This window comes from Streptomyces sp. NPDC045026 (genome assembly GCF_056432625.1).
In genome coordinates, this window is sequence record NZ_JBWKIS010000037.1 from 1 (window position 1) to 55,194 (window position 55,194).

Consider the following 55,194-nt stretch of genomic DNA (forward strand, 5'->3'; position numbering starts at 1 on the left):
GCGCGCCGTCTCCTGCGGAGACATGACGCGGAGTGACTGCGTCACTCCCAAGGGGACCGCGCCGCTGCGCGGCGCCGGGGGGAGTGATCCCGGCTGGCAGTCACCTGCGGTGACTGCGGGGCGGTCCCGGTGGTACCGGGTCTGCGGCCGGTCTGTGGTGGCCGGCTCCTCCGCCTGCCCCCCTGACGGAGGCTCATAATCCCTGCTCAAGGGGCTGATTCGGCCGCTGAACCCCGGTGGTGATTCCCTCCGGCCCTGCGGGCCTCCGGTCACCGGGTCGCGCTCCCGCACTCCCTTGCAACTACAGAGTGCACCCGTGGCTGACCCGGTGTCAAGCCCAACCCCACGCCTGATACCCCATCACGCCCAGCAACCTAACCCACCCTCAGACCGTATCAGCAGGTCTACACCACTACTGAAAGGTAAGTGAAAGAATATCGAGTCACATTCCAGCCCGACCTCCAATCCAGCTCATTCCCAAAACGAAAGGATGCACCAACAAGAAAGGGCGCGCCCGGACCTATGAGGAATCCTTAACACCGCACCCATACGACAGCAGAAAAGGGCACCCCGGAGTTGATGCCGAATCCGCAAAACCACCCACATGCAGAAACAGAATTCACGGCGCCTTCGCTAAGTGCCCTTCACAGGACCGTGCCGTGCAGGGCGCGGCGATCGCCGGACATCGCGTAGCGGCGGGCCGCCAGGCCGTGATGCAGCGGTTCGCCGATCTCTTCGCACAACAGCGCCAGGACGTCAGCGGCCTCGGTATCGGAGAGGTAAGCCGGAGCGACCTCGATCATCAGCTCGCCGACCTGGTACGTGCTGGCAGCAAGGTCATCGACGACGCGGCGCAGCGCAGTGAGCGTGGGATCCGCCGACGGATCCGCGGGCAGCAGGGACGGAGCGGTGCGCACATCGCGGACGGCCTGGCGGACCACCGCGCACCGTCGGCCCATCCAGGGCCTTCAGGCCGCTGTGGGCGAGCGTGGCGAGGCGGCGGGCGATCAGCTCCGCGACGTCACCGCTGCGAGCTGAGACAGCGATCAGGGCACGCTGGGACAGACCGAAGTCGAGCGCAGCCACGGCGCCCGGATCGCTGTCTCGCGCGGGAGACACCTCGGTGCCGGCCGTGACGGCGCCGTGGATCGCGGCCAGAGCACGGGCGACGTCCAGGAGCCGGTACGCCTGCGCACGGGAGATGCCGAACTCCGAGGCACAGTACGACTCCCAGCTGTCGTAACCAAGGGGGAGCCAAACGCGGACGGCATGCGCGTCGCGGACCCGCGCGGCAAGCACCGCCACGGAGCGCCGCACATCGTCCATCGCCTCACGCAACCCGGCCGTCACCTCACGGGCGCGGGCCACGCTGAACGGCGGCCTCGCCGGTTCGACAACGTCGCCCTGGGCCCCGCGCGCGGAGATCCGCCTACCGGCATTTCGGATCGCCCGCACCCAGGTCACGGTGGGCCAGTGGATGCTCTTCGCGACGGCCACCGACAGGCCGATTCCGCAGGCGCCGGCGGACCACCCGGTCGTCGGAATCACCTGGGACGCGGCGACGGCCTACTGCCGGTGGCTCGGGGAACAGCTCGACGGCCGAGAGGTGAGACTGCCCACGGAAGACGAGTGGGAGCGCGCCGCCCGCGGCGACGACGGCCGGGAGTTCCCGTGGGGCGCGCCGTACCGCACCGGCCTGGCCAATCTGGTGGACCTCGGTATCGGCACCACAATGCCGGTCGGCTCGTTCCCGGACGGTGCCAGCCCGTTCGGCGTGCTGGACATGGCGGGCAACGCCGACGAATGGACCTCCACCCTCTATGCCCCCTACCCGGGCGCTCCCACCGAGGTGCCGAGCGTCGAGGACTGGGCATTCGATCCGCACGTCACCAGGGGCGGCGCGTTCCGCCACGATCGGGATCTGGCCCGGTGCGCCCGTCGACACGGCGCCTATGAGAGGGATCTGGCGGCGATCGGCGTGGGGCTTCGCCTGGCGGCACCGACGGAGTAGAAGCGGGACGCCGACGACGCGCACCGGCATCGAAAGTCCAGCTCAAACGCCGATAAGGCGACGTCACCGAACGCGTGCGCCGGTGCCCCCTAACCCCCCAGGCCGCCGAGTCCCACCCGGTCAAACATCAGTGGCAGGGAACTACCGGTCGTCAAACTTCAGTGGCAAACAGTCAAAGTTCAGTGGCACCGGACACTGAGGCGGCGGTGGGCGAGTCCCCGGCCGGGGACTCGCCCAGAAAATCGAGCACGTGCTCTACAAGGTATGAGCAACAGTGCCCCATACGCCTTGACCGACCGGCAGCACCGCATCATCTCGTGCGCGCGGGAGTGGATCGCGGAGCATGGCGAGGCGCGTCCGTGCGCGAGCTGGGCGCGGCCGTGGGGCTGACCAGCACTTCGAGCGTCGCGTATCACCTGCGACGGCTGAGGGAGCGGGGCCTGGTGGTCGAGACCCGGGGCCGCCGCAGCGACCGGTGCCCGCACTGCGGGCAGTGATCGTCTGGGATGCCGCTTCACGGCAGAGCGTTATGAACTGAGCTTGCTGCGGGTGGCGCCGCCGCGCCCGCGCAGGGTGACGCCCGCCTCGGTGAGGATGTGGTGGACGAAGCCGTACGAACGCCCGGTGCTGTCGGCGATGCTCCGGATCGAGGCGCCGCCTTCGTGTCGTTCCTGTCCGTTTACCGCACGGCGGGCGGGTCCTGGCCCTCGTCGAGCAGTTCGTCGAGTTCCGCGTCGGCCTGCCTCGACTGTGCCTCGCTACCGAACGGCATCATGGTGTGGCTGCGCTCCAGGTAGAGCAGCAGCGCCTGGTGGTCGATGTGGATGCCGGCCTCGCCCCGCTCATCGCGGACTCGCAGCAGCACCCCCAACGGCTTGCTCTGCTCGGCCACGGGCTCCACGGTGACGTCTCCCATGCCCGCTGTACCGGTGAGGCCGGCGGACAGCAGGTCCCGCGAGATGACCCAGCAGGCGCTACCGCGGCCGGGCCGGGACACGATCAGGCCGACGACGAGCGGGTCATCGGTGGAATACCTGAGCATGATGTCGCACCGCTCGCGTTCGCCGCCGCACAAGGTGACGAACCCCCGCGCGATGCCTTCGAGTTGACTGTCACAGTCAGGACTCACCCTGCCCGTCCTCCTCCCCGTTGCAGCCGCACGCCGACGACGCGAGCACCTGGCGCGTACATCTCAAAGATCGAACCTAGCCAGGGAGCCGGGCGTGTACCCGACACCGGCCGAGTTGGGCGCCAACCCTTCGCAACATGTTCGGAAAAGTTCACACACCACCTCACAGCCGCATCCCCAACGACGCGCGAACTCGGGCAGGACGGCCGGCCGATCCGGCGCGTGGATACCGCGCGTCGACGCACTCCACGCCAACGCCGGACGCCCGTCCTCGTCCGGCTTCGGGATCCCCACCCGCAGATCACGATCACGTGGGCCATGACCACGCCCATGTCCAAGGGCCCGCCTTCGCGAAGGCGCGACATGCCAACCGCGGTGCGCTGCCGGCGCGGTGCGCAGCACCGCGCAGATCAACGCCGACCCGGCCGTGGCGAACGGTGCGGTTACGACAGTCTGGTCGTGGGGGCGCCGCTTCACGGCAGACCGTCAGGAACGGGGCTTGCTGCGGGTGGCGCCGCCGCGCCCGCGCAGGGTGACACCCGCCTCGGTGAGGATGCGGTGGACGAAGCCGTACGAGCGTCCCTTGCTGTCGGCGATGCTCCGGATCGAGGCGCCGCCCTCGTATGCGGCCTTCAGCTCGGCGGCGAGCTTGTCGCGTGCCGCACCAGTGATCCGCTTGCCCTTGTCCATGACCGTCTCCCTCCCGGTTCGAAGGGCGATCACCGCGCACCCTGCGGCCGCCCGTCAGGGAAACAGCCGGGAGGGTTCGGTATCGGCCCGTTCGCATCGGATCGGACGCGTGCCGGCGAGAGGTGACTGCGGCCCGGGAGGTGGCGCTGCGATTGGTCTCGCTGGCCGGGCGCGGGTGCGTCGTCAGGACGCGTGGGGCACGGCGCGGGTCAGGGGTTGGAGGTCGCCGTAGAGGGCGGCGTGCAGGGCGGCGGCCAGTTCGCGGGCCCGTTCTTCGCTGTCCACGTCGTGCAGGACGAAGTAGACGGGGCCGGCGGAGGAGTCGGGGCGGATCTCCCGGGCGCGGATGAGACGTATGACGGCCTCGCGCACCGCGTTGTACACCGTGGTGTCGATGGTGTGCTGCGGGGCGCTGAGCGTGTCGGCCTTGACCGCCCACAGCGGACCCTGCTGCTCGACCGCGATGAACACGACGCGCTGCCGTGCGGCCTCCTTGCCCACAGCCTCGAACGCGTCCAGACCGGTCGCGTCCGGGATCCGGTCCGCAGGGCAGGGCGTCGGCAGCGGCTCCATGACAAGCATCCTCCCAGGAGACAGACGGAGGCGCTGTGCGGTGACGCGGAGCGTGTTGTCCCTGTGGGAAGGGAGATCGTTGAGATGGTGCGCGACAGCGGCCCGGGCTTCTTTTCCCGGGCTGGGTGGGAGACAGCCACGGTCTGCCCCTGTGGGGGGGGCATGGCCAGGGCTTTGCGCTGGGGGCGGTGTTCCTACGAACCGGCCGAGATGGTGGACTGACGGGGCTGCCAAAGCGGCGGGGCCCCAACCTCGGTGCACCAACGGGCAGCCTGGAGCGCGGCGCCCACGGCACCTCGCGGCTCCTGGGGTACGGTGCGGGCGCGGTGGGGGCCACGCCCGCACCGCGCGGAAAACTATCGCCGCACACACGACCGAACAGCCGCCCCTCGGCGTCCGGATCACCGGCCCCGGCGTGGCCTGGGAGTGCGACGCGACCGGCCCAGGACGGGCCGTGAGCTGCCATAACACCGCCCAACTGTCATCCTTGAAGGCGGACAGCCCCGCGCCGGCCCGCCGGGACGCAGTAGGGCCCGAGGACATGGCGAGCGGAGGCCATCATGCTGATCAGTCACAGCGTCGATGGCGATGCCCTGCACGTGACGCTGCACCACAGCGTCGACGTCACCACCCGCGCCGCGGCCGCCGTCGAGATCGAGGCCCTCGTCCACGCTCACCGGCCCCGCCGCGTCACCGTCCAGGTCTCAGCAGGGGAACCGACGCCCGCCACGCTCAGCGTCGTCGTCCGCGCCCATCGCATGTGCAAGAGCCTCGACATCCCCCTCCTGACCGGGGCCACCACGGCGGCCCAACGCCTGTTCACCGCGAACATCACCTAGGTGTTGCGGGTCGTGAGGTTGTTGACAGGGCGCTGGCGGTGTCCGCAGCTGGCGACCCGCCTGTGACTTGAGCGCGAGGCGGTAGCGGACAGCTTTGGGGGCGGTTTCCTGTAGTCGGTTACTTGTTGGCGAGTCGGGCCTTCTTGACTCTGTTGCCGCAGGTGTTCATTGAGCACCAGCGGCGGTTCGCGCCGCGACTGGTGTCGAGGAACAGGCCGGCGCAACCGGGGCCTTCGCATGCTTTGATCCGGTCGCGGTCGGGGCCTCCGAGTACGTGGATGGCGTCGGCGGCAAGCACGCCGAGCGCGTCCGGTACCGATGCTTTCTTGCTGAGGTGCCAGACTGCGAGCCCGTTCTCGAGCGCGGGTCTTGGCTGTCCTGCGGCCGCGGCCCTGTTCAGGATCGCCGCGTCACCCGGATCGGGTCGCTGGGTGACAGTGACGGCCAGCCCGGCACGGTAGATCGCTTCCCTCAGGTCGAGCGCATCCTGGAGCTCGGCGGGTGAGACGTCGGGCACGCCGAGCCCTGCAGCATGCAACCAGAGCTTGAGCCGGCCGTGGTCGGAGAGCCGCTCCCGGGGCGCCGCGCTGGCCCGGTCGCTCATCGTGGCGGTGAAGCGGAACGCCAGCACCTCGTTGTCCAGCCGGAACAGTTGACGGGCCTCCACGGTCACCACCTTCCGCACCACCATGAACCGCCGCTTGAACCAGTTTAGCCAGTTCGACACAGACATCGGCCCACGCCACAATGGAGCCGTCTTAGACGGTTCACGTGTGGAGGTTGTGCGATGGGCGAGGTTGCAGTCATCGGTCTGGGCGGGATGGGGCGGGCGATCGCGCGCAATCTGGTGCGAGCAGGCCACGAGACTGTGGTGTGGAACCGTTCAGCGGGGCCTACGGAAGAGCTCGCGGAGGCGGGTGCCCTCCGCGCCGCATCCGTCGCGGAAGCCCTCCAGTGCCCAATGGTGTTCTCGGTCCTTTCCGACGACACGGCCTTCGCGGAGGCATTCCTCGACTCCGGGGTCCTCGGCGAGGCCCGGCCTGGGGCGGTCCACGTCAACGTGGCCACGGTGAGCGTCGGGCTGGCCCGCCGTGCCGTAGAGGCGCACGCTGCGCACGGGATCGGCTACGTCGCGGCCCCGGTGTTCGGCCGGGTCAGCGTCGCGGAGGCCGGTGCGCTGAACATCCTCGCCGCAGGAGAGCCCGAACTCATCGACCGGGTCCAGCCGTTCTTCGACGTGATCGGATCGCGCACCTGGCGCCTGGGCGAGCTGCCTGAGCAGGCCAACATCGCCAAGGTCCTTGGCAACTACCTGATCGCCTGCGCGATCCAGTCGCTTGGGGAAGCGGTCAGCGTCGCCGACGCGGCCGGCGCCGACCCGGGTCAGTTCGTCGAACTGCTGGCCTCGACGCTCTTTCCCGGACCCGTCTACTCCGGATATGGGTCGATGATCGCGCAGCGGAGATACCAGCCGGCCGGGTTCACCACGGCACTGGGACGCAAGGACCTCCACCTCGCTCTCGAGGCAGCAGCCGGCCAAGCGGTCTCCCTGCCGTTCGGCGAACTGCTCAGAGGCGTGTTCGACCAGGCGATCGCCGACGGCCGCGCAGCGGACGACTGGGCTGTGATTGCCGAGCAGCAGCCGCGATGAACAACCCTGCTCGTACGGTCGTTGACGCGCGGTGCCCAGCGCCGGGCAGGGCGGTCCGCATGCTGCCTGTGCCGCATCGCAACGCCCCGCTGACCGTCGAAGGGCGCCGCCGCCTCATCGAACGCTGCAAGACCCGCCCTATCGCGCACGTCGCCGCGGAGATGGGCATCTCGCGCGCGTGTGCTTCCAAATGGGTCAACCGGTACCGGCGGTACGGGGAACTGGGCTTGCTCGACCGCTCCAGCGCACCGCACCGCCAACCGACAGCGACCCCTTGCGAGGTCGTGGCGAGGATCGGGGCGCTGCGGCGGGAGCGCAAGTGGTCCGCGGCCCGGATCGCGTTCGAGCTCGCCGCTGACGGCATGCCAATCTCCCGCCGGACGGTCACCCGCCACCTCGCCGCGCTGGGGCTGAACCGGCGGAAGTTCATCGACCCCATCGGCGAGACGAACCGCGAACCGCGAAAGATCCACGCCCGCAGGCCCTGGCACATGGTCCACGTGGACGTGAAGAAGGTCGGCCGCATCCCCGACGGCGGCGGCTGGCGCGCCCACGGCCGCGGCAGCGATCAGGCGAAGGCCGCAGACCGGGCCAAGGCCAGGGGCGCCAAGGCCGGGTACGTGTACCTGCACTCGCCCGTGGACGGGCACACTCGCCTCGCCTACACCGAGGCTCTCCCCGATGAGAAGGCCAAGACAGCGATCGGGTTCGTCAACCGGGCCAAGGCGTTCTTCGCCGCCCACGGGATCGCCAGGATCGAGCGGATCGTCACCGACAACGGGGCCTGCTACCGCGCCCACGACTTCGCCCACGTCCTCCAGGGCGCCCGCCACCAGCGGATCACCCCCTACACGCCCCGCCACAACGGCAAGGTCGAGAGGTACAACCGGATCCTCTCCGAAGAGTTCCTCTACGCCCGCGTGTGGACCTCAGAAGCCCAGCGCGCTGAAGCCCTTTCGGTCTGGAACATCCACTACAACTACCATCGACCACACACCGCCGTGGGAAACCAACCCCCAGTCGCGCGAGCCTGCAGCAGCGTCACCAACGTCATGGCTTCGTACACCTAGGCACCTGCCCCGGCCAGCACGTCCGTTGGGATGCTTGCCGCCCCCGGAACAGCCTGCGAGATTCCGCACCTCGAACACCGGGGCCGGGCCCGCCTGGCCGACACCAGGCACCCTTCCCGCGGTCATCAAGGGGGTCGGGCTGCCGGACCGGGAGGGGCCCAACCTGACCGGCCGGTCCAGCAGCCTCGGTTACCGGGCAGGTCGGCGAGGCTGCCGGCCGGTACAGCGGGTGCGGGGATGGGGGGAAAGGGACCCGCACCACGCTGGCCTATCGGGTGGGCCACGGGCAGCTGCTCGCCAGCCTGACCCACTCCCGGTCCACCTGCCCGGGCACGACACGCCCCTGCTCACTCCAACGGGCGGCCACCGCCGCGAAAATCGGCTCACCAGACGAAGGCGGAACCGTTTCCTCGCGGCCGGTGACCGAAGTGGGCTGGGGTGTCGTGGTCACACAGACCTAACGCGCACATCCGGCTGCGGTCACGCCTGGCCGCTCCCGCGCTCCCCCGCCCGGACATGCCGGGCCATGCCGACACGAGGGCACAACGCGCTTCGGCCCACCCCGTAACAGCCACTGGCCTGCGCGAAAGTGTCGGCCCCAGCGCGCGGTTGGCGTGGGGCGCGGGGCCGACAGGGGACGTCGGGGGCAGGACGTCCTGGCGTTGAGGCTAGGCCGAAGCGTTGCGCGAGGCGCGGCGGGGAAGCCGTTCGAGCGAGCCCTCTGCGGGGATCATCCGTTGCCGCTGCCGGGCCGCTCGCCCGGGGCCAGCTCACCCGCAGGCCAGTGACGGTCGACTGTCGGACCCGAGGATTACTCGAAGGCATGACCGACGCTCCCGACGATGCCCCGTTCGACCCATACGCACGCCTCCCCCCGACCTGATCAACGCCCAGCGGGCAGCGGTCGAGGCGTTCCAGGCACTGCACGAACTACCAGGCCAAGCTCCCATGGTCGAGGGAACCTCACGAGGGATGGGAAGAGGAGCAGCCCGCACACGGCGGCGCGCTCCGCGGCTACCACTCGTCCCGCCCCGTCACCGGCGGGTGGACCGTCGAGCAGTCGGCCGAGTACGACCGGCTGTGGGCGGAGCTCCGCAGGACGGCGACGGTCGTGTATGCGCACAAGCATTGGCAGCGGTGCGGCACCGATGCGCTGGCAGCGAGGCAAGCCCTCAAGCGGGAGCCGGGCGCGATCCCCACCACGGCACCGGCCGAAGGCCGGACGCAGGACGCCATGGCAGAGGCCGTCTGAAGATCTTTCGACGGAAGCACGGTTGGCGGGGCGAGCCGCGCCTAGAAGGCGAGCCCAGAGACACCGGCCGAGCCGGCGCCGCCGACCGGGATCGACTACCTCAAGATCCTCGACGAGAGTCGCCGGGTGGCGTCAGATCCGCCAGGAACGGATGCGGTCGGCCGCGTCGTAGGCGTCGATCCGGCTGGCCTCAGTGTCGCGCGCCAGGTCGATCAGAGCGCCGTACGGCGGATTGATGCCTTCACCGGCCGCATCCATATAGGCCACGGCGATGGCCGAGCCGAACAAGGCATTGCGGGCGGGGAGGGGGCGGAGCCGGATGATGGTGTGCATCAGTGCGGCCGCACGCCAGGCGTTGTCGACGGTGACACCGACCTGCGGGGTGTTGACGCGGTGACGGGCGACAGCAGCCACCAGGTTGGAGAAGTCATGGACCGAGGGCTGCTTGGGCAGGACCTCGGCCTGGCGCTCCAGGAGCCACCGGATATCGATGTAGAGATCCACCGTCAGGCAGCCCGTCGAGGGGCGTCCAGCCGGTCGGGCGCGTCTTCAGGGAAAGCCGCGTCGAACGCAGCAGCATTGTCCGTGATGAAAGCGCGGAAGACCTCTGCGGCGCCCTCCAAGCGAGGGTCTCGGACGGCGTTGCGCGCGGCTTCGGTGATGAGCGAGGTGACCGTGGTGCCTTCGGCTTCGGCGCGAGCCTGTAGCTGCGCGTGGAGCTCTTCGGGCACCCGGATTGTCACTGGTTTCGACATACTCCAAACGTACAGCAAGGTGTACAGCACCGACGTTGGTTTGCCGGAACAAGGCCGATTCGGCACAGACCCCGGGCTTGGCCATCGCTCAGGGCTGGCCACTCAGAACCAGCCCTTGAGATGGCCGGCAATCTCCTTCACCACCCCGAGTAGGCCGTCGACTCCGGTCAGGGTGCGGCCGAGCCGCTCCAGTGCCTGCGCGACGCGGCCGGGATCGCGCTGGGTCTCGGGCGCCTCAAGTTCACGGGCGACCTGTCGGACATCGTCCCCTGCGCGCTCGCGGGTGAGCAGTGGCAGCGTCTCGTCGTCGCTGTCAGCGAGGGCCTGGTGCAGGCTCTCAACGAGCGCCCGCACGACGGCGAGGTCGACGCCTTCAGGCAGCGGCTTCCCGATGCCTCTGTTGTCCACATGCGCACTCTGCGTGCCACCGGAGATTTCTCCGGCGACGATCCCAGCCCCGCGCGCGTCGATCGTGGGCTGCGGCTTCTCCGCCTCATTCATCCGTTCCATGTCCCCTCCGTGTTCCTCGAACAAGCGGCGCCCACGGGCCGTGAGCCGCCAGCAGGTGAAGCCCAAGCCCCAGTCGTCGGGTTCGCGCTTGCGGCTGCCGTCCCGGATCGCCAGTCCCTCGTGGCGGCACCACTCCAGCGCCTCATCGACCTGCTCCCGAGTCGGCTCGATGTCGAAGCCTTCGAATCGGAACGGGAGTTGGCCGAAGCCGTGCGGGTCTGTCTCGTTCAACAGGCAGTCAAGGACCGAGCAGTACAGCAGGTTGGGCCATTCCGGGTGTGCGTACAGGCGCTGGGTGGCGTCAAGTTTCTTCTGCTGCTCCAGCTCCGATTGCTTCAGCCTGAGCTGGCGAAATAAATCCTCCGAGGGAGAAACGTAGGCCTCGAACTCGCGGGTGCGGGACGCGCGTCGACCGCGCCAGGTGTGGATCACATCGCTGACCCATGTGCCCATGAAACAGAGCAATGCGAGCGATGGCACTGTGACAAGCCACAGCCACAACGGGGGCTGCCCGCCCTGCCCGCCCCAAGCGATCAGCAACGCGTCCCCCTTCGCGCCAGCTTCGGTTCGGGTACGAGTGTGGCAGACAGGCCCTGACTCGTCTGCGTCTCTCAGGGGCCCAGGCGCCCAGGGTGCACCGCCACTCACGGCCGGCTCCCTGCTGGCTGAGCCGGCCCTCGCATGCGCGGCTAAGAGATCGTCTCGATTGGTGATCAACCAACGCTCCGTCACGCAGGAACGGGCTGTCAGTGGACAATCCGCGTGCACCGGTTGATCAGGGTAGGGAACACTGTGCTGATGAGCTCTGCAGCCTCCCAGACAGCGCAGGAACGGGCCCTTCGGCATGTTGCGGAACTGGCGTCGGGCCCTCCGATGGACCCGGCATTGCGGGTGACCCTCAACTTCCACCCGGACCGTCTGCTGCACGGCAAGCCGATCCTGGACGCTATGGCCGAGGGCGGCGTCTACCACTCGCAGTTCGTCACTGGGACCAGCAACGGCGGCCTGACCGCGCATCCGGGCGGCGACCGGTGGCGTTGGGAGAGCCGGATCTTCGACGGTGCGTACGACGAAGCGACCGCTCATGAGCGGCCTGTCTACGGGGCGTTGAACTTCCGCCGCAAGCCGGTCGGCGGGGCGCCGCGGTTCGGCTCGGCCCACTTCCGGCTGACGGCCCAGACGCTGACGCGGAGCACGTTCTGTTACCCAGACAGTTTCCTCGAACCGTCGGATTTCGGTGTCGCGGCCCGCATGGGGCTCATCGAGCTTGCCTGCGCCGATCGTCAGGACGAGCTTGACGACTACATCGAGGCGCAGGTGCACGCGTCGGTCCAGCTGCAATGCGATCTGGAGGCGCTGGTGTTGGACCCCTGCTACCGAGGCACGACGGTCGAGGTCGCGGCTCTGCGTCTTGGCTGCCCGGTGGAGTGGCACCCCGGCTTCCGACTCGGGGTTGAAGAACTCCGACGTCACCCCGACTACCGCGGCCAGGAATACGTCGACTTGGGCACGCAGATCGCGGTCGACGGCATGCTCGATCCTCGGATCATCGGAGACTCCGCACGCGCCGGCCTCTATGACCCCCAGGCGGTCAAGAAGGTGTGGCACTACCTGGCGCGATTCGGGGCCCCCTGGAAGGCCATGGACAGATCGGTGGTTCCGGCGCCGATGGAAGGGGCTGTACTCGATGGCCTTCGTTGAGGGGCTGGTGCCAGAGGGACTGTGGAATTTGTTCCGGGCTGTGAGACCGCAGATCCCCACGAGGCCGCAAGGCGGAGGCCGACGACGGGTCGACGATCGTGCGGTCCTCGCCGCGATCGTCTTCGTCGCCACGTCGGGGTGCACCTGGCGGCAGCTGCCGCCAGTCTTCGGCGCCTCATGGCAGACAGTCCACCGCCGGTTCTCCGAATGGACCGCGGCGCGGGTGTGGGTGGCTCTATTCACGAGTAACGCCGTCAGTTGTTCACGGGTTTGGGAGGCACCCAGATCCACGGTCGGGTGATGTTCACGAGTTTCGACAGCACCGGGGTACTTGCCAGGGCAGCATCGAGATGCTCCTGGTGAAAGGTGCTGGTCATGCCGCAGATGTCGAAGGTCGAGCTGTACGCGGCGATCCGGCGCGATCACCGCGCGGGCATGAAGATGCGCGAGCTTGAGCGCAAACACAATGTGTCTTGGCGGACGGTCAAGAAGGCCGTGGATTCGGTCTGGCCGGAGCCCCGGAAGAAGCCTCCGCCGCGGCGGACTGCGCTGGATCCCTATAAGCCGGTGATCGACGAGATGCTGCGGGTGGATCTCGACGCGCCCCGCAAGCAACGTCACACGATCACCCGGATCTTCCACAGACTCATCGAGGAACACGGCGCCGACGTCTCCTACCAGATGGTCCGACGCTACGTCGCCGACCGGAAGCCGGAGATCCTCGCGGCCTCCGGCAAGGCTCCGGTGGAAGCGTTCGTGCCGCAGACCCATAGCCCCGCCATGGAGGCCGAGGTCGACTTCGGCGATGTGACGGTGCGCCTGGCCGGCGAACTGGTGACCTGCTACCTCTTCTCGCTTCGCCTGTCGTACTCAGGCAAGGCCGTCCACCGAGTCTTCGCCTCCTGCGGCCAGGAAGCCTTCTTCGAAGGGCACGTGCACGCGCTGCGCACGCTGGGCGGCGTCCCGCGGAGCAAGATCCGCTACGACAACCTGAAGTCGGCCGTCGCCCAGGTCCTGGGGCTGAATAGAGCTCGGGTGGAGACCGATCGATGGATCGCGTTCCGCTCGCACTACCCGTTGACTGAACTACTGGCGGAGTTCCCGCAGGTCAGTGACCCTTTGAGGGAAACATCGTTGGAATGGCCGTGGAACCATCAAGAGACCTTTCGGTCCTGTCCGTTCCCTTGGTCGGCGAGCTGGTCACCAGGGATGATCCGTGGGAGCCCTACCGGCTCGTCGACGCGCTCGGGGTATCTGTGGAAGGGGCTGCTGCCTTCCTACGGGATCTGCAGGCGGCGGGACGGCCAGCGACGACGGTTCGTTCCTACGGGATGGATCTACTGCGATGGTTCCGCTTCCTCTGGGCTGTCGAGGTGCCGTGGGACCGGGCCAGCCGCATCGAGGCAAGGGACTTCTCCCGCTGGCTGCAGGTCGCAGGGCAGCCGTCGCGCCCTCACTGGCGGCGCCCCGACGTGGTCGGCCGGTGGGCTCCGGGCGGAAAGCCGTACGCCCCGTCGGTCCGTACACACAGTGAGACGGTCCTGCGAACCTTCTACGACTTCCACCGTGATGCCGGCACCGGCCCGGTTCTCAACCCGTTCCCGCTGGACCGCTCACGACGGGGACGACGAGCGCACGCCCACCGGAACCCGATGGAAACGCACCGCAACGAACGCATCGGGCTCTACCGGCCGCGGTTGCCGCAACGGGTTCCTCGCAGCGTCCCCGACGAGGAGTTCAACGAGATCTTCGCGCGGCTGCCCTCCCACCGGGACCGGGCCCTGGTGGCCTTCTACGTCTCCACCGGGGCCCGCGCCAGCGAACTTCTGACCGCGTGGCAGGGCGGGGCCGACCCTGGCCGTCAGCTGATCAGCGTGGTCCGCAAGGGCACCGGAGAGGTCCAGGAACTACCCGCCTCGACCGACGCATTCGTCTGGCTGCGGCTCTACCAGCTGGAAGTGGAGGACGCTATCCCGAAGGGGCGGCGGCTGCCGCTGTGGTGGACACTGCGCAAGCCGGCGCGGCCAATGACCTATCACGCGGCCCACCGGATGTTCGAACGAGTCAACGCCAAGGCCGGCACTTCGGCGACGTTGCACGCGCTGCGGCACACCGCGGCCTACCGGATGGCTGAGGACCCGAATCTCCCCCTCACCGATGTCCATTTCGTCCTCGGACATGCCCAGTTGACCACCACCCAGATCTATCTCACTCCCCGCAAGGAAGAGGTGATCCGGCGGCTTCTGGTCCACCACGCCGAACACACGCGGCAGGCCGCAGCTCGCACGGCGCCTGCCCCCGCACCCGGCTACCGGTCTGAGTCGCTGGACGTGCTGTTCGGGGCGGCCCGCTGATGGTCACCGTGTTGGACGCCGCACCGCGAGCGGTCTCGGCGCTGCCTTCGCAGAAAACGTACGCGCGGGGAAGAGCCCGTGAAGAGTCCTGGCACGTCACGGTGCAGGACCGAGACGCAGTCTGGGTGAGAATGACCACCCCGCCGTTCCTCGTGGGCTGCGACAGCAGCGGTCATAAGGCGGGCCTCGGGCTGCTGCTGGACTGGCTCGAAGACCAGCCCGGCGTCACCTGGCAGGACAGGTGGCTGGCCAGCGGAGCCGACGCCGACCACGCGAACGGCAGCTGGCGGGAGATTCCGCTGCAGTGGCTCTCCGATCGAGGCCACACCGGTGTCTCCCGTCAGGACGGGTTCTTCCGGGCCGTCAATGTCGCCCTCGCCGCCGACCTCTTCCGTCCCTCACTGACGTGGCTGGTCACCTCCTCGCTTCGCCGCGGGGCACTGCCCCGGGCGATGGAGAAGTACCGGGACGGCGTCGGCTTCGCCCGGCTGCGGCAGCGATGCGGCGAGGACCCGAGCGTCTCCACAGCCTCCGCGACCCGCGTCGCCTACCGCACCGCCCAGATCCTCGCCGCCAAGGGCGGCGTCATCTGCGACATCACCCCCGGCGACGTCTTGGAGTTGCTGGAGGTCGAGGCCGAACTGCGGGGCACCTCGGTCGGTGCGACCCACCTGTTCTATCGGGTCCTGCACGACTTGAGCGTGTTCGGGGACCAGGCCCCGGCGACGCTGCGTGAGCTGAGGAGTGTCGGCCAGCGCACGCCGGAGGAACTGATCGACCGCTACGGCGTCGCCTGCCGTCCCATCCGCGACCTGTTCGTCGACTACCTGCGCGAGCGCCAGCCCGCGCTGGACTACAACAGCCTGGAAGCGCTGTCCTATTACCTCGCGAAGCTCTTTTGGTCCGACCTGGAACGGCACCACCCCGGCATCGACAGCCTGCACCTGCCGACGGAGGTCGCCGACGCATGGAAGCAGCGACTTCGCACCGTGGACAAGACGGTCCACACCCCCGACGGCCGGCGAATGACCACCCAGGCACCTCGCATCAACTACCGCGAGTGCCTCACCCCGGTGCGGGCCTTCTACCTGGACCTGGCCCACTGGGCCGTCGAAGAGCCCTCACGCTGGGCCCGGTGGGTCACGCCATGCCCGGTGGGCAGCGAAGAGATCAACCGCAAGAAGGACAAGCGGCGCCGGAAGTCCCGGATGGATGCCCGCACCCGGGAACGGCTTCCCGTGCTGCCGGTCCTCGTCCGCAGCGTCGACCGGCGCCGCAAGGACGCCGCTAACCTGCTGATGGCCGCCCGCGACTCGGCACCGGGAGAGACGTTCACCGCGGCCGGACAGACACTGGTACGCGTCACCCCACGCCGCTCAGCCACCGCCAAGATCCTGGCTGAGGACCCCGCGACCGGACAGCGGCGCGATCTCGGCCGCGAGGAGGACCACGCTTTCTGGGCCTTCGCCGTCGTCGAGGTCCTGCGGGCCACCGGCATGCGCGTCGAGGAACTCACCGAACTCTCCCACCACAGCCTGATCCAATACCGGCTGCCGACCACCGGCGAGCTCATCCCCCTGCTGCAGATCATCCCGTCGAAGACGGACATTGAGAGGCTGCTGGTCGTCAGCCCCGAGCTCGCCGACGTGCTCTCCACGATGATCTGCCGCATCCGTGACTCGAACGGGAAAGTCCCTCGGGTTCCCGCCTATGACCACTACGAACGCACCTGGCTGCCGCCCTCACCCCTGCTGTTCCAGCGGCACCGAGGCGGGGAGAACCGGGCGATCAGCTCCGGCGCTATCCGGAAGCTGCTGACAACCGCGCTCGCGCACACCGGGCTGACCGACTCGGTCACCGGCGGCCCTCTGCACTTCACTCCACATGATTTCCGCAGGCTGTTCATCACCGACGCCGTCCTGAGCGGGCTGCCTCCGCACATCGCCCAGGTCATCGCCGGGCACCAGGACATTAATGTCACTCTCGGCTACAAGGCGGTCTATCCCGACGAGGCCGTCCAGGCTCACCTGGCCTTCCTCGCCCGAAGGCGAGCCATGCGACCCAGCGACGAGTACCGCGTCCCCACCGACGAGGAGTGGACCGAGTTCCTCGGCCACTTCGAACGCCGCAAGGTCTCCACCGGAACCTGCGGACGCTCATTCGGAACCCCCTGCATCCACGAACACGCCTGCGTGCGCTGCCCGATGCTCTGGCCCGACCCCACCCAACGCGACCGGATGGTCGAGATCCGCGACAACCTCATCTCCCGCATCGCCGAGGCCGAGCGCGAAGGCTGGCTCGGGGAAGTCGAAGGGCTGCGGGTCAGCCTCGCCGGCGCCGAAGACAAACTCGCCCAGATCGATCGCAGAGGCAGCGGCCGGACCGTCGTTGACCTTGGGATTCCCACTCCGTCGCGAGCTTCCAGTCCCTCAACCAGCACCTCGTGAAGGCGAAACGATCGGAGAATATCCATGGGCGCCGCGAAGCTACACCGCCTACGCTCCACCCCATGCGCAGTGTGTTCGTGTTCCCCACAGGTGAGCGAGCTGACACCGTCGCCTCCCTTGATCGGCACCTTCCCCAGCAGCGCGATCCCTGGACTCTGGACGGCAATCTCTACATCGAGATCGACGATGAGCAGACCGGCTACCTGTTCTCCGACTGGGATCCCGATGACGTGGCGGTCCTCGAATCGGCTGTCGGACACCACCCCACCTGGGCAGTGCAGATCGACATCTCCGGGCGGATCGACGGCACCGCAGAGGTTCACCAACTGGTCGCGCTGCTGCTTGAGCACGGAGGCGTGGCGATCGACGACTACTCCGCCCACCCCTGGACCTTGCAGGAAATCGAGGCTGGAACAGTGAACGACGGTCTGTGCTTCTTCGACTTTCGTGCCTACCGCGAACTCAACCGAGAGTAAGAACGTTCCTGACTCGATCAGGGCAAGTTCAGAGAATGGGGCATCGAGAGCTTTTACTGCAGGCCAGGACTCGAAGGCGCCCACGAGAAGGGCGGAGTCGAGGGGCAGATCGGGTACTTCCGGCGCAACCACTTCGTCCCCGTTCCCGAGGTCGCCTCGCTGGCTGAACTCAACGAGATGGTCGACCGGTGGGACCTTCAGGACGAAGGCCGCAGGATCCGATCGCGGGCGAGGACAGTGGGCGAGTACTTCGCCGTCGAGGCGCCGTTGCTCAAGCCGCTGCCGACCGAGCTGTTCGAGACGGGCCGGCTCTTCACGCCGCGAGTGGACCGCTACAGCCAGATCGCCGTCCAGACCAACCGCTACTCGGTTCCGGTCCGGCTGATCGGCCGGACGGTGCGGGTGATGCTGCACGCCAACCACCTCATCGTCTACGACCGGGGCCAGGAGGTCGCCCGCCACGAACGGCTCAGCACGAAAGCCGGCTCGCGCCTGGAGCTGGACCACTACCTGGAGGCACTGATCCGCAAGCCCGGCGCTTTCCCCGGTGCCACAGCTCTCGAACAGGCCAAGTCCGCAGGCAAGTTCACGCCGGTCCACGACGACTGGTGGGCGGCCGCCCGGGCGGCCCACGGCGACAAGGACGGCACCAAGGCCCTGATCGAAGTCCTCCTGCTGGGCCGCCACATGAGCCACGAACACATCGTCGCCGGACTGGCCACGGCCCTGCGGGCCGGCGCCTTGACCGCGGACGCGGTCGCCCTGGAGGCCCGCAAGGCCGCTGAGGCCGACGAACTGGCGGCCTCCGCTCCCGCCCATGTTGCTTTGCCCGAGCCGTCTGGGCGGCAGCGGGCGACGGTCACCTTCTTGTCCGACTGGCGGATGGCGCACCTGCCGACCGACACCCGGCCGCTGCCCTCGGTGGCCCCCTACGACCAGCTGTTACGACACCGCCGCCCAGGCGGTGCCCCTGCCACCGAGGGAGAAGCGAAGTGAGTGCCCAACGCCAGCACGGCCTGACCGAACAAGCCGCCGACACCGCCATCGATCAGGCATGCCGGATGCTACGGCTGCCCACCATCCGGGGCCAGTTCCCCGACCTCGCCGAGGCGGCGAAGCGCGATCAGATGTCCTACAAGGGCTTCCTCGCCGAACTGCTGCTGGCCGAGTGCGACGACCGGGCCCGCCGCCGCTCGGAACGGCGCATCAAGGCCGCCGCGTTCCCGCGCGAGAAGTCCCTGCGGGCGTTCGACTTCGACGCGAATCCCAACGTCGACGCCGCCACGATCAACACCCTCGCGACCTGCGAGTGGGTCAGGAAGGGACAGCCGCTCTGCCTGATCGGCGACTCCGGCACCGGGAAATCGCACCTGCTGATCGCGCTGGGCACGGAGGCCGCGATGAAGGGCTACCGCGTCCGCTACACCCTCGCCACCAAACTGGTGAACGAACTCGTCGAGGCGGCCGACGAGAGGCTGCTGACCAAGACGATCGCCCGATACGGACGCGTCGATCTCCTCTGTACTGACGAATTAGGATATATGGAGCTTGATCGCAGGGGCGCCGAGCTGCTGTTCCAGGTCCTGACCGAGCGCGAGGAGAAGAACAGCGTCGCCATCGCCTCCAAAGAGAGCTTCGGCGGCTGGACGAAGACGTTCAGTGATCCGAGGCTCTGCACGGCCATCGTTGACCGGCTCACCTTCGACGCGGCCATCATCGAGACCGGCACGGACTCCTACCGGCTCGCACAGACCCGGGCGCGGGCCGGTGCGACAGCCGGCTAAGCATCGATGTCCCCGATACGTCCCACCAGCGTGGATACCCTCACGTGCTCGGTGAACCGCTCGTCCGCGGGGAGTGCTTGCCGGATACGTTCGGCGAAGACGGCGCGGTCGTCCGGTCCGGGCAACTGGTCGGCAGGGATTGCTGAGCAGACGCCGCCGACCAGCTGATCGAAGGTCAGTTCACCGCTGTATTCGACGACGATTTCCCGCACATCGACGAAGCCCGCGAACTCCAACGCCTGCGCATACCTCAGCCTGTCGCGGCTGCTGGTGCCGCAGGATGCTTCCAGCGTGGTTCCCAACCACTCTTCCAGACAGCCACGCAGGGCTCGGGACCATGCGCTGTTCTGCAGCCATAGCGGCGTTCCGTTCGAAATCACCGCGATACCTCCGCCTACGCGGAGCAGCGGCGACACAGCACGGAAGAGTTCTTCGTGCTGCATCCAGTGAAGAGCCTGTCCGATCACCGTCAGTGCCAGCGACCGCTCTCCCATCAGGGCCCCAAGCGCCGGAACGTCGGTGTCGGCGCCAAGGATCCAGGTCGCGTTCCTGATTCCCTGGTCGCCGGCTGCAACGCTGGCCAGCCGCAGCATGTCCGGCTCGGGGTCCACTCCAACCACGGAACGAACCCGGGAAGCGAAAGGAAGGGCAAGCTGACCGGTGCCACACCCCAAGTCGAGTACGACATCAGCTTCCGACAACTCGAAGACTTCTTGCAATGCGTCGAAAACCTCGGAGGGGTACCCGCGCCGGAACTCTGCGTAGTACTCGGCCACTGCGCCACTGAATCCCACAGTCATGTCCCCACCCTGCCGGGCATCCGCCACACCGGGAACCTCTCGCACCCGATGATCGCTATCCGCTGAACTTGAGACAGAACCCGGACAACCTGAGGCAGCCCATGCCTCCCCCAAGGTCATGTGCTGCCCAGCCATGTCTACGACGTCCCGGAGCTTCGCGCCGGGGGAATGCTCTCTGCGGCCTACGGATGCCCTGCCAGAGCGTCCGAGTGACATCGAAACTCACCGATATTCCAAGCCTCACGGGCCCTCGGATGACATCCGAACCCATCGACAAACGACACTCGTTGAGAGCTATGCAGCCACGTGATCGACCACCTCGGGCCGAAGCTTGCGCTGCAGCCCACGGAAACGGTTCGCGAAGGACGCGGTGCTGATCGTGGACGGCACCCTGATTCCGACGCGTGACCACAGGGTGGCCGAGCAGTCGAAGAACTACCGCTACTCCACCAACCACCAGGTGGTCATCGACGCCGACACCCGCCTGGTCGTCGTGGTCGGCAAGCCCCTTCCCGGCAACCGCAACGACTGCAAGGCGTGGGAGGAATCCGGCGCCAAGGCCGCCGTCGGCAAGACCATGACGATCGCCGACGGCGGTTATCCCGGCACCGGACTCGTGATGCCTCACCGCCGCCGCAAAGGCGAAGAGCTGTCCGAGTGGAAGGCCCGCTACGCGGTCCGCTCCGGAGTGGAGGGCACCATCAACGAGTTCGCCCACGGACACGGCATGCGACGCTGTCGCTACCGAGGACAGCCGAAAGCCCACCTGCAACACGTACTCACGGCCATCGCCGTGAACATCGAACGGCTCAGCAGCCGGTCAGTGACCGAGGAGACCTCTTCCCTGAGATCGCCCACCGCGTTCCAGACCTTCCTGGACCAGCGCGGAATCCCCCGGTCGAAGTCCTGGCGAACCCTTGGCAGTTGACCTCAATCATCAAGATCCCCGACAGAATCAAGCTGAGGTGTCGGTGGATGTGATTCGGCAGCTTGAGCAGGGACGGAAAAGGCCGCCGCTGAGCACGCTCGGCGGCCACCGGGCTCGGCGGTTCAAGGCGAGGTCGAGGCATCACCCGAGCTGCGTATGAGGGTTGACTCGACGAGCAGATTCTCCTGCACTCGAGCAGGCCACAGGAGTTGCGTTTTCCTGGTCCCGCCGGGCGTCCGGCTTCGCGCCTCGGGCAGTAGCAGCGTCACGGCATGCCGAACTCACACTGCCGGACGGCGTCTTCAACGTCGTGCACGGCGACAAGACCGCCGTCGAGGCGATCCTGACACACCCCGGATTCGAGGCCGTGTCCTTCGTCGGCTCCACGCCCATCGCCCGCTCGGGTCGGCCAAAGCACGCCCTTCGCATCCCTTGGGCTCCGAGGCCGGGGCGAATGGCTGACACGCCACGCAGACCATGGGCAGCTCGCGGTACGGGGCCTCCAGCATCGCTGTGGTCAACCGCCTGATGGTCTGGCCGTACTGGCCGTCTCCAGCCATCGCCGCGCGCCGGCCTCTGCAGCTGATTCCCGCACTGTGAGCACGCCCAGAAGCTCGCCGATGGTGTACGCCATGAGCGCGGGCAGGACCGGCACGGCGAGGATGATGGCACCGCGCCAACCGAACGTGACGCCCACGTTGCGCCTGACTCGAAGCCGCTTGGCCGTCCATGTCTGGTCCGGAGTGGGCGGATCCAGAAGGGCTTTACGGTGCCGCCGACGCTGCGCCACCCACCCCCACACCAGACCCGCACAGGAAGCAACCCCCAGCACCGCGTTCACGAGGGTACGGACGGTGCCCGAAACCTCGTCGAAGAACCCCGCGTACATGGCCAGGGTGGCTGCGTAGAGCCCCGAGAAGAGAGCGAGCCACAGCAATCCGGTGGTCGTCCGCCGCAACCAGTAACCGACACCCCGTCGGTGCCAGCTTGTGCCGAGCCCGGGCAGGGCCGGGATCTCGACTTCGGCGTACGCGCCGCCGGCTTCAGAAGAAGCTCGTGACGCCATGCCAGAGGTCCTTTCCGCAATCCTTGATGTCGTCCCCGTAGCGTTTGAAATCGTCCCCGGTCTCCGACAACACATTTCCCGCGCCGTGCAGCACACCGCCGACCACACCGTGGTCGTGAATGTCCTCGCTCCAATGCTCGTGGAAACTGTGGTCGAGGACGTTGGTCGCGACCAGCACCGCCCCGACCCCTACCGCGGCCGTCGCGACGGCACCGTCGACAGGGAGGGAGGCCGCGATACCCGCTCCGACCGCCAGACCACCCAGCGCGATGGTCCCGTCCACCGCAACGGACTTCTGCCACGACCATCCCTTGTCGTGGTCGTCCTTCGCCTCTACCAGACCACAGGCCGCCGCCGCGGCGACATCGACCACCGGCACCTCCCGGAGAAACTCCGGCATGGCCTCGAGCGACCGGCCGGCACGCAGCGCATCTGCGGCATCGGCCAGCTTCACGTTCAGCGCCCGGTCGTACGGCAGCTTCGTGCTGCCATCGTCGGCGCGGGCGATGGCGTCCTCCAAGGAGTCCACCTTCATGACCGCGTCCCGGTACGCACCCTTCGCGGGCAGATCCTTCGGCAGCGCCTTGCCCGCCTTCTGGTACGCCCTGCGTTCCGCTTTCAGGTCCTTCTTCGCGGCGCGTGCCTCGTCCTTGGCGTCATCGATGAGATTGCGGGCGTCTTTCCCCCGCGCCCTCGCGTCCTCGGCGTCGTAGGCATACAGACCGCGCAACGCATCGACGATGGTGACTTTGTCCCCCGTCGACACCTTCCCGGTCACCTGCGCATACAGCCCTCGCAACTCGTCCGCGGCCACAAGGCGGGCATGCTGCGCTGTGTGCAGAATCTCCCGGCGCACCCTGTCGTACTCACCGAACGCGTCGATCGTCTTCTGCTCGTCCACGCTCGGCGGATCGGCGGTCACGAACTCGTTCGGCACGCCCTTCTCGCCCATGGGTACGCCCCTGCGCGTTGCGGTGTGCTCAGCGTTCTGCAACGCCGTCTCACAGGCAGAGAGATGACCGGCGAGCGTGTCCAGGATGCCACCTGCGGAGCTGACCAGCGTGGCAAAGGCGCCGGCGGTCAGCGCGTCCTCGCTCCACGCGGCGCGGAAGTTCTCGGCCGCCTCACCTGTCCACCCAGCGTCACCAACGAGCTTCTCGACAGCGTCAGAGACCGGACGGACCGCGTCCTCCAGCGGCTTCTTCGCTTCCTTGTACGTGTCGGCCATCGTGCGCAGTCCGCCTACATCACCGCCGACCCAGCTGTCACCCATCGGAGCCTCAGCCCTCCCCCGTCATCAGGTCTTCGAAAAGACCGTGTACATCGATGTCGTGCCGCCGGAAGGAGTCGCGCGCGTAGGCGACCTTGTCGCCGTGGTCGTCGAGCCGGTCCGCGAAACCGATGTGCAGCGCGAGGATGAGATCGGCGACCTCCTTGATCGCGTGATCGAGCCCGGGATCACCGCCATCGGCCACCGGCGGCGCCACGTGCTGGTGCAGCATCCGGTAATGCGTCGCTTCCCGGTGGAAGGTTCCGGTCATCGACGTGAGGTCGCTCAGCACGACCCTGTATCCGGCACCGGACATCAGTACATCTCCTGCGCGTAAGCGGCCAGAGCGGCCGGCTGCCAGCGGGGTTCTCCGGCGAGCGCCGCCGGGTCGAGCCGCACGGTCACCTCACGCTCGGCCATAGCCTCGGCCAGCGGGCCGAGTGAGGTGGCGACCCACGGCTGATATTCACCAAGCAGCGCGACGAGCCGGTCCAAAGCCGTGAAAGCAAGGGCGACGGTGTCGCCGGCAGAATGCTCGAAGAGCTCGTATGTGATGAACGGAACCCTCACCGCACGGCCGTCCGCACTCGTGGCGTGGATGGAACGAGGATGGGCCGGTACGAAGACCGGGGTGTGGTACGCGGGGACGCCCGGTTTCGGGCCCGTTTCTCTGTCCGCCGCAGGGCGTGGCGGCAGGGCCTCATCAATGTAGTCGAGCAAGCGCGAGCGGCGCGGTGCGGTCGGCTCACCGTGCGGCATGCTCATCGCCGCCCCCCTCGAAGCTCGGCCTGGACAGTCGGGCACCGCCACCCTAGACGCCGTCGCAACGAACAATTTCGGTCAAACCCGTCCCCGGAGCGGATGCATTCGCAACCCATACGCCACTTTGGTCTGGACTTGATCCCCGCTTGACTCGGCGATGACCTGTGTTCCGGGCCAGGGTCAGCCGTTGTCAGCCCGGCAGTTGCCGCACTGGCTGATCACCGGCGCATCGGGCAGATGTCGCGGCACTGCGGTAGGAGGGCTGCGTCTTCTAACTTGGTCTTTAACGTCCGGCGTCGAATGGTGCGTCGAACTTGATCACTCGGTCCGGTAACTGCCGTACGCGAAAACGGCCTTCGTCTGAACATGTGATCCGACCAAGGAACACACACATTCAGCACGAAGGCCGTGAGGATGAGTCTGCTGCATCATGCTGTCCGGCGAGAGCCGTTGGCGGAACTGTCATGCTTCCGGGGCGAGTTCTGCTCCTGCCTGACCGCTCGTTCGGACGCGTTGTTCGAGCTGGCTGATGCCGTTCTGTGCAGCGACGGACCGGTGAGGTCGCTGGCCGAGCTGTCCCTGGTGGGTGAACATCGCCGCGGCCATGGCGGGCTCTACGCCGCTCTGGCCCGTGGACGCATTAACCCGGGCAAGCTGCGGCGGGCACTGGCCGAAGTGCCGCGGACTGCTGACGGCCGACTGGTCCTGGCCATCGATGTCACCTGCTGGCTGCGGCCCGACGCCCACACCTCACCGGAACGGATCCTGTGCCACACCTACGGCAGAGGAAAAGACCAGCACATCCCCGTCCCTGGCTGGCCCTACTCGATCATCTGCGCACTGGAGCCAGGCCGCAGCTCATGGACCGCACCACTAGACGCGCTTCGTCTGGCGCCCGGCGATGACACCGCCACCGTCACCGCCCGGCAGCTGCGCGATCTGCTTCAGCGCCCGATCACCGCGGGGCAGTGTCAGACGGGCGACCCGGACATCCTCATCGTCGCGGACGCCGGATACGACGCCCCCCCGCCTCGGCTTCCTCCTGAGGGACCTGCCCGTGCAGGTGGTGGCCCGGATGCGATCAGACCGCGTCCTGCGCAGGGCTGTCCCACCCCGACTGCCCCACACCCAGGGCCGGCCGCCCCGGCACGGAGGCGAGTTCGTCTTCGGACAGCCTGGCACCTGGTGCACCCCGGACACCGAAACCGTCACCGACACACGCCTCTACGGCACCGCCAGGGCCCGTTCCTGGGACCGACTCCACCCCAATCTGACCCACCGTTCCTCCTGGGCCACAACCGACGGCACCCTCCCCATCGTCGAGGGCACCGTGATCCGCCTGGACATCCACCACCTGCCCAGCGGAGCAACACCGAAGCCGGTCTGGCTGTGGTGGTCAGGCACCGACGCCACACCAGCAGACGCCGATCGCCTCTGGCAGGCATACCTGCGGCGCTTCGACATCGAGCACACCTTCCGCCTCTTCAAGCAAACCCTCGGCTGGACCTCACCGAAGATCCGCACCCCCGAGGCAGCCGACCGATGGACCTGGCTGATCCTCGCCGCCTACACACAACTCCGTCTCGCCCGCCCGCTCGCAGCCGACCTACGACGCCCCTGGGAAAAACCCAGTTCCCCGGACAGACTCACTCCTGCCCGCGTCCGCCGCGGCTTTCGGCACATCCGCCCACAAGCCGCCTGCCCGGCCCAAGCGCCGAAACCCTCTCGCCCTGGCCCAGGACGACCACCGGGCCGAAAGAACACTCGGCCCACACCGCGCCACTATGTGCACACACCCCGCAAAACACCGTCGACGAAACAGCGAACCCAGAAGTCAACCACCCCACGACCCCGCCGCACAGGTTAAAGATCAAGTTAGGCGTTCCGTACGTCGGCGCGCTTGTCCAGTTCGCGCATCGCCTCTGCGTGGGCGCTCATCCGGATGCTCAAACTGCCGCTGGTGAAGAGCGCCACACCAGCGACCGACACCGGCACGGACAGCCCGAGCACAGCCAGGGCTTCAGGCCAGTCGCGTTCGTTCTGGCACCAATCACTGCTTTGCAGGCCGTTGTTGGCGGTACCACGTTCGGTCAGCAACCGTGACTCGCACTCCGCGGGGTACTGGTCGTCTGGCTCTCGATCGACCGAATATGGCGTGAGCAGCAGCAGAGCACACCATGCCCACTGCAGCGCCGCCACCACCAACAGGCCTATGCCCCAGGCGCGTATCCGCCCGGCCCTGTCGCGGAAGTCGAGGTCGTAGTCACGTGATCGCATGGTGGGCGAATCTAGCAGCGTGTTTTCTCGGTTTGTGAGGGCTTCCAATCCCATTCTGCGGACGGGTACCCAGGGTTCATACGGAGGCAGTGCCGGCTGCCCCCTTCCGCCAGCTTGCACGGCGCCAGCCAGCCGCCGTATCTGGTTCCCGGCCAGTCGCAGGGGCTCTGCTCCTCCAGCGGCGTCCAATCCGACTGCGGTGCAGGCCTGTTCTGGATCGCGCTTATCGGGCCTCCCGAGCGGTGCACAAGGCTTCCCACTCGGCGTAGGTGGCGCACTGGCCTGCGCTGCGTGCCAGCCACTCCTGCCGGGCCTGGCGCAGTGAGGCCAGGATCCTGTCGCGGATGACGAAGGTGGGCTCTTCCCGGGGTGCGGCGGAGGCGCGGTTTTGCGCTGCGGCATGCCGGAAGGCGGCGTTGGCCGGAGCCGCGTCCGCAGCGGGCGGAGGGGAAGGTGCCGATGCGTCAGCCTCGGTACTTCTGGGGCAATAACCACGATGCAGGAACGGACCTGCGCTGCGACACGATGCCCAGAGTCAAGAAGGTCCCGCTAGGGCGTGTATCGGAAGTGGATCAAGTCGTAGTGGCGAGTTCGACGAGGTGCCGGGCTGTGCCGGCAGGATCGATGATCTGATGGAGGTGTGCGCCGGGCAGGTGTGCCACACGCCAGCCGCGTTCGCGCGCCTCGGCGGAAAGGTCGTCATACGGAGGGCCGAACAGCAAGTAGGAGCAGGGATGGTCGTCCCAGCCGTCGGGGACCGGGATGTGCTGCTCGTAGTAGGACAGCGGCAGGGCGGGCTGCTCCTCAATCACTGTCTGTCGCACCTTCGGGTCAGAGAACATGGGTGCGACGTCTGCCTCGTCCCACCAATCGGTCCAGCGCGGCAGCCTGCCGTTCACAGCCATCGGGCTGAGGAACTCCAGCAACTCTGGTGAGGCGACAGCGGTCGGTCCGATCTGGGCCGGCAGCGCGGCATCGACGAAGATCGAGCTGGTCACCGGATGGTCGAGGCCCGAGCGGATCGCCGGGAGAAACAAGCCTGCGTTGCTGTGCGCCACCAACGTGACGGGGCTGCCGGCCGAGACCTGCCGGAGGTCGTCGCGGACGGCGTTGACGATGCGGGGCCAAAATGGCGGAGCACCGGCGCCTATGCGCAGCAGGGACGGCACCCGTACCTGGTATCCCGCCGCCGTCAGGTGTTCGGCCACAGGGTGCCAGGTCGAGGGGCCTACGGACGGACTGTGCACGAGAACGAAGATCGGCTGCATGTGACGATCCTGTCGCCCATGCCATCGGAGCCGCGACAGTGTTGGCCGACAGCAGAACGCTTGGCTTCGAAGAAGCTCACGCGCCGCTGCCGTGGCGGGAAATCAACCAGTGGACAGGGAAACGGCTGGTGGGCTCCTGGCCAACCTCGCCGCCCGGGTCCCGTCACGGGACTGAGCGCACAGACTTGCCAACTGTGGGGCGCACGCCACGGGGCATCGATGCCACGGGCGGCAGGTCAGTCAGCACCCTTTTGAGCGCGGCCAGTTCGTCGGGCAACTGGTTGAGCGAGGGCGCAGGCGGTCTTCGCTGCCCCTTCGACAGGCGCCGGGCGGACCGCACGAGGGTCCGGACGCACTCGCGATGGCTGGCCGGTGCGCGGCGGGAGCGCGGATGACAGCACCATCTGTGCCCGCCGCCAGGTCACCACCGAACCGGTGCCTCTACGGATGATCCGCAGCAGGCGCTGCCTCTCACCGCCATCGATCTCGCGAACGCGTACTCGCTCCGTCATGCACACACGATCTCGTCCACTGCACGGTCATGCGGGCATCCCGGGCGGCGCGTAGTGACGCAAGTAGTCACGCACCGGAGGCTCGAGTTGGGACAGGTCATTGCCGTTGAGGGCATGCCAGAGACGGTTCTCGATCCAGAACCGAGCGGCGAACTCCTCGAACGAAGGTGCACACCAGAGGATTGCGGCCCCTTGCTCCTCCGGATCGTCGAGATTGGTCTCCGTCTCTTCCCCATCGCGCCGCGCCTCGTACTCGTAGTCGAGATAGGAGTGCACCACGAACACCTCACCCGAAGGACGGAGGTAGAGGTACCAGATGACGCAGTCCTGTTGATCCCGCAGGAATCGCACGAGGAAGGCACCAGGCTCGACCGGACTGGGCAGGGGCTCTGAGATATCGGTCCAGCAGCAGGTCACCGAGACCTCATCCAGCAAGCAGTGCAGCTTCGAGTCGGCCTGGAAGGTGACGAAGTCCCGAGGCAGCGTCAAGCCCTTGGCCGCAAGGTTCTCTGCCAAGCGATTGAGCGCCGTGACCTGTTCGAGAACAGGCTCGCCGGTACCACCGAGCCATTGAAAGGCGCCCGTGAACTCGGTGGAGTCGAGCGGCGGCAGGCTCTCGTAGGGGTAGTACTCGTAGGTGTAGCGGCAGGGTCGGTATCCACCCAGGTCGGTGGCGGCGGTGGTGACGGTCTCCGCGGCGAGGCCGCCCGCGGCGGGGTAGCCGACCGTGGTGACGTGGTCGGCCGCGTCGTAGCCGAACGTGGTGGTGTAACTGCCCGCAAGTCCGGTCACGTTCGCCGGAATCGTGGTGGTGGCCGAGGTGGGCCGGCCACGGGTGTCGAACCCGTTGGTCTTGTTGGTGTACGTATTACCGTCAGTATCGCGGCTGGTGGTCTGGAAGACCTGGCCCTTGCCGTTGGTGATGCCGCCGCCATCCCAGGACCAGGCGGCCAGCTCGTCGCTGCCGGAGCGGATGCTCGTCGTGCGGCCCAGATTGTCGTAGGCGTAGGAGACGACGTTCTTGCCCGCGTTGCTGGTGACCGTGTCGACTTGGCCGTTCGCGTCGTACGTGGTGGACGAGACGCCCGCATCCGGGTCATCGGTCGAGGTGCGCTGCCCGGCCCAGTCGTAGCCGTAGAGCGTGTTGTTTCCCCGACTGTCAGTGATCTTGGAGAGTTCACCCTTGGCCGTGTAGTCGTAGGCCGTGGTGAGCGCGGTGCCGGCCAGCGAGTACTCCACCACCCGTGCCGTCTGCCCGTACACATCCGTGTAGGTGTCGGTGGCCGAGCCGGCCGCGGGTTGCACCGTGGTCTTCTCGCCGTTGTACGTCGTGACGGTCTTGCCCTGCGCCTGGGGAACCCCCATGGCCTCGAGCTGGGAGAGGGTGGTGCGTCCGGCCCAGTCGACGGCGACGTCGGTGTAGGAGGGCAGGGCGGAAACCAGCGGGCTGGAAGGGCCGGTGGCGCCGGCGGTGCCCTGGTTCTTGAAGACGGCGGAGGTGCCCGCGACGTTGCCGGAGGAGTCGTAGCGGGTCACCGACGCCTGCCGGTACGTCGCGCCGTCGGAGCCCGAGGGCAGCGGTACCTGCGTCTCGCGGGCCCTGCCCAGCGCGTCGGTGAAGGCGTGGGAGGTCACATACGTCGTGCCGGACTGCAGCACGCTGGAGGTGACGTGCGGGTAGCCGTCCACACTGTCCGGCACACCCGAGCCATTCGTCGAGGTGGGAACCCGGTAGGTGAACTTCATGGACGGGTTCGAGCCGGTCTCGGTCGGCTTCCATACCTCAGTCGTGCGCCCCGCGGCATCCAGCGTGACCTTGGTCCTGTTGCCGTTGGGATCCTCGCTGGTGGTCGCCTCCCGAGTCTGGCCGGATCCCTGGCCGCCGTCCTTGACCAGCGCAAGCTGCTGGCCGGGCGGATCGAGGAACTCCTGGAGACCCGCCCTCTTTCGAAGGTCCTGACGTCCATGCCGGGAATCGGCGTCAGGACCGGAGCCCGCATCCTGATCGAGGTCGGCGACGGCAGCACCTTCCCGACCGCCGGCCACCTCGCCGCCTACGCAGGACTCGCCCCGGCAACCCGCAGTTCCGGGTCCTCGATCCGCGGCGAACAGCCCTCCCGGAGAGGAAACAAGCAGCTCAAGCGTGCCTTCTTCCTCTCCGTGTTCGCCGCCCTGGGCGACCCGGCATCGCGGGCCTACTACGACAAGAAGATCGCCCAGGGCAAGCACCACACCCAAGCCCTGCTCTGCCTCGCCCGACGCCGGGCCGACGTCCTCTTCGCGATGCTCCGCGACGGCACCTTCTACGAACCGCAGCCGTCGGCCGCAGTCACCTGACCTGCGGCTCTGCGAGGAGAACGACTCGATCAGCCTCGACGTCGAAGCCGAGCACCGGATGGCCGGAGTCACCTTCCGGGTCCATCAGCACCGGCTTGCCCAACCGCCGTCCGATCGCCCGGAGAAAGCCGCAGAACACGTCAAGCCGATCCTGGCCCTGCAACTCCCGCAGGTCGACGTCGAAGTCGACTTCATCGTCGGCATGGAAACGGAAGATCGCCAACACATCGTCCGTCGGCCAGACCCGCAGATCCGGGCACTCGGCATCCGCCGGGCGGGACAACACGGCCTTCGCCCGGGGCACCGGAAGCACCATCTCTCCCTCGGAGTACTGGCACTTCCAGCCCTTCTCCGCGACGAGATCGAGGACCGCCTGCCAGTCCTCCACCGAGGCATCCGGGACACGCACGTCCGGCAACGACCCCACCAAGTCCGGGTCGAAGAAGCACTTCACGTCATCCCACAGCAGGTCAGTCACCCCGCCATGTTGCCCGGCCCCCGGGTTCAACGCGGCCCTGTTTCCCTTGACCAAAGACATAGGGGCACCCCCCAACACCCCATCCCTTTGGGGGCATTCGCTACCTGCGGGCTCACGAGAGGCGGGGTTCACACCTGTGGAGAAGTGTGAATTGGCTCGGCGCTGCAAGGCGCCCAGCAAAGGGTTACGGCCTGGGCCACCAAACCAAGGGTGCGATGGGTCAACCAAGAGACCCCTTGCAGGGTGCTCTCTAGTTGTTTCCAGCCGTCGCGAGATGCTTTCCCGTTGAACTGGCGGTCACCTGAGTCTGGATGGCAGGTTGTATGCGAGGGGATAAGTGCAGGATTGAACTTTCCTTGAGCCGGTATCACCAGCGTCCAAAGTGTCCATGAATGGCGTTATTGGTGTCACGTGAATTCCGGATACCGATAACTGGAAGCTCACGTTCTCCTCAGGACTTTCACGGGGAGCTTGTTCTGTTGGTGCGTCCCACTGCAAGATCAGGCTTGCGATCGGGGGGATTGCCGCACACAGCCCCCCTTGTCGCTCAATAGAGGGGGATCTTAAATGCGCATTTCACGAGCAGCGTCGCTGCTGGTTGCACCGACCCTTGCGATAGCGGTGCTGGGCGCGGCGAACCCTGCCTTCGCAGAGGACCCGACTCCCGCCCCGACCGAGGCAGTGGAGACGGCGCCTCCCGCGAACCCCGAGGAGGGCGACCTCGTTGAAGGGGGCGGCAGCGAGGTCGAGACGCCGCCGACGGAGATCCCTCCGAAGGACCCGCAGGTTCCTCCGAGGGAGCCGTGCGAGCCGCACTATCTGTGGGAGTCGACGGCGAAGCACAAGAAGTACCACAAGGGCGTGGGCCCCACGCAGTCCAACTACAACGGCACCTCGCGTACGGCCAAATCGGAGTTCACCTCCGAAGTGACGGGTGAGGTAGGCGTCGCTGTCAGCGGCTCACTGAAGGTGAAAACCGGCGTTGCGGTGGCCGAGATCGAGCAGGAGTACAGCGTCCAGCTCTCCGTGAAGCTCACCGCCAAGATGGGCAACAAAATCACAGTCGACACACCCGCCAAGTACACCACCAGTGCCAAGTACGGGGTCTACAGGCTGAAGACCGATGGCTACAGCCAGTGGGTCTACGCCAACTGCACCAAGGGCGTTAAGCACAACGCGACGCTGTACACACCCGCCCGAATCGGCTGGTACATCTGGGAGACCCACTAATGCCCCGGCGGCTCCTCGCGAGGCTGGCCCTTCTGCCTGCAGTCATGCTGCCGCTTGCAGTTGCCTGCTCGCCCGACCATGCAGACTCCGGTAGCCCCTCCAAACCGGCTGCCCCTGGCAAGTCCACATCCGCCGGCCCCGCACAGGAGTCAGTAAAGTCCCCGCCCGAGTTGGACGGGACCGAGACTGTTGCAGGCCGTCAAAGCGGGACTAGTGGAGGACGGACCCTCGCGTACAGCAAGGGTGAGAAGGGGCGGGATCTGATCGTTGCCGTGCGATGCCAAGGCAAGGGGGAGATCAAGGTCTCGCTGAAGCCGGTAAAGGTCGGCTTCCCGCTGAAATGCGTCGATGGTGAGGCCACGACCACGTACAACCAGGTCGGCGTCGCCGGAGTGGAGAAGAAGGGCACGGTCTCGGTCCAAGCACCGTCAACGGTCCGCTGGTCAATGACAATTGGCCGCGGTGAGCCGCCGGAAGACGCGGGATAGCGCAGCCTGCCCCGCCAGAGCAAGTGGCGAGTTCATGGCGCGACCACCGTCCGGCCCCATGCCAGGGGTCGGACGCAGCGGCGGTGACCGCGGCGTGCCTCGTGGTGGTACCCGCGTCAGGACCTACCTCAAGCGGCTGCGGAGACGACCGTCGGGCAGTCGTGATCAAACGCAATGCAGTCAGCGAAGAACAACGTTTGAGCCAGCGACGCGTGCTCGCCGCTCTGTTCGTAGTACCCGTCTCTGGACAGCGGGATCGGCACCAAGAGCTGGGTATAGGGATCTTCGGTGAGGCCCCATCGGCTGTCCGCTTCGAACCCGTGGTCCCCCATGTGCAGGCCCGTGACACGGATGCCGTACCCGACCCGCTCCCAGTTGATCACACACGATCGATCGTAGAGCTTTGGAGCGCGCGTCGAAGCGCCGCTTACGAATCTCTTCGAGAGACCGCCGGGAGCTGGTGCCTGTCAGGGCCCTCGGGCCCGCGCCTAGGCGGCGAAGCACCCGTAGTCGGACCCGAGATCGGCGGTGATGCTGTCGAATCATGCCTCATCCATGGCCTCGTCGTCATCGGCTGCCCAGGCGTCGACCATGCGGTCTCACTGCCGCATGTTCAGGCTGAGGAAGGAGACGTCCCGCTGGCGCGGACGGGGGACTTGGGACTGGTTGAGCGGGTGGAACCGTCGACACGGTCTCCGCCGCCTGGAGCGGTAGCGATCCTTCTGCTCGTCATTCAGCGGTCATTGCTCCGGTCCATCATGTACTGAACACCAACTCGTCGGCTGCTGTCTGTTCGAGTGCCATCTGCGGAGTCTCTACCTGGCCACTGACAACAGCGCGGCGCCGGCGCGTCAGGAGTACCGGCACCTACGCGCCAAGGGGCGAGAGCTGACTGCCCGGACTTCGCGGAGACCGGAGACCGAATCTGATCCGCCCTGCTCCTGACTCACGCGCGTAGAGGCCTTCGGGCTGGGTGTCGCGGTCGTGGGGCAGCAGCCAGAACACGCGGGCGGCGGAACGTGCCTGATGAGCGGGAGGCCTTGGCCTGGGGGGTGAGGGTGGCGTAGCCGACCATACGTCCGTCGCGGTGGTAGGCCGGTTTGCCGCGGCGGGTGGGCAGCCGGTCCAGGCTCTGGCGGACGTAGTCGAGGTCGGTGATGTCCTCGAGCCAGACGAGGTCGCTCTCGTACCGGATCTCGTCTTCGGTGATCAGGGAGCTCATGCTCGCTCCTCGTCGGCGAGCAGTCCGATGCCCGGGTAGTACTTCCGCGAGTTGGACAGGATCATCTCCTTGGGCGAGGCCAGTCCGACCAGCTCGCGGGCGCGTGCGGCGAACGCGCGGGAGGAGATGACCGGTGCGCCCTCACTTTGGCACCAGGTCTTGTACTCGGCATACAGGCGGGCCTGCTCGGCCCGGGAGTCGGGACTGAGGATGCAGCACTCGTCGAAGAAGCGGCCGATGTGGTCTTCGGTCTCCGCGTAGGCGGTGGTCGCGATGCGTACGCGGGCGGGGCCGGTGAGGTCCTTGTCGCCGGCGAGGTAGCGGCGGGCTCCTTCGATGAGCCAGCCCAGGATGCCTGGGCCTTCCTCGGTGACGAGGACGTCGGCCAGGTTGTCGATCTTGCGGTCATCGGAGACGACGCGTTCGAAGGGGATCAGGCGCATGCGGCGCCAGAAAGCGAAGCCGCCGGTGCCGACTTCGGGCCGGTGGTTGGCCAGGAGCCAGAGTTTGTGGGTGGGTTCGAAGCTGAAGAAGTCCTGGCGCATGCGGCGGGCCTTGATGCGGTCGCCGCCGGTCAGGAGCTTGACGCGGGCCTCGTCGAACTTGTCGCCGGGCTTGACCTCAGAGCACACAATGACCCGGCGGCCGTGGAGCTCAGCCAGGTCAGTGGGGTGGCCTTCGAAGGGGCGGGCCATGAGGAAACCGGGCGGGGCCGCATCCGCATAGTCGCCCAGCAGCTTCATCAGCACGTCCAGGAGGACACTCTTCCCGTTCTTACCGGAGCCGAACAGGAAGGGCATGACCTGGCCGCCGACGTCACCGGTGACGGAGTAGCCGAGCAGCAGCTGCAGGAAGCAGATCATCTCTTGGTCTTCGGGGTCACTGCCGAAGGTGTCGGTAAGGAAGCGCTGCCAGCGCGGCGCCCGGCGCGGTACGGCAGGCCGGATGCGGGCGGCCAAAAGTGCACGCCCGTGTGACACACCGCGCCGGGAGCGCCGCTGCCGTAGCCGGGACAGGCACATTGGCATCGTTGCTCCAAGCGCTCCCATTGTCGGCCAACCCAGCGGCGTGACCAGCGCGGAAGACATTCAGGATGGTTTCAGGCGGCGTCCGACAGACTTCACGCCGCCGCCTGCCGTCGTACCCCCCACACGGCAAGGAGCTTCCGACCTTGGAGAACCCCGAAATCCTTACCGACCTCGACGTCGCGAGCACCCACGAGTCCGCAGCAAGCAGGACCAAGTCGGTGATGAAGAAACTTCCGGAGGTCACGCTCGCCTTCTGGATCATGAAGATCGCCGCGACGACGCTCGGCGAGACGGCAGGCGACCTGTTCGCGCAGACGCTGAAGCTGGGCTATTTCCTCACCACGATCGCACTGTTCCTGATCTTCGCAGTGACGCTGGCCGTCCAGCTGCGCTCCAGCCGCTACAACCCGTTCTTCTACTGGACGGTGATCTTGTCGACCAGCATGGCCGGCACCACGATGTCGGATTTCATGAACCGTGATGCCAGCGCCAAGTTCCTGTCGAACGGGGCCACGTCGCTCGGCTGGGGCCCGCAGGGACTCGGTCTGGGCTACCCGACCGGCGCCGCGATCCTGATCTCGATCCTTTTGGTGATCTTCGCGGTCTGGAAGATGTCAGGTATGACCTTCCAGATCCGCGACATCGTCACCTTCCGCGGAGAGGCCCTGTTCTGGGCGGCGATCCTGGTCTCCAACACCCTCGGCACGTCGATGGGCGACTTCCTGTCCGACAGCTCCGGCCTCGGCTACCTGGGCGGCGCCCTCCTCGTATCAGGCGCACTCGCCGTCCTCCTCGCGCTGATGAAGGTACCGGTGGTGCCGAACGTCTTGCTGTTCTGGATCGCCTTCGTCCTCACCCGACCGCTCGGCGCCACCGCCGGAGACTTTCTCACCAAACCGGTCGCCAAGGGCGGCCTGAACCTCGGCACCGTCGGCTCCTCCGCCGCCCTGCTGGGCGTTCTGTCCGGCCTGATGGCCTATGCACACATGCAGGAGAAGAACGCGGTGACGCTCTCCGAGCAGGAGTAGCCGCGCATCGGCAGACACGGGTGACCACGCCCCCGGCCCCCGGGCGTGGGCCCGGGGGCGTGGGACACTTCACCGCCCTCCCGATCACGTCCGCTGACCATGTACTGATAGATCAGCGCGGCGCGCGAGGTGCGGTGGCCCATCTTCGTCATCAGCTCCCGGAGGCGGCGAGGTTGTTCCCCGTGTGCCGAAGGTCGTGGAAGTGGACGTCTGCGGTGATCTTGGCTTTCCCCCGAGCCTTGATCCAGTCGTCACGTAAGCCGCCGCGGCTGACCGCCTTGAGGGCCGAGCAAGACGTGACCATCACGGCCAGACCCAGCGAAGTGGGCGAGGTGTCCTTCCACTTCCGCTTGCAGTTGGCTCGGGTAGGTGACCAGGCTGACGCCAGCGGCGGGCTTGGGTGCCGTGTCGAACAGGGCCCCGGTCTGTATCTCCGCCTGCGAGCGGCGGACCACGAGCGCACCGTTTGACGTGTCGATATCCCGGGTCCGCAGCGCGGCCAGCTCGCCAAAGCCGACCTGCGCATCTGAGTACACATGAAGCGGCCCCGCTACCCAAACCTCGACTGGTAGGGGGCCGCTTTTAGGGACGTCCTTGTCGATCAGTCTGTTGATTCTCGGCAACGCCTGAATTCAGGCGTTGCCGAGACCGTCCGGACCTACCGGGACCGGCTCAGTCGGAGTCAGACGATCCCTTCGGTGAAGGCGTCTGCGTCAGCATTTCGCACCACGTGGTCTTGCCGGTGGCCGTACAGGTGCTGCCCCAGGCCTCCGCGAGCAGGTCGAGGAGTTCCGTGCCGCGTCCGCCTTCTGCGTCGGTGTCGACGACGCGGCGTACGGGGCCGGCGGGGTCAGTGTCCTCGACCTCGCACCGCAGCCGGGAGTCGCGCACCTGCAAGTTGAGCCGCAGAGGGCCGCGCGTGTGACGCAGGGCGTTGGTGACCAGTTCGCTGACCAAGAGCTCGGCGGTGTCTGCGAGGCCCTCCAGATTCCAGTCGCCCAGTTGGGCGGTCACCAGGCGCCGGGCCTGGCGGACCGAGGTCAGTTCCCGCGGTATAGGCCATGAGGCGTCCCAGGCGGTTGCGCGGGCGCGGGGCCTGTCAAGCGGCCGCAGGGGCTCCAGGGTCCGCGACCACAGAGCCAGGTTCCGGGCGATCCACGATGTGGCTGCGCCCTCCGGAGACGGACTCTCCCCCTGTGCCGGGCCCGCGGCGCCCTGCCGCCCCGACTCCTCAGGTCGGCGGCGGTAAAACCGGGCAAGGCATCCCCGGCGAGAGGTCCTGGAGGGGGCGATGGCCTGGGAGGCCATACGGATCAGTCCCTTCTGAAGCCCTGGCGACCATGGCCGCCGGGGAGGCGGAGGGCCGTCGATGACCGGGCCGGGCATGCACCAGGTCCTGCGTCACGTAGCACTTGCTACACCTAAAAATATACACGTAACAGGTGCTACAGTAAATACCTCAATGAATGTCAATGAATCGGACATGTTGGATTGGTCCGTCTCGCGCAGCTGCAGCTGGGAGCCTTCATGCCGCGCCCGCCCGACCCGGCCAAACGACGCGACCTGCTGATCCGGGTCCGTGAGTACGTGATCCGCAACGGCCTGGCCGACCTTTCCCTTCGCCCGCTAGCCCGGGCCCTGGGCACCAGCGACCGCATGCTCTTGTATTACTTCGGAACCAAGGAACGCATGGTCGCCGAGGCACTCGCCCTCGACGAGAGGCGACCGCTCCTGCGCGCCCGGAATCTGCTCGACCCCACCGCCTCCCCCAAGAACCCTGCGGAGCTCCGCCGCTTCGCGGAGCAGACCTGGCAGCAACTCAGCACCCCGAACCTGCGCGCCTGGCTCCCCCTCTACCTCGAGATCATGACCGCCAGCCTGCTCCATCCCGACCGGTACGGGCCCGTCATGCGCGACGTGCTCACTGAGTGGACGGGCCTATTCATCTCCGTCTTCCGCGGCCTGGGCATGACCGAGGCCCGAGCCCGAACAGAGGCCGCCCTCCTGGTCAACGCGTTCTTCGGCCTGCTCATGGCGCCCCTGGCCGACGGCGACTGGGACCGAGCCGACGCGGCGTTCCACACCCTTCTCGACCGCCTCGAACCCGGCTGGCGCAACACCTAGAGACACTCAGGGTGCGTGGGTGCGTTCACCCGAAAGACCTGGCCGCTGGTGTTGCGGCGTGGGGACTGTCGATGCCGATGCGGAATCCTCAAAACCACCCCAATACGGAAACAGCAAAAGGGCCTGTCGTCGCGATGTGTCTTCGCTGGTGCCGGCCGGGGCTGGTCCCGTGGCAGATCCCGGAGATGCGCCCGGAAGGGCCGCAGGAAGACGACCTCTGACCGGCTAGATCAGGTCGCTGTGATCGGCTTGGCCGAGGTGGCATCCGGAGCGGTGGCGATGGACGCTTAAGGCATGAGAACCCTTGGGGCCGACCGGTTTGTAAGGCAGAAGCGATCGGCGCGCCCGGAGACCGCTCTCTCACACAGCGACTCGACTCAATCGAGGGCGAGCTGGGCGACGTGAAGCGGCTGTTGCGGGCGCTCGCGCGGGCCAGGGCCCGGTACGCGTAATGCGTGCCGGGTCCCTCGTCGGCGTTCTGGCGTCAGGCGCCGATGCCGACGGAGGACACGTAGGCGTAGGCGGCGTAGTCGCTGTCGAGGTCGGTGATGATGTCGTCCCAGATTTCGTCCATCAGGCCGGCGTCCTGGGCGGCCCAGGCATCGATCATGTCGGCCCAGACGTAGCGGACGGTGATCGAGCGGTCGGTGACGTTCGACCGCGCGCGGCTGGGCGTGACGGCGGACTGGTCGACGGGGTAGATCTCCATGCGGCGGCCTTGGCCGTCGTTGTCGAGGTGGCGCTTGAGCCAGCCGGAGCGGATCAGGTTCTCGCGGCGGCGGACCCAGTACGCACTGTCGAGGCGCTCCAGGTTGGCCTTGCCGGGGCGGGACTTGCCGTGGAACCACGAGCGCATGGCGCGGTCGCTGACGCCCTGGGCGCGCAGCTCGGCACGGCCGGCCTTGCTGTCGAGGTAGTGGATGCGGGCCCTCTGGCCGCGAGTCGAGGTGATGGGCGAGGAAAAGCCGGACGCGTAGACGATGCGGTTCAGTTCCAGGATCAGGGCCTCGCCGCCCTTCATCCCACGCGCATCGAATTTCTTCCAGTCGCCCCAGCGTGCCCACAAGTCTGGTGACCCGCCCACTATCGCTTACCCCCGAGCGTGTAGATGTTCTTCGCCTTCACCTGATTCAGTGCCCGGCCCTGAGGGAAAACCGGCCGCCAGTCCCCGGCGACATGCAGTTCGTCGGTGCCGGAAATCTCAATCACGGTCAGGCCCGCCTTATTGGCTTTGTAGGCCTTGCGCCACAGGTTCGTGAATGCCTTCGACCGGATAATGTGCATCCAGTCCGGGCGGCGAATATCCGTGTTCGAGCTGGATTCGCCGATCGTGGACACAAACTTAGAATACATGGACTTCACGTATTCCACGGTGGTTTCGTCTTGTTCCGTGATCGCGGTATCGCGGGATTCTGCGAGGGCGCGGCGGAGCTTTTCCAGGAGGTTTTCCGTGGCGCCGGACAGCATCGCCCGATGGATCTCTGGCGCCTGGCACAGGTCCCACTTCACGCAGTCGAGCAGTAGCCGCACCGTGGAGTCCGGGACCCAGACGGGGCCGGGCTCCTTCCGGTTTCCGAGCGGGTTGGGCAGGCCGTCGTGTTCCCACGTCGGCGGGGTGATCTGGTAGACGCCGGATCGCTTCGGATCGTGCACGCCCGTCGTGTCTTCCAGCAGTTTCCCGACCGGGAGCCAGCATTTGAACGCGGACAGGTAGGCCGCATTCATGTCCAGGGCCGTCACCTCGATCTGCTCGCCCTTCTTCGCCGCGTCGAAAGCCGCCTGGTTCCGCCACTTCGGACGGCCCTCCCAGATTTCGTCCGCGCCTTTCTGTGACTTTTTCCGCAGAATGTCGTCAGTGGGCGGGAATTTCGAGTGACCGTAGCGGCCACCGACCCGAGAACGCTCGAACAACGCCATGACGTCGGGGATCGCGGTTTTGATGAGCGCGGCCTGCGCCGCCTCCATGTCGCCTTGCGACCAGGCCAGGACGTCCCGCACCCGGGCATGGATCTGGTCGACGAGCGTTCCCGAGGCGTAGCCGGGCGCCCGGCTCGCGGCCGGCGCCTGGTCCGCCGCAGCCGACGCCGGGGCGGAGGCCTCGGTGTCGGCGGGGGCCACGGTCGGCTCCTCGGCCGGGGCAGAGGCGGGGACCACGGCGGGGGCCGCGATGACGGTGACGGGCTCCGACTCGGGTGCCTCGGGCGCCTGTTGGACGTCCTCGGGTGCCGCCGGGACGGGAGCTGCGGGCCTGGCGGCGGCCTCGGGCGCGTGGGCCTGATCGAGGCTGTCGTCGAGCGGTGCGGCCTCGTCCAGAGCCTCGGCGCACTCCTCACTCGTCAAGTGCTGCCAGATACCTTCCACTTCATCCGTGGCCATCTGCCCGCACAGCACACACGGCCCGCCCAGCACCTCGCTGCGCGGCACCGACACAACCACCGCAGCGGCAGCCGCGAGGGGCGCAGCGAGCGGAAGAGAGGCCTGTACGCCACCACCGTGCCGGCTGGAGGCCAGAGCCGTCACGGCGTGGGTGGGACCGGCCAGCAGATCCAGCACACCCAGCCCGTAATGCGCCGCCAGGCGGTCGACGTCCTCCAGAGTCCAGTGCTGCTTACCCGACTGCTTGCGCGACACCTGTGCCTGAGCTTGCCCGAGCGCTGCCGCGAGATCACCCTGCCGCTCACCGGTCCGGCTCATGAGCGTCGTCACCGTGAGCCTCAACAGGTCTTCCGTACCGAGCGTCATGCATAACACGCTAGCACTGCATATGCGATTTCCGTATAGGGAATGCTAGATCTGCCCCTGTAGGGTGGTCGCCCCCACTGCTCGCCATCGAGCGGCCGCCCCGCCCCGCCGCCGGTCACCTCCAGGCACCCGGCGACGGGAGCCTTCAGTCGGCCTGCGTCTCGCCGGGCCTGCGCGGCCAGCTGGGTCATCGCCGCGTCTCCCTCACTGCACGGCGCAACCTGCGGCCGGCCTCGCAGCGGGCCGGGTCGTCCTCGCACTGGTCGCAGCATTACGCGTGCCCGAGGAGCGCCAGGCAGGCGGACTGGACGGTGCATGATCGGCAACCGTGGGGGACCCAGCGGCCTACGGTGGCGTGGAACTTCCTTCGCACGGACCGAGGTCGATCGCTGTGGTGGTGTGCAGCATGACGGTGCACCACACGCACGCCGCGCCCCGCACCTGTGCCTGTGCCTGTGCCTGTGCCTGTGCCTGTGCCTGTGTCAGGGTGCCGATGGGAGGCAGCTCAACGGCTACCAAGTCGCCTGTCGTCGCCATGACGGCACCGTAGAAACCGGGCCGGCGGCGCGTCGGGCCGATTGCGCCGGATTGCCTGGCCCTGTTGAGTGGTTGGGGCAGGTTGCTCAGGTGGCTGCAATCGCTGCCCGGGCACGCGCGATGAGGCGGTGCGCCTTCGGCGCATGGGCGGCGGCCTGGTCGAGCTGGTCCCACGTCCGCCCGTACAGGGCGAGGTCGTCGGCAGAGTCGTACTGCAACTCGGTGTTGATCGTCTCGACGACGACGCGCTCCTCGTCGAAGATCCAGAACCCATGCTTCGGAGTGAACGGCATCGGGGCTCAGAGAGGCACGATGCCGAGCTCGATGGCGGACATGCCGATCAGGCCGACGAGGCGGTCGAGCTGGCCGGCCATCACCTCGCGGGTGCCGACGACAGCGTGCAACGCCGCCTCCCAAAGCAGCACGCAGCACGCGGAACAGCTTGCCCGGCTCGTACAAGACCTCTTGACGGCGCATACGTGCCTGCATGGCAGCGTCGGTGTCCCGTGGGGAGCGCATCAGTTCGGCGTTCTGCACCAGGAGTTGACGGGCGTATGCGGGGGTCTGGAACAGGCCGGGTATGACGGTGGCCTCGTAGCCTCGCATGGTCGCGGTGCGCCGGTACTCGACGACGTACCGGTCCTGCACCGGGGCATGCCCGGCACAGAGCTGGCGCCGCCAGTGCTGTTGCTGAGATTCCAACCCGCGCAGTCGGGCTTTCAGCTCGGCCGCCTGCCCGGGTACACGACGGCTCCGGCCCAGGCTTCCAAGTCCTCGTCTGTCCTGTCTCAGGTAAGTGTGGGCAGCGCGAGTTCCTGACCTGCCGTGCCCACACTTAGATAAGACACGAGAACACCGTTCGTCTCGAAGAACTGTGGGCAGCTTGTCGCGCTGTGCACGTTCATCAGGGCGAGCCAGCGGTGAGGAAGTGCCGGACGTCAGCGGCGAGGGAGGCCATTTGCTCTCCGGCTTCAAGCCAGGTGGTCACCGATGCGGTCCATCCCCCAGAGGCGTCGGACCAGGGGCGCAACGTCCACGACAGTCCGATGCGGCCGCCGGACCGAAAGGTGGCAGAGATCGCCACGTCCCCGTCGTGCGTCTGCCATGTTCGCTCACCCTCCCAGCCCTGATAGTTCGTGGTCAGCTCTGACAGGAACCCTGCAAGATCAGCGTCCCAGATCCAGGCCACGGCTTCGTCGACGCGAGCGGTCAGGCCGGGAGCCCAGGCTTCGACTGCGTAGTGCACGGCGCCTTCGTCGAACGGCTGCCGGTCACTAAGCCGGACCCCGACGGCTGTGTCGTCCAGAGAGCTGACAGTCACGGCAAGTTGGTCGCTGTTGGAGTCGTCCACGGAGGTCATGCGGCGAACGCTAACCAACCCCGTCTGGGACGTCACCCGGATTCGGGGCGGCGAGGCTGTGGCTGAGCTGGCGGAATACCACGCTTCCGGCGATGGGGCCGTTGACCGGCTGCCGAGTCGTGAGGCCATGCGCCGAGCGCGGCGCCGGCCTTGGGCTCTATCCAGACACCGCCTCACTCGCCCACGCTCTTTGCCGATGCCTCGCACGCACCCGTCCGGGGCGCCTCCGGAACAGCGTCGACCGCCGGCTCGACCGGAGGAGCTGCAGCACTCGCACCGCAGAGCTCCAGTGCCGCAGAACGTGACCGGCCTGTCAGGGCGTCGGGCCGGGGCGAATCAACTGCCGCATCAGACGTTCACGCAGCCAGGACCAAGCGCCACTACTGGGCAACAGCAGAGGGCGGGTTCGGGCAAATCGGCTGCGTACACACCGCGCAGGGCCTGGAGTACGAGTGGGGCGGGGTCATCATGGGCCCCGATTTGACCTGGAACAGCAGCTCCTGGCATTTGAACCGGGAGTACGTGAAGAGCAAGGCGATCCGCATCGACTCCGACGAGATCCTCACCGAACGTCTCCGCAACCCCTGCGGGGTCCTGATGACACGCTCGATTCGTGGCACTGTTCTCTACTCCACCGATCCGGCCACCCTAGAGCTCTTCGCGAGGCTGAAGGTGCCGAAGCTCTGACGCTCAGGCCGCCGGCGGCCGGGCTTGGTCAGGCCGCCAACCGGGCCCGCGGACCGGCTTGGCCGTGCGGCCCTGCGCGCCAGCGAAGAGCTCGCCGCACAACACCGCGACGCCCTCGGGTCCCCGCGGTCCAGCCCGAGTTCGTGACCGCGGAGAACTGGCCCTGCGAGCCGGCCCTGAAGCCGCGCTGGGGTCAGTGGAGAGACGGGCAGGGTCGCCGTGAAGAAGCCGCCGATGCGCCGTGCTGGCGCTTTCGAATCCTTGGCATACGAAGCGAGCAGCGCGGTGTGCGTGCGGTGAGGCCTGAGCGGGCGGTTGCGGTTCATCGACATCGGCTCTGCGGTGGGGCCTTGAGGTGACGGGCTGGGTCGGCACCTGAGCACGCCGGCTTAAAGCGGGTGCAGCCGTTGCAGGGCCAAAGACAATTGCGCTGGTTGTGTGCCGTGCCGTCTCCTTCCGCGCGACCCGCACGACATCATCGCGGAACTCCTCCGGACAGGGCTTCGGCACAGCGACATCCTTCCCACCCGCCCTACAGCGCAAGCCAGTTCAGATGTCACCCGATCGTGCAGCAGACCCCCTGCTGGCATCACAACGGCACTCCACACAGGGGGCACAGAGAACAGCTGGAATACGGGACCGAGGTCAGGCTCGGAGTGCGGCTGCCCAACACCAAAACCCGGCGCGCCAGACTCACCGCCGACAAACTCCAGCAGCTCGCGGACCCCGGGCTGACCTGGGCGGCTGATGAAAGGAACGCGTCTTGACCGGTGACAGCTTTGAAAGGCACCGGGCACAGGCGGCCGCATGGCGGCACGGCCCGATGTAGATCACCACCCCGTTCCTGCCATGCCGCCCTGTCCTTCCGTCGCGCCCCGGTACGCCGTGATAGCCGTTGTGTCCGTGCCGCCCCGTCACGCCTGTCGGGCCGGTTGGGCCAGGCGGGCCGGAAGGGCCGGAGGGGCCAGGCGGGCCGGGCAGGCCCTGCAGGATGCTGTTCCCCTGGAGGGCGATGCGCCGTGCTTGGAGTTCGTCGATCTGCTGCTGGTGGGCGACGAGGACAGCTGTCTGCGCGACGAGCATGATGGTCAGCGCCGCGCCGAGTGCACGGCGGCGTTGCGGGCTACGCCACGCCTCTTTCATACTTCCCACATCATTCCTCACGTTATGCGATGACAAGGAGCAAAGGGCAAGGGCGCGGCAGAGGCGAACCTCTGCGCCGAGCGTCCTTCCCGGGCGACCGGACACCCGCTTCTTCCGATCGCTGCGGGGAGGGGCTGAAGCACTCACGGGCGCGGCGCAGGCGGGCGTGCGCAACCATGTTCACCTACTTCGAGCGCCCCTTCGGCGCGCACAGAAGCCCAAGGGGTGTCACGGACTTCGGCGTCTACTTTCAGGCCACAACCGCTATGAACGCGACGGTCCGGAAACGGCCCCTGACGGCCGGTTGACGATCCCGCGCCGTGCCATCGGTGCGTCCGGCCCTCCCGGCGGCGCTGCACCCCGCCCGGGCGCTGTCCGCAACTGCACGGCCCGGCCCCGCGCAAGGGCAAAACACCCTCCAGTGCACGCCGAAGAAGCCGGCCAGTGCGGCCAAGCGCCTAACCCGAAGCCGGCGGAGCGACAGCATCCTTGCCGTCCTTCCCGCTCGTGCCGTCCTTCCCGTTCGTGCCGTCCTTGCCGTCCTTCCCGTTCGTGCCGTCCTGGCCTGCCGGGCCGATAGGGCCACCGGGACCGGAGGGACCAGGGGGACCGGACGGCCCTGAAGGACCAGGCTTAACGCTCGCCTGCATGTCCACGGGCTGCATCCGCAGGTCGTCGATCTGCATTTGCTGGGCGACGATCAGAGCTGACTGCGCGGCAAGCGCGACGGTCAGCACCGCGCCGAGCACGAGGGGGCGCCGCGGACTACGCAGCACTTCGATCACTCTTCTCACATCATTCCTCACGCTATGTGACGGGCGAAAGTGTAAAGGGCGAGGCCGTGACGGGAGGGGACCTGCGCGTCGCGCGTTTTCCCAGGGCCGCCGCGAACGCCCTACTCCTGCCGTTCACGGCACGAAGGCGCTCAAGCACAACACCGGCGAAGCACACGGGAGAACCCGGCGCCGTTCACGGCCGGGAGCGCGACCCTGTGCGCCTGCGTACCCCGCCAGTTCGTGATCCTCGGAGCCGGTCCGGACACGCGCGCGTGGCGTCTGCCCCAACTGGCGCGAACCGCTGTGCGGGAGATCGGCCATCCAGCCTCCCAGCAAGACAAACAAGCCCGCCTCACCGAAGCCGCACAAGGACCGCAAGGACCGCAAGGGTTGCAAGGGTTGCAGAAGAGCGAGCGTCCCGCGGTCGAACTACCAGTCGCCGCACGTTCCGTGCGTTCCACACCAGTTGATCTCTCCGTCGACGACCTCGGTGCGGCACCAAAAGACGCCGGGCATGACCCGTCCGTACCGACGCCATGGCTGCGGGAAGGCGTCATCCCCTACCTCACGCCCCACCAGGTGCGCGCCACCCTGGCCGCACTCACCGCCCCGGGCAGTGCCCTCATCGTCAACTACCAGACACCCCCGGCGCGCACGGCCGCAGGCCGGCTGCTGACCCGCATGGCCGGCAGCGCCAACACCTCGCAACAACCGGGACAGCACGGCTCCACAGAAGTTGAGCCAGAGCCCCTTCTCGCGTACAGGGCCACGGGCCCAATACCGGGGAGCGCTGTGGCGTCACCACAGAAGTTGAGCCAGAACCCGAGAAGGGGGCGGCACATGTTCACCACTTCGGGAGGCGGTCCCCGGGGCCGCAGCGTTCGAATTGTTCACGAGCTGCGGCAGCAACGGTTGCCGGTGCTCAGTGACGGTACGCGGTTGTCGCGATCTCGATGAAGGACCGGATCAAAGGGTTGGTGTCACCCTCGTTCCACACCGCCACCACTCGGCTCGGCGGCATGTCGATCAGCGGCACCACAGCCAGTTGCGCCGGCAGGTCGTGTCCGAGCGGGGCCAGGCCGACCGTGCCGTTCCACAGCACGGCCTGCAGGCATTCCTGGACGGCGCGCACCACCGGGCCCTCGCGCGGCCTGCCACCGTTCCAGTACGACTGCCAGATGGGGTCAGTGCCCTGCGGGAACTGGAACCAGCGGCGGTCGCTCAGCTCGGCCAGCCGCAGCCCGTCGCGGCGGGCCAGTGGATCGTCGGCGCGCAGGACCACGCCGACCGGATCGGTCCGCAGCGCACGCACCGTCAGGGCCGTCTCGTCGAACGGCGCCCGAGTCAGCGCGACGTCGACCATTCCGGCGCGCAGCCCGCAGGTTGGGTCGGTCAGATCGGTCTCGCGGATGCGGATGTCGATGCCGGGGCGGCTTCGGCGGTAGGCGGCGGCCATCCTGGCCACTCCCGGGTCGGTGCCGTCGCCCAGGATGCCGATGGTGATGGTCGCGACGCCGGCCGCCGCGCTCACGCGTACCCGGACGCGGTCGGCATGGTCGAGCAGGGCCCGCGCCTCGTCGAGCAGCACCGAGCCCACCAAAGTGAGCGTGACCCCTGTAGGCGAGCGGACGAAAAGCAGGGACCCGACATCGGCCTCCAGATGCTTGATCGCCCGGCTCAGCGGCGGCTGGCTCATGTGCAGTCGGGTGGCGGCCCGGCCGAAGTGGAGTTCCTCGGCGACCGCCACGAAGTAGCGCAAGGTCCGTAGCTCCACGCTGCAACGATACCCACGAGGTATCGGCGCCGCGGGATGGGTCTTGGACACCGGCAGTGCCGGGCGGTGCACTTGTGAGCATGACCGAAGAAGCGAAGAGCAGCGAGCCGCAGACCCACCCCGCTGTGTCGGTGGTGGGTCCCGGCGACGGTGAGACGATCGTTCTGGGCACCACGCGCATGCGCGTTCTGGAGGACGGCAGCCACACCGGGCACCGCCTCGCGATCGCCGAGTCCGTCCTCGCCCCGCACACCCAGGGACCGCCGCAGCACCGCCACGCCCGACACGACGAGGGCTTCTACATCCTCTCCGGCACCGTGCGGTTCACCGTCGGGGACGAGGACTACGACGCCGCCTCGGGCACGCTCGTGATGGTTGCGCCCGGAACCCCGCACACCTTCGCCAACCTGACCGACCAACCCGCCGTCATGCTCAGCACCTTCACCCCCGACCTGTATGTGCAGTACTTCCGAGAACTCCAGGAGGCGCTCGCCGGCGGCCGGCCGCTGACGCAACAGGCCAACATCGACGCGATGAGCCGCTACGCGACCGAGCCCGCCACCGACCTCGCCTGAAGCCGACGGCACAGCATGTGCTCGGCCACCCTCTCTTGGACCGGCAGGACGTTGGCGCTGCCGCCTTTCGGCGCCGGCGGCGGCCCGCGTGTCCGGGTCCCTCGGACGACGGACCGGGCCTTCACGAGGGCTCTTCTGTCAAGCGACGCAATCGACGGGGCCCCATGAACCGGTGGCCCATGAACGGGAACGATGAACATCGCCTATTGGATCGTCGCGGGGCTGCTCGCGCTCTTCTACTTCTACGCAGGCACGCTGAAGGTGATCCGCAGCCGCGATCAACTCCGGCCGATGATGGCCTGGGTCGACGACATACCCTTGCCTGCTCTCAGGGCGCTGGGGGCGGTCGAAATACTCGGCGCGACCGGCCTGATCCTGCCGAAACTGACCGGCATCGCTCCGTCGTTGGCGACGGCCGCGGCCATCGGCTTCGTACTCCTGCAGACCGGCGCGATCGCCGTTCACCTGATGGGCGAAGACCGCCGGATCGCGCTCAACGCCGGACTCACCGTTACCGCGGCCGTGACCATCTGGCTGGCCACCCCGCTGTGATCGAGCACAACCCTCGACCGGCGGATGCCGCTACAGGGCCGACCGCCCCACGGCCGCTGTCATTTCTCAGGTTCTGGCTCAGGTTCCGTGCAGCAGTGACTGAGCGTTGCGATCCGGGAGGCGGCCGCCTCGCTGGTCAGGGCTCGATTTGATGCGGCCCTATGACGTTAGGGTGCTGATTCACGAACCGAGGAGAGCTGACGTGCACGACAGACCACGGATGGAGGAAGCCGTCGATGTCCTGCGTGCCGGGCCAGAGGTTCGGTGTGTACCGGCCCCGGGGGGCCTCGCGCTTGCGCCGGAGTGAGACTGCCACGTCGGGAGCAGGGAGCCCGCTCGCTGTCCGGGACAGCGAGTTGGCGAAAGACGCCGAGGAGTTGTTCAGCCGGCGGGGAATCCCATGGCCGCACGGAGCAGCCGGGCTGTCTCCTGTGCGGTCGCACGCGTCTCGTCGTCGGCTCCGCCGGACCCGAGTTCGTCGAGGAGGAGCGCGGCCGCCTGCAGGACGCCCAGCTGTACCGGGACGGTCTGCAGCACGGCGAGCGCGGCCGCGGCCTGGCCGACGGCCGACACCTCGGTGCCCGGCTGCGGGATGAGCGCGGCAACACCGCGGCCGAGCTGACGCGGATGGAGCGGAGGGAGCTTGTGCACCCACCGATTCTCCCGCCTTGTCGCCGGCTGGACGCACCGGGCTGCGTCTACCGTTCGAGCAGGGACGTGCCCAGACGCATCCCGCCGAACACCGCCCCGTCGCCGGTGGCGTTGATGCTGAACTGTGCCCCGGGGCTTGCACAATTGTGCAAGAACGATCTTGGCCTAGGGGCGCTGGATGCCGCGCATCGAGTCGAGCAGCTCGAGGGATCGCGACGGCCGTCCCACAATGAGGTTGAACGACAGCACCCCGAAGAATCCGATTGCCAGCGGCAGAACGATGCCCGGCACCCCGATGAACGCGGCAAGGTATGTCACGCCGGGCGTGAGAACGCCCGCCGCGGCCATACGCAGGGACGCGTAGTTGCGGACCGGCTCGAGGCCAGCGAGCTCGCTCTCTTCGAGGAGACGCCCCCACCGAGGGCCGGCATGGGAGTCGCCGATTCGAAGGGCCGTGTCGGCAAGTCAGTGAAGGCCGCCATCGGATGGCTGTCGTGGCGCAGAGTCTTCTTGTTCAGTGCAACCGCAACGAGCGCAACGTGCTGTTGAGCCGCTTTACGTCGCCCGGTGCGTCGAGGGAAGAGGTTTCGGTCAGAGGGGAGGCCGCGGGCACACTCCCCCACGGGTCCGGTGTCCTGGCCGTGCAGGGCGAGGACCTCGGCGCGGGTGCAGGCGCAGCGGTTGGGGCGGGACAAGCTCGGGGCGGCGCAGCAGTGGCTGCTGGAGAGCGTGCTCGGGATCGAGGAGGCCGGGGACGGCGAGCGGCCGGTACGCCGCACGCAGGACGACAAGTGGGTGCTCAACCTGGCGGCCGCACGCCGCTTCCACGCCCGTGAAGGACACCTGAACGTACCCAGGAAACACACTGAGCTCGTGCCCGTGGAGGAGGCCGGACGCGGCGCGCGCAACACGGCACTCGAGGGAGACAGCGTGCCAGTGGCGCTGGGCATGTTCCTCGCCAGCACCCGCCGCCGAGCCGACAAACCCACCCCGCGACGCCGGACGGATTTGGATGCCCACGGCATGCGCTGGTAGCGGCGTTCATGGTGGGCGGTGTCGGCATGCTCGGCGGTGCAGACCTCGCGCTTCCCTATCCGTGGATCATGCGCAACTCGGTCACCCTGCGCGGGCAGCGGATGTCGAGAACGTGCCACCGGCTCCGTCCCAGAGACATCAGCGGCCACCACCGGCCGCACGAGGAAGAAGGAGAAACCAGCATGGCGATTCAGCGGATGGACAACGTCGGCATCGTCGTCGAGGACATGGATGCCGCCATCGCGTTCTTCGTGGAACTCGGTATGGAGCTGGAAGGCAGGGCGGAGGTCGAGGGCCTCGTCGCCGACCAGTGCACCGGACTCGACGGCGTCCGCTGTGACATCGCGATGCTCCGGACCCCGGACAGCCACAGCCGGCTCGAGCTGTCGAAGTACCGCAGCCCCGCGGCGATCAGCGACGGGCCGCGCAACCGGCCGCACAACATTCTGGGCACGCACCGCGTCATGTTCGCCGTCGACGACATCGAGGACACCGTTTTCCGCCTGCGCCCTCACGGCGCCGAACTCGTCGGCGAGATCGCCCGGTTCGAGGACAGCTATCTGCTCTGCTACCTCCGCGGCCCGGAGGGCATCATCGTCGGACTGGCCGAGCAACTGCACTGAGAAGAAGACCGGACCATACAGCCGAACGGAAACCATGAGATGGACCTCGGGGAGCCCGTGTACGGGGATGGCGGTACGCGGTACCGCTCGGCTGCTGCCCCGTCTGCTCAAAGGCCGCACCGCGGGCCGGTGTTCGTCACACACCGCCGCCCGGGGCCGGGCAAGGTCGTCGGTCCCCGCGGCGTGTCCCCGGACACCGGCCTGGCTCGTTTCTCCTACGGGCAGGCTCGCGCCTGCTCGACGGGTACACGGCCCTGCGCGGACGGGGCACGGGCTGTGGGACCTGCAGTGGGACCTGCACGAGTACCGCGCTACTCCGTCCTGACCCTTCTCGGCGAACAGGGCGCCTCGCTGCTGATGCTGAAGGTGAAGGTGAAGGTGAAGGTGAAGGTGAAGGTGAAGTCCTCGCACAAGAAGCCGGCGAATGTCCGCCGGCTTCTTCAAGCGGCCCCCGAGGCGATCGCCGAGCTCACGAGCCTGCTTGCGCCCGGCGGCGGCATCCGCTGAGCCGTGTTCCTTGGTCCTGCTCGGTGGCGACGGTTCCGGCGGAGAGGAGCGTCGCGGCGGCGAGGCTGCCCCAGAGGGCGGCCGGGCCGTGGGGTGCGAGTGTGGTGATGACCGCCGGGGAGACGGCGAGGCCGAAGCCCGTGGAGAGCTGGAACCTGGCGAGGGCGCGTCCCAGGACATGGGCCGGGGCGAGTGCGGTGACGAGGGCGGTGGCGCTGCCGGCGTAGATGATCTCGCCGAGGGTGCAGACCACGGACACCGTGGCGACGGCCGGGGCACTGAAGCCGTGTCCCAGTGAGGTGGCCGCGAGGAAGCCGAGGTAGGACGCGGCGAGTACCACGCCGGCGAGAGTCAGCACGGTCCGCCGGGAGAAGCGGGACATCAGGGCGGTGAGCGGAACCTGCAGGGTGACCACCAGCGCTGTGTTCGTCACGAAGATGGCTGCCGACCACACCGGGGCTGCGTGCAACTGTGTCGCCAGGACGAGGGGGAGCGCGATTTCGGGGACGTTGAGGCAGAAGACGTAGACCACGTTGGCGACCAGCAGCGCGCGCATCCGAGGTGCGGGCCCGTCGGCCCGGTCCTTGGCCGAAGCAGCGGCCGGATGCGTGTGCAGGTGGACCGACCATGCCAAGGCTGCCGCAGCGAGATAGGCGATCCCGGCGGCGGCTGCCAGCGCCTGCAATGCGGTGGTGCCGCCTGTCAGGCATACGGCGGCGACCAGACCGCCCGCGCCCAGACCGGCGTTGCGCAGGGCGCGGCCTCCCGCCAGAGCGGCGTCGCGTTCACGGCCGTGGGCGACCGTGGCCACGAGGGCCGCATGGGCGGCCGGCCACGCCTGGTTGCCGATGCCGAGGAAGAGTGCCGCCGTCGCGAACAGCCCGACGTGTCCCGCCGGGGCAGCCAGCAGCAGCACCACACCCAGCACCCGCACCAGCATCGACGCCGCCGCGACCGTGCTGCGTGCGCCCCGGTCCAGCCATCGGCCGACCGCGGGCATGCACACCAGACCCATGACGACGCCCACCGTCATGGCGATTCCGGTGGACGGCTCGGACAGCCTCAGCACCTTCACCCCGTAGAGCAGGAGGAAGGGCCGCAGCAAGCCGGTACCGAGCGCGTCCACGCCCAGGGCGACGGCATAGCGGGGGCCTCCGGAGGCACGGACGAGGGCGCGTGGCTGGAGCTTGGAGGTGGTGGCCATGGCGTCAACGGTGCGTTCGGCCGCCGGGCCGGCCGTGTCGGTTGACGGACACCGTCAATCGACGCGGTCGTCGGCCGTCCGCCCAGCGATGATGAGGGGATGACGTTGAGGATCGACATCGCCGAACTGCCGTCGGGGCGGCTGCGGTTCGCTGCCTCCCCGCTGGCCGAGCTGACCGCGATGCTGCACGTGCTGGCCGAACCCGCACATCACCCTCAGCTCGCCGGCTGGGCCGGGGACGTCTGGGCCGGGCTGCGGCCCGAACTGGCCGAGCGGCTCAGGGAAGCGGAGTTCCTCTGGCGTTCCTCACGAGCCGACTTCCTGGTCCCCGCCCGTCCCCGGCCCACCCTCGCCGAGGAGTTGGACGATGTGGACCGGATCGACGATGAAACCTATGTGACCGCCGCGCTCATCACCACGTGCGGCAGCAACCGGGTCCACTTCGCCGCGCCGTCACCGCTCGTCGACATGACGGCGCGCGAGCGGGCCCTGGACCTCGCCCAGGCCCGCGGCGCGCTCCAGGAGGCCTTCGCGGAACGGCTGCTCGCGGACCCCGCAGCCGTGCGGGCGCGGGTGCGTCACACCCTCGAACAGTGCGCCGAGGCCTTCTTCGACGCCGCGTGGACGGGCGTCGCCGTGCAACTCGCCGCCGACCTGCGCCTGAAGAACGACCTGCTGAAGCGTCAGGGCATCGGGGCGGCACTCGCGTCGGTGTCCGGCGCCGTCACCCTGGCGCCGGAGGGCAACTGCATCATCGTGGACAAGCTGCAGGACGATGCGACCGCCGCCCGGGGCACCGGGGTCACCTTCCTCCCCAGCGTCTTCGGCCGCCCGCACCTGGTGGCGGTCCACGCGCCCGGGTGGCAGCCGGTGGTGCAGTACCCCGTGGCCGGGCCGGGTCCACCGGAGCCGGTATCGCTGGAAACGGTCACGCTACGGCTGGAGGCACTCGCGCATCCGGTACGGCTGCGGCTGCTGCGCACCCTGTCCCGCGGCCCGCACACCACCGGCGAGCTGGCCCACGCCTGGGAACTTTCACCCCCGGAGGTTTCCCGCCACCTCGCTGTCCTGCGCCGCGCGGGCCTGCTCACGGCCCGGCGGCAGGGCCGTTACGTCCGTTACACCCTCAATCTGCCTGATCTGGCGGTGCTGGGCGCCGACCTGCTGGCGGCCGTACTGCGCTGAGTGATCGCAAGTGATCGACACGACTGCCGAAGGCTCTTGCTGTGCCGAAGGCTCTTGCTCTCACGAACTCCGGGTCGAAGCGCTCTCAGGTGCACCGGGGAATACGCGGCACCTCAGCATGCGAGTCCACCGGTCTCGACCCTGGGAACACTGTTTGCCGGCGTGCGCCGCCGCTACCCGTACGGCTCACACGAGCTGTACGGGTAGCGGCGGGAGACCGGGTGGTCAGCGAACGTCGTAGGCGCGGGTGATGGTCTGGGTGACCGCGTTGCCGTTGGCGTCGGTGAACTCGGCCTTCGTCATGACCTGCTTGCCGGTCGCACCGGTGTGGTCGAGGACGGCCGTCCACTTGCCGTCCTTCTTCCGGGTCGGCGCCTGGATCCAGGTGGTGCCGCCGTCGTAGGAGTAGGACAGCGAGGCCTTGGTGATCGCGCCCGGGGTGTACCCGGCGTGGCCCTCGGCCGACAGGCCGACCTTGATGCCGCTCTTCGCGGGCAGGGTGTTCAGGCCGTCCACCGGCAGGTCGTACGCCGGGGAGAGGATCGGCAGGCCGCGCGAGTAGACGTCCGGTTCCAGGCGGGAGCGGAAGCTCCAGGTGGTGGTGATGTCCATGGAGCGCAGCCAGTTCCGGTCCGAGGTGGGGATCTTGGACAGGTTCTGGGTGAGCTCGTACGCGGAGTCCTCAGCCGGAACCTTGAACACGTCGTACGGGTAGGCGCTTTCGGCGATCCGCTCACCGTTGCGCTTCAGCACCAGGTTGCCGAGGTCGCCGAACGACCCGCCGTAGGACCAGTGGTCGCCCGATGCGTCGACCCACAGCGCGTTCTGGAAGCCGATCAGGTCGCCTTGCCGCTCGGCGGCCAGCATCAGCTTGCCGTCGGCGTCGCGTGGCGCGGCCGGCCGCAGGGCGCCGCCGTACCACTTCTCGGTACGCCGCTCTCCGGCACGGTAGGTGCGCTCCTGGTCGGCCATGAACGCGGCGAAGGGGAAGCTGGTCATCGCGCCGTGGTACCAGGCGTCGTCGCCGGTCGTGTAGTAGGCGGTGCGGGTGCCGGGCACGTGGACCGTGCCGAACGGGCTCACGGGGAGGTAGGCGCCGCTGCCGCCGGCGGGGCGGAGAAACATCGCGTCGAGGTAGTCGGCCTCCTTGCCCATGGCGTGCCACGTTTCGGTGACCTGGGCCAGCCTGGAGTCCTTGGGCTGGTGGACCTGGTCCCGGTGCAGCGGGCCCCGGGTCGGGAACGACAGGTTGTAGACGTACGGCGAGCCGTCCTCGGAGCCGGAGGCGCGCCAGGTGGGCCGGAACTCGAAGGTGCCGTTCCCGGCGCGTCCGTCGATGTCCGCGTAGAACTTCTGGACCGTCTTGTCGGCCATGAGCGACCCGGATATCTCCCAGGTGTCGTCCCACGTGCGGGCGTAGCTGAGCGTCGTGTTGGTCACCGTCGAGGGGCGGTCCGTGCGCACGCTCACCTGGTGGGCCTTGCGGGCGTCGAGGACGACGGTGGTGTCATGGGTGATCCGCAGCTGCGGGTTCGCGAGGTAGCTTGCCGACTCGAGCGCGTTGTCCGCGTCGTACGTCGTCACGAAGCTGCTGAGGGAGTAGTCGCCCGGGCGCACGCTGTACGTCTGGTCGGTGGCACCCGAGTTGGTACGGCGCTCGCCCTTGTCCGTGTCGAGGCTGACGAGGTCGAGGGAGGAAGAGCCGGTTGCGGGCTTGCCGTCTCGGTCGATGGCCTTCACCCGGAGCGTGAGGGTCCGCGGCTGGACGTAGAGCGTGAGGGGC

General features: G+C 67.8%; 51 protein-coding genes and 13 pseudogenes (1 of these 64 only partly in view). 28 read left to right on the forward strand and 36 right to left on the reverse strand.

Features of this window, described 5'->3' with window-relative positions; genetic code table 11:
• Positions 1-644: 644 nt before the first annotated feature.
• A complete protein-coding gene (locus AC07EJ_RS41360; protein ID WP_478886175.1) occupies positions 645-959 on the reverse strand; it encodes a hypothetical protein in 315 nt (104 codons plus the stop codon).
• Between the two features lie 449 nt (positions 960-1,408).
• Here AC07EJ_RS41360 and AC07EJ_RS41365 point away from each other — a divergent pair.
• Positions 1,409-2,011 (forward strand): annotated as a pseudogene (locus tag AC07EJ_RS41365) (formylglycine-generating enzyme family protein); the annotation flags it as partial.
• Between the two features lie 380 nt (positions 2,012-2,391).
• Entirely contained in the window at positions 2,392-2,508 is a 117-nt protein-coding gene (locus AC07EJ_RS41370) for a hypothetical protein (RefSeq protein ID WP_478886190.1), read from the forward strand.
• A gap of 30 nt (positions 2,509-2,538) precedes the next feature.
• Here the strand turns inward: AC07EJ_RS41370 and AC07EJ_RS41375 are convergent.
• The 4 genes and pseudogenes from AC07EJ_RS41375 to AC07EJ_RS41390 form a co-directional block, all read right to left on the reverse strand.
• Positions 2,539-2,673 (reverse strand): annotated as a pseudogene (locus AC07EJ_RS41375) (helix-turn-helix domain-containing protein); the annotation flags it as partial.
• A 17-nt stretch (positions 2,674-2,690) separates the two neighbouring features.
• Positions 2,691-3,140 carry an SsgA family sporulation/cell division regulator gene (locus AC07EJ_RS41380; RefSeq protein ID WP_389490017.1) on the reverse strand — a complete coding sequence of 150 codons (450 nt, stop codon included), beginning with the start codon at positions 3,138-3,140 and terminating at the stop codon, positions 2,691-2,693.
• Between the two features lie 486 nt (positions 3,141-3,626).
• Complete coding sequence (locus AC07EJ_RS41385) at positions 3,627-3,830, reverse strand: helix-turn-helix domain-containing protein (protein ID WP_389490019.1); 204 nt, start codon at positions 3,828-3,830, stop codon at positions 3,627-3,629.
• Between the two features lie 183 nt (positions 3,831-4,013).
• Entirely contained in the window at positions 4,014-4,403 is a 390-nt protein-coding gene (locus tag AC07EJ_RS41390; protein ID WP_389490021.1) for a hypothetical protein, read from the reverse strand.
• A gap of 560 nt (positions 4,404-4,963) precedes the next feature.
• Here AC07EJ_RS41390 and AC07EJ_RS41395 point away from each other — a divergent pair.
• Positions 4,964-5,242, forward strand: a complete 279-nt coding sequence (locus AC07EJ_RS41395; protein WP_478886176.1) for a hypothetical protein — start codon at positions 4,964-4,966, stop codon at positions 5,240-5,242.
• 118 nt (positions 5,243-5,360) lie between these two features.
• Here AC07EJ_RS41395 and AC07EJ_RS41400 read toward each other — a convergent pair whose 3' ends face one another.
• Positions 5,361-5,975 carry a CGNR zinc finger domain-containing protein gene (locus AC07EJ_RS41400; RefSeq protein ID WP_389490025.1) on the reverse strand — a complete coding sequence of 205 codons (615 nt, stop codon included), beginning with the start codon at positions 5,973-5,975 and terminating at the stop codon, positions 5,361-5,363.
• A 24-nt stretch (positions 5,976-5,999) separates the two neighbouring features.
• Here AC07EJ_RS41400 and AC07EJ_RS41405 point away from each other — a divergent pair.
• The 3 genes and pseudogenes from AC07EJ_RS41405 to AC07EJ_RS41415 all read left to right on the forward strand — a co-directional run.
• Positions 6,000-6,485, forward strand: a pseudogene (locus AC07EJ_RS41405) (NAD(P)-dependent oxidoreductase); the annotation flags it as partial.
• The gene (locus AC07EJ_RS41410) at positions 6,480-6,893 is read left to right on the forward strand and encodes an NAD-binding protein (RefSeq protein ID WP_389490068.1); all 414 of its coding nucleotides are present in this window, start codon (positions 6,480-6,482) and stop codon (positions 6,891-6,893) included. The pseudogene AC07EJ_RS41405 and the gene AC07EJ_RS41410, both read left to right, overlap by 6 nt.
• Positions 6,894-6,961: 68 nt before the next feature.
• Positions 6,962-7,963, forward strand: a complete 1,002-nt coding sequence (locus tag AC07EJ_RS41415; protein ID WP_478886191.1) for an IS481 family transposase — start codon at positions 6,962-6,964, stop codon at positions 7,961-7,963.
• A 1,384-nt stretch (positions 7,964-9,347) separates the two neighbouring features.
• Here AC07EJ_RS41415 and AC07EJ_RS41420 read toward each other — a convergent pair.
• The 3 genes from AC07EJ_RS41420 to AC07EJ_RS41430 all read right to left on the reverse strand — a co-directional run bounded on the left by AC07EJ_RS41420 (position 9,348) and on the right by AC07EJ_RS41430 (position 11,020).
• Positions 9,348-9,719, reverse strand: a complete 372-nt coding sequence (locus tag AC07EJ_RS41420) for a toxin Doc (RefSeq protein ID WP_389487764.1) — start codon at positions 9,717-9,719, stop codon at positions 9,348-9,350.
• Positions 9,720-9,721: 2 nt separating this feature from the next.
• Positions 9,722-9,970 carry a YlcI/YnfO family protein gene (locus AC07EJ_RS41425; RefSeq protein ID WP_389487766.1) on the reverse strand — a complete coding sequence of 83 codons (249 nt, stop codon included), beginning with the start codon at positions 9,968-9,970 and terminating at the stop codon, positions 9,722-9,724.
• Positions 9,971-10,072: 102 nt separating this feature from the next.
• Complete coding sequence (locus AC07EJ_RS41430) at positions 10,073-11,020, reverse strand: hypothetical protein (RefSeq protein WP_389487768.1); 948 nt, start codon at positions 11,018-11,020, stop codon at positions 10,073-10,075.
• Positions 11,021-11,278: 258 nt separating this feature from the next.
• On the opposite strand from AC07EJ_RS41430, the gene AC07EJ_RS41435 reads away from it, so the two are divergent.
• From AC07EJ_RS41435 to istB, 7 genes and pseudogenes are all read left to right on the forward strand, one after another.
• The gene (locus AC07EJ_RS41435; protein ID WP_389487770.1) at positions 11,279-12,181 is read left to right on the forward strand and encodes a DUF3626 domain-containing protein; all 903 of its coding nucleotides are present in this window, start codon (positions 11,279-11,281) and stop codon (positions 12,179-12,181) included.
• A pseudogene (locus AC07EJ_RS41440) lies at positions 12,168-12,419 on the forward strand (transposase); the annotation flags it as partial. The gene AC07EJ_RS41435 and the pseudogene AC07EJ_RS41440, both read left to right, overlap by 14 nt.
• A gap of 1,414 nt (positions 12,420-13,833) precedes the next feature.
• The gene (locus AC07EJ_RS41445) at positions 13,834-14,535 is read left to right on the forward strand and encodes a tyrosine-type recombinase/integrase (protein ID WP_478886177.1); all 702 of its coding nucleotides are present in this window, start codon (positions 13,834-13,836) and stop codon (positions 14,533-14,535) included.
• 131 nt (positions 14,536-14,666) lie between these two features.
• Positions 14,667-16,982: a tyrosine-type recombinase/integrase gene (locus AC07EJ_RS41450; RefSeq protein ID WP_478886178.1), complete on the forward strand. Its 2,316-nt coding sequence runs from the start codon at positions 14,667-14,669 to the stop codon at positions 16,980-16,982.
• Between the two features lie 62 nt (positions 16,983-17,044).
• Positions 17,045-17,458, forward strand: coding sequence for a hypothetical protein (locus AC07EJ_RS41455; RefSeq protein ID WP_389487776.1), 414 nt, complete (start codon positions 17,045-17,047; stop codon positions 17,456-17,458).
• Positions 17,459-17,695: 237 nt separating this feature from the next.
• The gene (locus AC07EJ_RS41460; protein WP_389487778.1) at positions 17,696-18,454 is read left to right on the forward strand and encodes a Mu transposase domain-containing protein; all 759 of its coding nucleotides are present in this window, start codon (positions 17,696-17,698) and stop codon (positions 18,452-18,454) included.
• The gene (istB, locus tag AC07EJ_RS41465; protein ID WP_389487780.1) at positions 18,451-19,242 is read left to right on the forward strand and encodes an IS21-like element helper ATPase IstB; all 792 of its coding nucleotides are present in this window, start codon (positions 18,451-18,453) and stop codon (positions 19,240-19,242) included. The genes AC07EJ_RS41460 and istB overlap by 4 nt, the downstream gene beginning before the upstream one ends.
• Here the strand turns inward: istB and AC07EJ_RS41470 are convergent.
• A complete protein-coding gene (locus tag AC07EJ_RS41470) occupies positions 19,239-20,018 on the reverse strand; it encodes a class I SAM-dependent methyltransferase (RefSeq protein WP_389487782.1) in 780 nt (259 codons plus the stop codon). The genes istB and AC07EJ_RS41470 overlap by 4 nt on opposite strands.
• A 330-nt stretch (positions 20,019-20,348) precedes the next feature.
• On the opposite strand from AC07EJ_RS41470, the pseudogene AC07EJ_RS41475 reads away from it, so the two are divergent.
• A pseudogene (locus AC07EJ_RS41475) lies at positions 20,349-20,808 on the forward strand (transposase); the annotation flags it as partial.
• A 436-nt stretch (positions 20,809-21,244) separates the two neighbouring features.
• Positions 21,245-21,370: pseudogene (locus tag AC07EJ_RS41480) on the forward strand (aldehyde dehydrogenase family protein); the annotation flags it as partial.
• A 117-nt stretch (positions 21,371-21,487) separates the two neighbouring features.
• Here the strand turns inward: AC07EJ_RS41480 and AC07EJ_RS41485 are convergent.
• From AC07EJ_RS41485 to AC07EJ_RS41500, 4 genes are read right to left on the reverse strand one after another with little or no spacing between them, the layout of a single operon-like run.
• Positions 21,488-22,036, reverse strand: a complete 549-nt coding sequence (locus tag AC07EJ_RS41485) for a hypothetical protein (protein WP_389487784.1) — start codon at positions 22,034-22,036, stop codon at positions 21,488-21,490.
• On the reverse strand, positions 22,014-23,309 hold the full coding sequence (locus AC07EJ_RS41490) for a WXG100 family type VII secretion target (protein ID WP_389487786.1): 1,296 nt from the start codon (positions 23,307-23,309) through the stop codon (positions 22,014-22,016). The genes AC07EJ_RS41485 and AC07EJ_RS41490 overlap by 23 nt, the downstream gene beginning before the upstream one ends.
• Positions 23,310-23,316: 7 nt before the next feature.
• Positions 23,317-23,598, reverse strand: a complete 282-nt coding sequence (locus AC07EJ_RS41495) for a DUF6317 family protein (RefSeq protein WP_478886179.1) — start codon at positions 23,596-23,598, stop codon at positions 23,317-23,319.
• A gap of 23 nt (positions 23,599-23,621) precedes the next feature.
• Positions 23,622-24,071: an SAV_915 family protein gene (locus tag AC07EJ_RS41500; protein ID WP_389487790.1), complete on the reverse strand. Its 450-nt coding sequence runs from the start codon at positions 24,069-24,071 to the stop codon at positions 23,622-23,624.
• A gap of 411 nt (positions 24,072-24,482) precedes the next feature.
• Between AC07EJ_RS41500 and AC07EJ_RS41505 the strand changes: the two are divergent.
• Positions 24,483-25,935 (forward strand): annotated as a pseudogene (locus AC07EJ_RS41505) (NF041680 family putative transposase).
• 8 nt (positions 25,936-25,943) lie between these two features.
• Here AC07EJ_RS41505 and AC07EJ_RS41510 read toward each other — a convergent pair.
• The 4 genes and pseudogenes from AC07EJ_RS41510 to AC07EJ_RS41525 all read right to left on the reverse strand — a co-directional run bounded on the left by AC07EJ_RS41510 (position 25,944) and on the right by AC07EJ_RS41525 (position 29,871).
• A complete protein-coding gene (locus AC07EJ_RS41510; RefSeq protein WP_389487792.1) occupies positions 25,944-26,345 on the reverse strand; it encodes a hypothetical protein in 402 nt (133 codons plus the stop codon).
• A gap of 572 nt (positions 26,346-26,917) precedes the next feature.
• A complete protein-coding gene (locus AC07EJ_RS41515; protein WP_389487794.1) occupies positions 26,918-27,613 on the reverse strand; it encodes a lipase family protein in 696 nt (231 codons plus the stop codon).
• A 386-nt stretch (positions 27,614-27,999) separates the two neighbouring features.
• A pseudogene (locus AC07EJ_RS41520) lies at positions 28,000-28,125 on the reverse strand (IS630 family transposase); the annotation flags it as partial.
• 27 nt (positions 28,126-28,152) lie between these two features.
• A complete protein-coding gene (locus AC07EJ_RS41525; RefSeq protein ID WP_478886192.1) occupies positions 28,153-29,871 on the reverse strand; it encodes a hypothetical protein in 1,719 nt (572 codons plus the stop codon).
• A gap of 108 nt (positions 29,872-29,979) precedes the next feature.
• On the opposite strand from AC07EJ_RS41525, the pseudogene AC07EJ_RS41530 reads away from it, so the two are divergent.
• Positions 29,980-30,462: pseudogene (locus AC07EJ_RS41530) on the forward strand (transposase); the annotation flags it as partial.
• Here AC07EJ_RS41530 and AC07EJ_RS41535 read toward each other — a convergent pair.
• Positions 30,455-30,940, reverse strand: a complete 486-nt coding sequence (locus tag AC07EJ_RS41535; protein ID WP_389487798.1) for a hypothetical protein — start codon at positions 30,938-30,940, stop codon at positions 30,455-30,457. The pseudogene AC07EJ_RS41530 and the gene AC07EJ_RS41535 sit on opposite strands and share 8 nt — an antisense overlap.
• 567 nt (positions 30,941-31,507) lie before the next feature.
• On the opposite strand from AC07EJ_RS41535, the gene AC07EJ_RS41540 reads away from it, so the two are divergent.
• Positions 31,508-32,170, forward strand: a complete 663-nt coding sequence (locus AC07EJ_RS41540; RefSeq protein WP_478886180.1) for a hypothetical protein — start codon at positions 31,508-31,510, stop codon at positions 32,168-32,170.
• Between the two features lie 616 nt (positions 32,171-32,786).
• Here the strand turns inward: AC07EJ_RS41540 and AC07EJ_RS41545 are convergent.
• From AC07EJ_RS41545 to AC07EJ_RS41555, 3 genes and pseudogenes are all read right to left on the reverse strand, one after another.
• Positions 32,787-33,041: a hypothetical protein gene (locus tag AC07EJ_RS41545; protein WP_389487802.1), complete on the reverse strand. Its 255-nt coding sequence runs from the start codon at positions 33,039-33,041 to the stop codon at positions 32,787-32,789.
• A gap of 563 nt (positions 33,042-33,604) precedes the next feature.
• Positions 33,605-33,880, reverse strand: a complete 276-nt coding sequence (locus AC07EJ_RS41550) for a DUF6009 family protein (protein ID WP_393589479.1) — start codon at positions 33,878-33,880, stop codon at positions 33,605-33,607.
• A pseudogene (locus AC07EJ_RS41555) lies at positions 33,877-34,803 on the reverse strand (DNA primase family protein); the annotation flags it as partial. The gene AC07EJ_RS41550 and the pseudogene AC07EJ_RS41555, both read right to left, overlap by 4 nt.
• Before the next feature lie 248 nt (positions 34,804-35,051).
• Here AC07EJ_RS41555 and AC07EJ_RS41560 point away from each other — a divergent pair.
• A complete protein-coding gene (locus tag AC07EJ_RS41560) occupies positions 35,052-35,936 on the forward strand; it encodes a COG4705 family protein (RefSeq protein ID WP_389487806.1) in 885 nt (294 codons plus the stop codon).
• A gap of 672 nt (positions 35,937-36,608) precedes the next feature.
• On the opposite strand, the gene AC07EJ_RS41565 is transcribed toward AC07EJ_RS41560, so the two are convergent.
• Entirely contained in the window at positions 36,609-37,244 is a 636-nt protein-coding gene (locus AC07EJ_RS41565) for an ATP-binding protein (protein WP_389487807.1), read from the reverse strand.
• Between the two features lie 219 nt (positions 37,245-37,463).
• Between AC07EJ_RS41565 and AC07EJ_RS41570 the strand changes: the two genes are divergently transcribed.
• Positions 37,464-38,060: a TetR/AcrR family transcriptional regulator gene (locus AC07EJ_RS41570; RefSeq protein WP_389487809.1), complete on the forward strand. Its 597-nt coding sequence runs from the start codon at positions 37,464-37,466 to the stop codon at positions 38,058-38,060.
• Positions 38,061-38,544: 484 nt separating this feature from the next.
• Here AC07EJ_RS41570 and AC07EJ_RS41575 read toward each other — a convergent pair whose 3' ends face one another.
• The 7 genes and pseudogenes from AC07EJ_RS41575 to AC07EJ_RS41605 form a co-directional block, all read right to left on the reverse strand.
• A complete protein-coding gene (locus AC07EJ_RS41575) occupies positions 38,545-39,081 on the reverse strand; it encodes a hypothetical protein (RefSeq protein ID WP_389487811.1) in 537 nt (178 codons plus the stop codon).
• Between the two features lie 62 nt (positions 39,082-39,143).
• Positions 39,144-40,802 carry an acyltransferase gene (locus AC07EJ_RS41580; protein ID WP_389487813.1) on the reverse strand — a complete coding sequence of 553 codons (1,659 nt, stop codon included), beginning with the start codon at positions 40,800-40,802 and terminating at the stop codon, positions 39,144-39,146.
• Between the two features lie 345 nt (positions 40,803-41,147).
• Positions 41,148-41,339, reverse strand: a complete 192-nt coding sequence (locus tag AC07EJ_RS41585) for a hypothetical protein (protein ID WP_478886193.1) — start codon at positions 41,337-41,339, stop codon at positions 41,148-41,150.
• Between the two features lie 86 nt (positions 41,340-41,425).
• Positions 41,426-41,632 (reverse strand): hypothetical protein, encoded by a 207-nt coding sequence (locus AC07EJ_RS41590; protein WP_389487815.1) that lies wholly within the window; start codon positions 41,630-41,632, stop codon positions 41,426-41,428.
• 6 nt (positions 41,633-41,638) lie between these two features.
• A complete protein-coding gene (locus tag AC07EJ_RS41595) occupies positions 41,639-41,743 on the reverse strand; it encodes a hypothetical protein (RefSeq protein ID WP_389487817.1) in 105 nt (34 codons plus the stop codon).
• A gap of 97 nt (positions 41,744-41,840) precedes the next feature.
• Positions 41,841-41,945 (reverse strand): annotated as a pseudogene (locus tag AC07EJ_RS41600) (Scr1 family TA system antitoxin-like transcriptional regulator); the annotation flags it as partial.
• Between the two features lie 298 nt (positions 41,946-42,243).
• A complete protein-coding gene (locus tag AC07EJ_RS41605) occupies positions 42,244-42,699 on the reverse strand; it encodes a DUF6228 family protein (RefSeq protein WP_389487819.1) in 456 nt (151 codons plus the stop codon).
• 384 nt (positions 42,700-43,083) lie between these two features.
• Here AC07EJ_RS41605 and AC07EJ_RS41610 point away from each other — a divergent pair.
• Positions 43,084-43,386: pseudogene (locus tag AC07EJ_RS41610) on the forward strand (DNA/RNA helicase domain-containing protein); the annotation flags it as partial.
• A gap of 1,601 nt (positions 43,387-44,987) precedes the next feature.
• Here the strand turns inward: AC07EJ_RS41610 and AC07EJ_RS41615 are convergent.
• Complete coding sequence (locus AC07EJ_RS41615) at positions 44,988-45,314, reverse strand: hypothetical protein (protein WP_389487821.1); 327 nt, start codon at positions 45,312-45,314, stop codon at positions 44,988-44,990.
• A gap of 231 nt (positions 45,315-45,545) precedes the next feature.
• Between AC07EJ_RS41615 and AC07EJ_RS41620 the strand changes: the two genes are divergently transcribed.
• Positions 45,546-46,262 (forward strand): class I SAM-dependent methyltransferase, encoded by a 717-nt coding sequence (locus AC07EJ_RS41620; RefSeq protein WP_478886181.1) that lies wholly within the window; start codon positions 45,546-45,548, stop codon positions 46,260-46,262.
• Here the strand turns inward: AC07EJ_RS41620 and AC07EJ_RS41625 are convergent.
• A complete protein-coding gene (locus AC07EJ_RS41625; RefSeq protein ID WP_389487825.1) occupies positions 46,228-47,079 on the reverse strand; it encodes a LysR family transcriptional regulator in 852 nt (283 codons plus the stop codon). The two genes, AC07EJ_RS41620 and AC07EJ_RS41625, sit on opposite strands and share 35 nt — an antisense overlap.
• An 80-nt stretch (positions 47,080-47,159) precedes the next feature.
• On the opposite strand from AC07EJ_RS41625, the gene AC07EJ_RS41630 reads away from it, so the two are divergent.
• Positions 47,160-47,654 carry a cupin domain-containing protein gene (locus AC07EJ_RS41630; RefSeq protein WP_389487827.1) on the forward strand — a complete coding sequence of 165 codons (495 nt, stop codon included), beginning with the start codon at positions 47,160-47,162 and terminating at the stop codon, positions 47,652-47,654.
• Between the two features lie 192 nt (positions 47,655-47,846).
• The gene (locus AC07EJ_RS41635; RefSeq protein ID WP_389487829.1) at positions 47,847-48,206 is read left to right on the forward strand and encodes a DoxX family protein; all 360 of its coding nucleotides are present in this window, start codon (positions 47,847-47,849) and stop codon (positions 48,204-48,206) included.
• 381 nt (positions 48,207-48,587) lie between these two features.
• Here the strand turns inward: AC07EJ_RS41635 and AC07EJ_RS41640 are convergent, their stop codons facing one another.
• Both AC07EJ_RS41640 and AC07EJ_RS41645 read right to left on the reverse strand, forming a co-directional pair.
• Positions 48,588-48,857, reverse strand: a complete 270-nt coding sequence (locus AC07EJ_RS41640; protein WP_389487831.1) for a hypothetical protein — start codon at positions 48,855-48,857, stop codon at positions 48,588-48,590.
• A gap of 165 nt (positions 48,858-49,022) precedes the next feature.
• Complete coding sequence (locus AC07EJ_RS41645) at positions 49,023-49,205, reverse strand: hypothetical protein (RefSeq protein ID WP_478886182.1); 183 nt, start codon at positions 49,203-49,205, stop codon at positions 49,023-49,025.
• A gap of 318 nt (positions 49,206-49,523) precedes the next feature.
• Here AC07EJ_RS41645 and AC07EJ_RS41650 point away from each other — a divergent pair, with 318 nt between their 5' ends.
• The 3 genes and pseudogenes from AC07EJ_RS41650 to AC07EJ_RS41660 form a co-directional block, all read left to right on the forward strand.
• The gene (locus AC07EJ_RS41650) at positions 49,524-49,892 is read left to right on the forward strand and encodes a helicase associated domain-containing protein (RefSeq protein WP_389487834.1); all 369 of its coding nucleotides are present in this window, start codon (positions 49,524-49,526) and stop codon (positions 49,890-49,892) included.
• A 182-nt stretch (positions 49,893-50,074) separates the two neighbouring features.
• Positions 50,075-50,515 carry a VOC family protein gene (locus tag AC07EJ_RS41655; protein WP_389487860.1) on the forward strand — a complete coding sequence of 147 codons (441 nt, stop codon included), beginning with the start codon at positions 50,075-50,077 and terminating at the stop codon, positions 50,513-50,515.
• Positions 50,516-50,594: 79 nt separating this feature from the next.
• Positions 50,595-51,022 (forward strand): annotated as a pseudogene (locus tag AC07EJ_RS41660) (site-specific integrase); the annotation flags it as partial.
• Here AC07EJ_RS41660 and AC07EJ_RS41665 read toward each other — a convergent pair.
• Complete coding sequence (locus AC07EJ_RS41665) at positions 50,985-52,226, reverse strand: MFS transporter (RefSeq protein ID WP_389487836.1); 1,242 nt, start codon at positions 52,224-52,226, stop codon at positions 50,985-50,987. The pseudogene AC07EJ_RS41660 and the gene AC07EJ_RS41665 overlap by 38 nt on opposite strands.
• A gap of 99 nt (positions 52,227-52,325) precedes the next feature.
• On the opposite strand from AC07EJ_RS41665, the gene AC07EJ_RS41670 reads away from it, so the two are divergent.
• On the forward strand, positions 52,326-53,411 hold the full coding sequence (locus AC07EJ_RS41670) for a DUF5937 family protein (RefSeq protein ID WP_389487838.1): 1,086 nt from the start codon (positions 52,326-52,328) through the stop codon (positions 53,409-53,411).
• 225 nt (positions 53,412-53,636) lie between these two features.
• Here AC07EJ_RS41670 and AC07EJ_RS41675 read toward each other — a convergent pair whose 3' ends face one another.
• Positions 53,637-55,194 carry the 3' portion of a S8 family peptidase gene (locus tag AC07EJ_RS41675; RefSeq protein ID WP_478886183.1) on the reverse strand. The gene runs 1,832 nt beyond the window's last position, so the window shows 1,558 of its 3,390 coding nt (coding positions 1,833-3,390); its start codon lies off the right edge, out of view; the stop codon is at positions 53,637-53,639.

Excerpts from the sequence above, each read along its gene's own strand:
- AC07EJ_RS41500 (WP_389487790.1), bottom strand. The coding sequence starts at position 24,071 with ATGAGCATGCCGCACGGTGAGCCGACCGCACCGCGCCGCTCGCGCTTG.
- AC07EJ_RS41550 (WP_393589479.1), bottom strand. The coding sequence starts at position 33,880 with ATGAGCTCCCTGATCACCGAAGACGAGATCCGGTACGAGAGCGACCTC.
- AC07EJ_RS41580 (WP_389487813.1), bottom strand. The coding sequence starts at position 40,802 with ATGACGCTCGGTACGGAAGACCTGTTGAGGCTCACGGTGACGACGCTC.
- AC07EJ_RS41395 (WP_478886176.1), top strand. The coding sequence starts at position 4,964 with ATGCTGATCAGTCACAGCGTCGATGGCGATGCCCTGCACGTGACGCTG.
- AC07EJ_RS41515 (WP_389487794.1), bottom strand. The coding sequence starts at position 27,613 with ATGCAGCCGATCTTCGTTCTCGTGCACAGTCCGTCCGTAGGCCCCTCG.
- AC07EJ_RS41360 (WP_478886175.1), bottom strand. The coding sequence starts at position 959 with ATGGGCCGACGGTGCGCGGTGGTCCGCCAGGCCGTCCGCGATGTGCGC.
- AC07EJ_RS41445 (WP_478886177.1), top strand. The coding sequence starts at position 13,834 with ATGGAAACGCACCGCAACGAACGCATCGGGCTCTACCGGCCGCGGTTG.
- AC07EJ_RS41455 (WP_389487776.1), top strand. The coding sequence starts at position 17,045 with ATGCGCAGTGTGTTCGTGTTCCCCACAGGTGAGCGAGCTGACACCGTC.
- AC07EJ_RS41435 (WP_389487770.1), top strand. The coding sequence starts at position 11,279 with ATGAGCTCTGCAGCCTCCCAGACAGCGCAGGAACGGGCCCTTCGGCAT.
- AC07EJ_RS41390 (WP_389490021.1), bottom strand. The coding sequence starts at position 4,403 with ATGGAGCCGCTGCCGACGCCCTGCCCTGCGGACCGGATCCCGGACGCG.
- AC07EJ_RS41450 (WP_478886178.1), top strand. The coding sequence starts at position 14,667 with ATGACCACCCCGCCGTTCCTCGTGGGCTGCGACAGCAGCGGTCATAAG.
- AC07EJ_RS41425 (WP_389487766.1), bottom strand. The coding sequence starts at position 9,970 with ATGTCGAAACCAGTGACAATCCGGGTGCCCGAAGAGCTCCACGCGCAG.
- AC07EJ_RS41570 (WP_389487809.1), top strand. The coding sequence starts at position 37,464 with ATGCCGCGCCCGCCCGACCCGGCCAAACGACGCGACCTGCTGATCCGG.
- AC07EJ_RS41585 (WP_478886193.1), bottom strand. The coding sequence starts at position 41,339 with ATGGCGACGACAGGCGACTTGGTAGCCGTTGAGCTGCCTCCCATCGGC.
- AC07EJ_RS41575 (WP_389487811.1), bottom strand. The coding sequence starts at position 39,081 with ATGAAGGGCGGCGAGGCCCTGATCCTGGAACTGAACCGCATCGTCTAC.
- AC07EJ_RS41525 (WP_478886192.1), bottom strand. The coding sequence starts at position 29,871 with ATGAAGTTCACCTACCGGGTTCCCACCTCGACGAATGGCTCGGGTGTG.
- AC07EJ_RS41670 (WP_389487838.1), top strand. The coding sequence starts at position 52,326 with ATGACGTTGAGGATCGACATCGCCGAACTGCCGTCGGGGCGGCTGCGG.
- AC07EJ_RS41385 (WP_389490019.1), bottom strand. The coding sequence starts at position 3,830 with ATGGACAAGGGCAAGCGGATCACTGGTGCGGCACGCGACAAGCTCGCC.
- AC07EJ_RS41510 (WP_389487792.1), bottom strand. The coding sequence starts at position 26,345 with ATGCGATCACGTGACTACGACCTCGACTTCCGCGACAGGGCCGGGCGG.
- AC07EJ_RS41485 (WP_389487784.1), bottom strand. The coding sequence starts at position 22,036 with ATGGCGTCACGAGCTTCTTCTGAAGCCGGCGGCGCGTACGCCGAAGTC.
- AC07EJ_RS41645 (WP_478886182.1), bottom strand. The coding sequence starts at position 49,205 with ATGGCCGCGGCGGGCGTTCTCACGCCCGGCGTGACATACCTTGCCGCG.
- AC07EJ_RS41655 (WP_389487860.1), top strand. The coding sequence starts at position 50,075 with ATGGCGATTCAGCGGATGGACAACGTCGGCATCGTCGTCGAGGACATG.
- AC07EJ_RS41665 (WP_389487836.1), bottom strand. The coding sequence starts at position 52,226 with ATGGCCACCACCTCCAAGCTCCAGCCACGCGCCCTCGTCCGTGCCTCC.
- AC07EJ_RS41635 (WP_389487829.1), top strand. The coding sequence starts at position 47,847 with ATGAACATCGCCTATTGGATCGTCGCGGGGCTGCTCGCGCTCTTCTAC.
- AC07EJ_RS41540 (WP_478886180.1), top strand. The coding sequence starts at position 31,508 with ATGCGCATTTCACGAGCAGCGTCGCTGCTGGTTGCACCGACCCTTGCG.
- AC07EJ_RS41490 (WP_389487786.1), bottom strand. The coding sequence starts at position 23,309 with ATGGGTGACAGCTGGGTCGGCGGTGATGTAGGCGGACTGCGCACGATG.
- AC07EJ_RS41630 (WP_389487827.1), top strand. The coding sequence starts at position 47,160 with ATGACCGAAGAAGCGAAGAGCAGCGAGCCGCAGACCCACCCCGCTGTG.
- AC07EJ_RS41590 (WP_389487815.1), bottom strand. The coding sequence starts at position 41,632 with ATGCCGTTCACTCCGAAGCATGGGTTCTGGATCTTCGACGAGGAGCGC.
- AC07EJ_RS41565 (WP_389487807.1), bottom strand. The coding sequence starts at position 37,244 with ATGGCCTCCCAGGCCATCGCCCCCTCCAGGACCTCTCGCCGGGGATGC.
- AC07EJ_RS41605 (WP_389487819.1), bottom strand. The coding sequence starts at position 42,699 with ATGACCTCCGTGGACGACTCCAACAGCGACCAACTTGCCGTGACTGTC.
- AC07EJ_RS41400 (WP_389490025.1), bottom strand. The coding sequence starts at position 5,975 with ATGTCTGTGTCGAACTGGCTAAACTGGTTCAAGCGGCGGTTCATGGTG.